The sequence below is a fragment of the Streptomyces sp. NPDC127197 genome (genome assembly GCF_042672405.1).
Taxonomy (GTDB): Bacteria; Actinomycetota; Actinomycetes; order Streptomycetales; family Streptomycetaceae; genus Streptomyces; species Streptomyces flavusporus.
Map to the genome: position 1 here is coordinate 1 of NZ_JBHXVG010000019.1, position 57,671 is coordinate 57,671.

Annotated in this window: 44 protein-coding genes and 2 pseudogenes (1 of these 46 running past the window's edge); 26 read left to right on the forward strand and 20 right to left on the reverse strand. The window is 70.4% G+C overall.

Features of this window, described 5'->3' with window-relative positions; all coding sequences use genetic code 11:
• The 8 genes from ACFVJQ_RS26695 to ACFVJQ_RS26730 form a co-directional block, all read left to right on the forward strand.
• A partial coding sequence (locus ACFVJQ_RS26695) for a beta-ketoacyl synthase N-terminal-like domain-containing protein (RefSeq protein WP_385787601.1) occupies positions 1 to 3,774 on the forward strand: 3,774 nt, incomplete at its 5' end.
• Positions 3,771 to 4,532, forward strand: a complete 762-nt coding sequence (locus ACFVJQ_RS26700; RefSeq protein WP_385517610.1) for a thioesterase II family protein — start codon at positions 3,771 to 3,773, stop codon at positions 4,530 to 4,532. The genes ACFVJQ_RS26695 and ACFVJQ_RS26700, both read left to right, overlap by 4 nt.
• A 159-nt stretch (positions 4,533 to 4,691) precedes the next feature.
• Complete coding sequence (locus ACFVJQ_RS26705) at positions 4,692 to 5,525, forward strand: hypothetical protein (RefSeq protein WP_385517612.1); 834 nt, start codon at positions 4,692 to 4,694, stop codon at positions 5,523 to 5,525.
• Between the two features lie 64 nt (positions 5,526 to 5,589).
• Positions 5,590 to 8,736 (forward strand): amino acid adenylation domain-containing protein, encoded by a 3,147-nt coding sequence (locus tag ACFVJQ_RS26710; RefSeq protein ID WP_385787605.1) that lies wholly within the window; start codon positions 5,590 to 5,592, stop codon positions 8,734 to 8,736.
• 7 nt (positions 8,737 to 8,743) lie between these two features.
• The gene (locus tag ACFVJQ_RS26715; protein WP_385517616.1) at positions 8,744 to 9,574 is read left to right on the forward strand and encodes a family 16 glycosylhydrolase; all 831 of its coding nucleotides are present in this window, start codon (positions 8,744 to 8,746) and stop codon (positions 9,572 to 9,574) included.
• Positions 9,571 to 11,130 carry a prenyltransferase/squalene oxidase repeat-containing protein gene (locus ACFVJQ_RS26720; protein ID WP_385517619.1) on the forward strand — a complete coding sequence of 520 codons (1,560 nt, stop codon included), beginning with the start codon at positions 9,571 to 9,573 and terminating at the stop codon, positions 11,128 to 11,130. The genes ACFVJQ_RS26715 and ACFVJQ_RS26720 overlap by 4 nt, the downstream gene beginning before the upstream one ends.
• A gap of 124 nt (positions 11,131 to 11,254) precedes the next feature.
• A complete protein-coding gene (locus tag ACFVJQ_RS26725) occupies positions 11,255 to 13,342 on the forward strand; it encodes a HelD family protein (protein WP_385517622.1) in 2,088 nt (695 codons plus the stop codon).
• 248 nt (positions 13,343 to 13,590) lie between these two features.
• Positions 13,591 to 16,410, forward strand: a complete 2,820-nt coding sequence (locus ACFVJQ_RS26730) for an AAA family ATPase (protein WP_385517625.1) — start codon at positions 13,591 to 13,593, stop codon at positions 16,408 to 16,410.
• On the opposite strand, the gene ACFVJQ_RS26735 is transcribed toward ACFVJQ_RS26730, so the two are convergent.
• Entirely contained in the window at positions 16,364 to 17,599 is a 1,236-nt protein-coding gene (locus ACFVJQ_RS26735; protein WP_385517627.1) for a cytochrome P450, read from the reverse strand. The genes ACFVJQ_RS26730 and ACFVJQ_RS26735 overlap by 47 nt on opposite strands.
• Positions 17,600 to 17,828: 229 nt before the next feature.
• Positions 17,829 to 19,325, reverse strand: coding sequence for an MFS transporter (locus ACFVJQ_RS26740; RefSeq protein ID WP_385517629.1), 1,497 nt, complete (start codon positions 19,323 to 19,325; stop codon positions 17,829 to 17,831).
• Between the two features lie 139 nt (positions 19,326 to 19,464).
• Here ACFVJQ_RS26740 and ACFVJQ_RS26745 point away from each other — a divergent pair, with 139 nt between their 5' ends.
• On the forward strand, positions 19,465 to 20,109 hold the full coding sequence (locus tag ACFVJQ_RS26745) for a TetR/AcrR family transcriptional regulator (RefSeq protein WP_385517632.1): 645 nt from the start codon (positions 19,465 to 19,467) through the stop codon (positions 20,107 to 20,109).
• A gap of 66 nt (positions 20,110 to 20,175) precedes the next feature.
• Here ACFVJQ_RS26745 and ACFVJQ_RS26750 read toward each other — a convergent pair whose 3' ends face one another.
• From ACFVJQ_RS26750 to ACFVJQ_RS26760, 3 genes are all read right to left on the reverse strand, one after another.
• Positions 20,176 to 20,859 carry an FMN-binding negative transcriptional regulator gene (locus tag ACFVJQ_RS26750; RefSeq protein ID WP_385514521.1) on the reverse strand — a complete coding sequence of 228 codons (684 nt, stop codon included), beginning with the start codon at positions 20,857 to 20,859 and terminating at the stop codon, positions 20,176 to 20,178.
• A gap of 30 nt (positions 20,860 to 20,889) precedes the next feature.
• The gene (locus ACFVJQ_RS26755) at positions 20,890 to 22,419 is read right to left on the reverse strand and encodes an FAD-dependent monooxygenase (protein WP_385787612.1); all 1,530 of its coding nucleotides are present in this window, start codon (positions 22,417 to 22,419) and stop codon (positions 20,890 to 20,892) included.
• Between the two features lie 2,040 nt (positions 22,420 to 24,459).
• Positions 24,460 to 26,034 (reverse strand): MDR family MFS transporter, encoded by a 1,575-nt coding sequence (locus tag ACFVJQ_RS26760; RefSeq protein WP_385787615.1) that lies wholly within the window; start codon positions 26,032 to 26,034, stop codon positions 24,460 to 24,462.
• Positions 26,035 to 26,224: 190 nt separating this feature from the next.
• Between ACFVJQ_RS26760 and ACFVJQ_RS26765 the strand changes: the two genes are divergently transcribed.
• Both ACFVJQ_RS26765 and ACFVJQ_RS26770 read left to right on the forward strand, forming a co-directional pair.
• Positions 26,225 to 26,821 (forward strand): TetR/AcrR family transcriptional regulator, encoded by a 597-nt coding sequence (locus ACFVJQ_RS26765; protein WP_385514524.1) that lies wholly within the window; start codon positions 26,225 to 26,227, stop codon positions 26,819 to 26,821.
• Between the two features lie 157 nt (positions 26,822 to 26,978).
• Entirely contained in the window at positions 26,979 to 27,194 is a 216-nt protein-coding gene (locus ACFVJQ_RS26770) for a transposase (RefSeq protein ID WP_385514525.1), read from the forward strand.
• A gap of 188 nt (positions 27,195 to 27,382) precedes the next feature.
• Here the strand turns inward: ACFVJQ_RS26770 and ACFVJQ_RS26775 are convergent, their stop codons facing one another.
• Genes ACFVJQ_RS26775 through ACFVJQ_RS26785 form a run of 3 tightly spaced genes read right to left on the reverse strand, consistent with a single transcriptional unit; the run spans position 27,383 to position 29,538 of the window.
• Positions 27,383 to 28,111, reverse strand: coding sequence for a PaaI family thioesterase (locus tag ACFVJQ_RS26775; RefSeq protein ID WP_385787620.1), 729 nt, complete (start codon positions 28,109 to 28,111; stop codon positions 27,383 to 27,385).
• Positions 28,104 to 29,114 (reverse strand): zinc-binding dehydrogenase, encoded by a 1,011-nt coding sequence (locus tag ACFVJQ_RS26780; protein ID WP_385787623.1) that lies wholly within the window; start codon positions 29,112 to 29,114, stop codon positions 28,104 to 28,106. Before ACFVJQ_RS26780 ends, ACFVJQ_RS26775 begins: the two co-directional genes overlap by 8 nt.
• Positions 29,107 to 29,538 carry a 4-oxalocrotonate tautomerase family protein gene (locus ACFVJQ_RS26785; RefSeq protein ID WP_385514593.1) on the reverse strand — a complete coding sequence of 144 codons (432 nt, stop codon included), beginning with the start codon at positions 29,536 to 29,538 and terminating at the stop codon, positions 29,107 to 29,109. The genes ACFVJQ_RS26780 and ACFVJQ_RS26785 overlap by 8 nt, the downstream gene beginning before the upstream one ends.
• A gap of 117 nt (positions 29,539 to 29,655) precedes the next feature.
• Here ACFVJQ_RS26785 and ACFVJQ_RS26790 point away from each other — a divergent pair, with 117 nt between their 5' ends.
• A complete protein-coding gene (locus ACFVJQ_RS26790; protein WP_385787626.1) occupies positions 29,656 to 30,240 on the forward strand; it encodes a TetR/AcrR family transcriptional regulator in 585 nt (194 codons plus the stop codon).
• A gap of 27 nt (positions 30,241 to 30,267) precedes the next feature.
• Here ACFVJQ_RS26790 and ACFVJQ_RS26795 read toward each other — a convergent pair whose 3' ends face one another.
• Entirely contained in the window at positions 30,268 to 30,744 is a 477-nt protein-coding gene (locus tag ACFVJQ_RS26795; RefSeq protein ID WP_385514529.1) for a 4-oxalocrotonate tautomerase family protein, read from the reverse strand.
• A gap of 489 nt (positions 30,745 to 31,233) precedes the next feature.
• Entirely contained in the window at positions 31,234 to 33,090 is a 1,857-nt protein-coding gene (locus tag ACFVJQ_RS26800; protein ID WP_385787629.1) for a glycoside hydrolase family 127 protein, read from the reverse strand.
• 431 nt (positions 33,091 to 33,521) lie between these two features.
• Between ACFVJQ_RS26800 and ACFVJQ_RS26805 the strand changes: the two genes are divergently transcribed.
• A complete protein-coding gene (locus ACFVJQ_RS26805) occupies positions 33,522 to 37,667 on the forward strand; it encodes a twin-arginine translocation signal domain-containing protein (RefSeq protein ID WP_385787632.1) in 4,146 nt (1,381 codons plus the stop codon).
• Between the two features lie 34 nt (positions 37,668 to 37,701).
• On the opposite strand, the gene ACFVJQ_RS26810 is transcribed toward ACFVJQ_RS26805, so the two are convergent.
• Entirely contained in the window at positions 37,702 to 38,589 is an 888-nt protein-coding gene (locus tag ACFVJQ_RS26810) for a phytanoyl-CoA dioxygenase family protein (RefSeq protein ID WP_385787635.1), read from the reverse strand.
• 424 nt (positions 38,590 to 39,013) lie between these two features.
• Between ACFVJQ_RS26810 and ACFVJQ_RS26815 the strand changes: the two genes are divergently transcribed.
• From ACFVJQ_RS26815 to ACFVJQ_RS26840, 6 genes and pseudogenes are all read left to right on the forward strand, one after another.
• Positions 39,014 to 39,640, forward strand: a complete 627-nt coding sequence (locus tag ACFVJQ_RS26815) for an NAD(P)-dependent oxidoreductase (protein ID WP_385787638.1) — start codon at positions 39,014 to 39,016, stop codon at positions 39,638 to 39,640.
• A 66-nt stretch (positions 39,641 to 39,706) separates the two neighbouring features.
• Positions 39,707 to 40,579: an aldo/keto reductase gene (locus tag ACFVJQ_RS26820; protein WP_385787641.1), complete on the forward strand. Its 873-nt coding sequence runs from the start codon at positions 39,707 to 39,709 to the stop codon at positions 40,577 to 40,579.
• A gap of 231 nt (positions 40,580 to 40,810) precedes the next feature.
• Positions 40,811 to 40,936 (forward strand): hypothetical protein, encoded by a 126-nt coding sequence (locus tag ACFVJQ_RS26825; protein ID WP_385787644.1) that lies wholly within the window; start codon positions 40,811 to 40,813, stop codon positions 40,934 to 40,936.
• A gap of 380 nt (positions 40,937 to 41,316) precedes the next feature.
• Positions 41,317 to 41,547, forward strand: a pseudogene (locus ACFVJQ_RS26830) (transposase); the annotation flags it as partial.
• Positions 41,548 to 41,689: 142 nt separating this feature from the next.
• Positions 41,690 to 42,052, forward strand: coding sequence for a zinc ribbon domain-containing protein (locus ACFVJQ_RS26835; protein WP_385787853.1), 363 nt, complete (start codon positions 41,690 to 41,692; stop codon positions 42,050 to 42,052).
• A gap of 15 nt (positions 42,053 to 42,067) precedes the next feature.
• Positions 42,068 to 42,322, forward strand: coding sequence for a BBE domain-containing protein (locus tag ACFVJQ_RS26840; RefSeq protein WP_385787856.1), 255 nt, complete (start codon positions 42,068 to 42,070; stop codon positions 42,320 to 42,322).
• A 211-nt stretch (positions 42,323 to 42,533) separates the two neighbouring features.
• Here the strand turns inward: ACFVJQ_RS26840 and ACFVJQ_RS26845 are convergent, their stop codons facing one another.
• The gene (locus ACFVJQ_RS26845; RefSeq protein ID WP_385787647.1) at positions 42,534 to 43,229 is read right to left on the reverse strand and encodes an NAD(P)-dependent oxidoreductase; all 696 of its coding nucleotides are present in this window, start codon (positions 43,227 to 43,229) and stop codon (positions 42,534 to 42,536) included.
• Between the two features lie 46 nt (positions 43,230 to 43,275).
• Positions 43,276 to 43,857 carry a TetR/AcrR family transcriptional regulator gene (locus tag ACFVJQ_RS26850; protein ID WP_385787649.1) on the reverse strand — a complete coding sequence of 194 codons (582 nt, stop codon included), beginning with the start codon at positions 43,855 to 43,857 and terminating at the stop codon, positions 43,276 to 43,278.
• A gap of 272 nt (positions 43,858 to 44,129) precedes the next feature.
• On the opposite strand from ACFVJQ_RS26850, the pseudogene ACFVJQ_RS26855 reads away from it, so the two are divergent.
• The 5 genes and pseudogenes from ACFVJQ_RS26855 to ACFVJQ_RS26875 all read left to right on the forward strand — a co-directional run bounded on the left by ACFVJQ_RS26855 (position 44,130) and on the right by ACFVJQ_RS26875 (position 49,899).
• A pseudogene (locus ACFVJQ_RS26855) lies at positions 44,130 to 45,292 on the forward strand (XdhC family protein).
• 122 nt (positions 45,293 to 45,414) lie between these two features.
• Complete coding sequence (locus tag ACFVJQ_RS26860) at positions 45,415 to 45,942, forward strand: ester cyclase (RefSeq protein ID WP_385787652.1); 528 nt, start codon at positions 45,415 to 45,417, stop codon at positions 45,940 to 45,942.
• Between the two features lie 13 nt (positions 45,943 to 45,955).
• Positions 45,956 to 47,242 (forward strand): alpha/beta hydrolase, encoded by a 1,287-nt coding sequence (locus tag ACFVJQ_RS26865; protein ID WP_385787859.1) that lies wholly within the window; start codon positions 45,956 to 45,958, stop codon positions 47,240 to 47,242.
• Positions 47,243 to 47,343: 101 nt separating this feature from the next.
• Positions 47,344 to 47,658 (forward strand): DUF1490 family protein, encoded by a 315-nt coding sequence (locus ACFVJQ_RS26870; RefSeq protein WP_385514539.1) that lies wholly within the window; start codon positions 47,344 to 47,346, stop codon positions 47,656 to 47,658.
• A gap of 12 nt (positions 47,659 to 47,670) precedes the next feature.
• Positions 47,671 to 49,899 (forward strand): heavy metal translocating P-type ATPase, encoded by a 2,229-nt coding sequence (locus ACFVJQ_RS26875; RefSeq protein ID WP_385787655.1) that lies wholly within the window; start codon positions 47,671 to 47,673, stop codon positions 49,897 to 49,899.
• 40 nt (positions 49,900 to 49,939) lie between these two features.
• On the opposite strand, the gene ACFVJQ_RS26880 is transcribed toward ACFVJQ_RS26875, so the two are convergent.
• From ACFVJQ_RS26880 to ACFVJQ_RS26895, 4 genes are all read right to left on the reverse strand, one after another.
• Positions 49,940 to 52,171: a xanthine dehydrogenase family protein molybdopterin-binding subunit gene (locus ACFVJQ_RS26880; RefSeq protein ID WP_385787658.1), complete on the reverse strand. Its 2,232-nt coding sequence runs from the start codon at positions 52,169 to 52,171 to the stop codon at positions 49,940 to 49,942.
• Positions 52,168 to 53,169 carry an FAD binding domain-containing protein gene (locus ACFVJQ_RS26885; protein ID WP_385787661.1) on the reverse strand — a complete coding sequence of 334 codons (1,002 nt, stop codon included), beginning with the start codon at positions 53,167 to 53,169 and terminating at the stop codon, positions 52,168 to 52,170. The genes ACFVJQ_RS26880 and ACFVJQ_RS26885 overlap by 4 nt, the downstream gene beginning before the upstream one ends.
• Before the next feature lie 11 nt (positions 53,170 to 53,180).
• Positions 53,181 to 53,705: a (2Fe-2S)-binding protein gene (locus ACFVJQ_RS26890; RefSeq protein WP_385787664.1), complete on the reverse strand. Its 525-nt coding sequence runs from the start codon at positions 53,703 to 53,705 to the stop codon at positions 53,181 to 53,183.
• Positions 53,706 to 53,864: 159 nt separating this feature from the next.
• On the reverse strand, positions 53,865 to 55,064 hold the full coding sequence (locus ACFVJQ_RS26895) for a CaiB/BaiF CoA transferase family protein (protein WP_385787667.1): 1,200 nt from the start codon (positions 55,062 to 55,064) through the stop codon (positions 53,865 to 53,867).
• A gap of 171 nt (positions 55,065 to 55,235) precedes the next feature.
• On the opposite strand from ACFVJQ_RS26895, the gene ACFVJQ_RS26900 reads away from it, so the two are divergent.
• Both ACFVJQ_RS26900 and ACFVJQ_RS26905 read left to right on the forward strand, forming a co-directional pair.
• Positions 55,236 to 55,712 (forward strand): hypothetical protein, encoded by a 477-nt coding sequence (locus tag ACFVJQ_RS26900; RefSeq protein WP_385514545.1) that lies wholly within the window; start codon positions 55,236 to 55,238, stop codon positions 55,710 to 55,712.
• A gap of 213 nt (positions 55,713 to 55,925) precedes the next feature.
• A complete protein-coding gene (locus ACFVJQ_RS26905; protein WP_385514546.1) occupies positions 55,926 to 56,495 on the forward strand; it encodes a hypothetical protein in 570 nt (189 codons plus the stop codon).
• Positions 56,496 to 56,543: 48 nt separating this feature from the next.
• On the opposite strand, the gene ACFVJQ_RS26910 is transcribed toward ACFVJQ_RS26905, so the two are convergent.
• The 3 genes from ACFVJQ_RS26910 to ACFVJQ_RS26920 form a co-directional block, all read right to left on the reverse strand.
• Positions 56,544 to 57,146 carry a TetR/AcrR family transcriptional regulator gene (locus ACFVJQ_RS26910; RefSeq protein ID WP_385787670.1) on the reverse strand — a complete coding sequence of 201 codons (603 nt, stop codon included), beginning with the start codon at positions 57,144 to 57,146 and terminating at the stop codon, positions 56,544 to 56,546.
• Entirely contained in the window at positions 57,143 to 57,475 is a 333-nt protein-coding gene (locus ACFVJQ_RS26915) for a non-heme iron oxygenase ferredoxin subunit (protein WP_385787673.1), read from the reverse strand. Before ACFVJQ_RS26915 ends, ACFVJQ_RS26910 begins: the two co-directional genes overlap by 4 nt.
• A gap of 178 nt (positions 57,476 to 57,653) precedes the next feature.
• A protein-coding gene (locus tag ACFVJQ_RS26920; RefSeq protein ID WP_385787676.1) for a hypothetical protein crosses the window boundary here: on the reverse strand, positions 57,654 to 57,671 show its end. Its footprint extends 366 nt past the window's final position; the window shows 18 of its 384 coding nt (coding positions 367-384); the start codon falls outside the window, past its right edge — the gene reads right to left on this strand; the stop codon is at positions 57,654 to 57,656.

A 57,671-nucleotide genomic window follows, 5' to 3' on the forward strand; every position in this document is an offset into this window, starting at 1 on the left:
CACCGCATGACCCGCCACGGAGTCGGTGCCATGACCAGCGAGGACGGACTGCGGCTGCTGGATGCGGCCTGCGCGGCGGGCGAGCCGCACCTGCTTCCCATCCGCCTGGACGTCGCGGCCCAGGCGCGTTCCCTCGACGCGGAGCCCGTACCGGCGTTGCTGCGCGGGCTGGTCCGCCGCCCGGTGCGCCGCGCCGCCGCGCGGGAGGGAGCAGACCCGCAGGGCCGGTCCCTGGCCGCCCGGCTGGGTGCGCTGGAGCAGGCCGAGCGCATGGAGGTGGTGCTCGGCCTGGTGCGGGAGCACACCGCCGGGATCCTGGGGTACGCGGGCGCCGAGGGTGTCGAGGCCGAACTCAGCTTCAAGGACCTGGGCTTCGACTCGCTGACGGGCATCGAGCTGCGCAACCGGCTGGCCACGGCCACCGGGCTGCGGCTGCCCGCCACGCTCGTCTTCGACCAGCCGAGCCCGGTCGAACTGGCCCGGTACATCGTCACCGAGGCCCTCGGTGACGAGCCCGACGCCACGGCCGGCCCGGCTCGGCGGACCGCCCCGGGCTCCGCCGAGGACGAGGACGCGGTGGCCGTCGTGGCCATGGCCTGCCGCTATCCGGGCAGGGTGCGCACTCCGGAGGACCTGTGGCGGCTCGTGCACTCCGGCGGTGACGCGATCTCCGGGTTCCCGGCCGACCGCGGCTGGGACACGGAGGCGCTGTACCACCCGGATCCGGACCACCCCGGCACGACGTACGCGGTGGAAGGAGGATTCCTGTACGACGCGGCCGAGTTCGACCCGGCGTTCTTCGGGATCTCGCCGCGTGAGGCGCTCGCCATGGACCCGCAGCAGCGGCTGCTGCTGGAGACCTCCTGGGAGGCCGTGGAACGGGCCGGCATCGACCCGCGGACCCTGCGCGGCAGCCGTACGGGCGTCTTCGCCGGCGTCATGTACCACGACTACGGCACGCAGATCGCCGAGGTACCGGAGGGCCTGGAGGCCTTCCTCGGCAACGGCAGTTCCGGCAGCATCGCCTCCGGCCGGGTGGCATACCACCTGGGTCTGGAAGGCCCGGCCATCACGGTCGACACCGCCTGTTCCTCCTCGCTGGTCGCCCTGCACCTGGCCGCTCAGTCGCTGCGCAACGGCGAGTGCTCCCTGGCGCTCGCCGGTGGCGTGACCGTCATGACCACGCCCGGCACTTTCATCGGGTTCAGCCGGCAGCGGGGTCTGGCCCGCGACGGCCGGTGCAAGGCGTTCGCGGACACCGCGGACGGCACGGGCTGGGGCGAGGGCGCGGGCGTCGTGCTGCTGGAGCGGCTGTCGGACGCCCGACGCAACGGCCACCCGGTGCTGGCGGTGGTCCGCGGCAGCGCGGTGAACCAGGACGGCGCGAGCAACGGCCTCACCGCCCCGAACGGGCCCGCGCAGCAGCGGGTGATCCGCCAGGCCCTCACCAGTGCCGGGCTGACGGGCGCGGACGTCGACGTGGTGGAGGCCCATGGCACCGGCACGACCCTCGGCGACCCCATCGAGGCGCAGGCCCTCCTGGCCACCTACGGACAGGACCACACCCCCGACCAGCCCCTCTGGCTCGGCTCGCTGAAGTCCAACATCGGCCACACCCAGGCCGCCGCCGGCGTCGGCGGCGTCATCAAGATGGTCATGGCCATGCGCCACGGCCTGCTCCCCAGGACGCTCCACGTCGACACACCCTCCACCCACGTCGACTGGGGCTCCGGCGCCGTGTCGCTGCTTTCGGAGACCACCGAGTGGCCGGAGACGGGCCGTGCCCGGCGGGCAGCCGTCTCCTCCTTCGGCATCAGCGGGACCAACGCCCATGTCGTCCTGGAGCAGGCCGCGCCCGACGCGGCGCCGGACGACGGCCGGGCCACGGAGGACGAGCCGGGCGGCGTCGTCCTGCCGTGGGTGCTGTCCGGCAAGAGTCCGGCGGCCCTGCGCGCCCAGGCCGCGCTGCTGCGGGACTTCGTACGGGAGCGGCCGGAGCTGACTGCCGCGCAGGTCGGGCTCTCGCTGGCCACGACCCGGTCCGCGTTCGGGCACCGGGGTGCCGTCCTCGCCGACGACCCGGCGGACCGGCTCGCGGCCCTCGACGCGCTGGCCCGCGGCGAGGACTCGCCCTCCGTGGTGCGGGGTGCCGCCACGGGCGGACACAAGGTCGCCTTCCTGTTCTCCGGGCAGGGCACCCAGCGGCCCGGGATGTGCCGGGAGCTGTACGCCTCGTCCGAGGTGTTCGCCGCGGCCTTCGACGACGTCTGCGCGCAGTTCGGTCCGCTGCTGGAACGGCCTCTGGCCGATGTGGTGTTCGCTAAGTCCGGCACCCCGGACGCGGAGCTGCTGGACCGCACCGAGTACGCCCAGCCCGCGCTGTTCGCCGTCGAGGTGGCGCTGTTCCGGCTGCTGGAGGCGTGGGGGCTGCGACCGGAGCTGCTGGCGGGGCACTCGATCGGTGAACTGGCCGCGGCCCATGTCGCCGGGGTCTTCGACCTGCCCGACGCGGCCCGGCTCGTGGCGGCCCGCGGCCGGCTGATGCAGTCGCTGCCCGCCGACGGGGCCATGGCCTCGCTGCAGGCGGCGGAGGACGAGGTGGTGCCGCTGCTGGCCGGGCGGACGCACGAGCTGGGGGTGGCCGCGGTCAACGGGCCTTCGGCCGTGGTCGTGTCGGGCCGCGAAGGCGCTGTCGAGGAGATCGCCGCGCACTTCGCGGGTCTGGGCCGCAGGACCCGGCGGCTGCGGGTCAGTCACGCCTTCCACTCGCCGCTGCTGGATCCGGTGCTCGACGAGTTCGCGGCGGTCGCCCGCGAGGTGTCGTACCGGGCGCCGCGCATCCCCGTCATCTCCGACGTCACCGGGGAGACGGCACCGGACGGGCTGCTGGAGGACCCCGGCTACTGGGTGCGGCACGCACGGGAGGCGGTGCGTTTCGCCGATCAGCTGACGCATCTGGAGAAGGAGGGCGTGACCGCGTACGTCGAGGTCGGCCCGGACGCGGTGCTGGCCGCGATGGCCCGGGAATGCCTCGGCAGTCAGGCGCTGGTGGTGCCCGTCCAGCGGCGGGACCGTGCCGACGCCCGGGCGCTGGGCACGGCCGTCGCCGAACTGCACGTCCATGGGGTGTCCCCGGACTGGGCGGCGGTGTTCGCCCCCACCGGCGCCCGTACGGTCGAGCTGCCGACGTACGCCTTCCAGCGCACCGCGTACTGGCTGCCGTCCGGGCCGGCTGCCTCGCCGGCCGGGCCGCAGGCGCCGTCATCGGCCGGTGGCAGTGACCTGGAGCGGCGCTTCTGGCGGGCTGTCGACACCCGGGATCTCGGTGCTCTGGCCGCGCTGCTCGACGTCGACTCCGCCCGTGAGGCCGACTCCCTCGACGCCGTGCTGTCGCTGCTGTCGGCGTGGGACCACGGCCGCGAGGCGGCCGGGGCCGCCGCACCGGACGCGCCGGAGGATGCCCGGCTGCCCGAGGACGACGGGGACCTGGCGCGGGCACTGGCCGAGGCATCCGAGCAGGAGCGGCCGGCGCTGCTGCTGGACGCGGTGCTGTCGGCCGCGTCCGCGGTGCTCGGGCACGCCGATCCGCACGCGCTCCCGGCCGAGCAGGACTTCCTCGACGCCGGATTCGCCTCGCTGACCGCGGTGGAGCTGAGCGGACGGCTCACCAAGGTCACGGGCATCGACCTGCCGCCCACGTTGATCTACGACCACCCCACGCCGGCGGAGCTCGCCGCGCACCTGGACGAGGAGATGAAGAGGACCGCGTCATGACCCCCACACGTATCGACAGTCCCTGGATCCGCCGCTATCAGCCGGCGCCCGCCGACGGTGTCACCCTGGTGTGCTTCCCGCACGCCGGCGGCTCGGCCACGTCCTACCACGCACTGTCCCGGGCGCTGTCCGGGCAGCTGGACGTGGTGGCCGTGCAGTATCCGGGCCGTCAGGACCGCCATCGTGAGCCTGCCTTCGAGGACCTGCACGAGCTGGCCGACGCCGCCTTCGAGGCGGTCGTCGAGGCCGTCGGCACCGACCGCCCGCTCGCCCTGTTCGGGCACAGCATGGGAGCGTCCGTCGCCTTCGAGGTGGCCTCACGGCTGGAGCAACGGGCGGGCGTGGCGCCCGTGTCCCTGTTCGTGTCGGGGCGCCGGGCGCCGTCCCGGCACCGCAGCGAGGACCTGCACCGCAAGGGCGACGACGCTCTGCTGCGGGAGATCCGCGCCCTGGACGGCACCGCACAGGAGGCGTTGGACGACGAGGACATCGTCCGGATGTTCCTGCCGTCCCTGCGGGCCGACTACACGGCGATCGAGCGGTACCGCAGCGCGCCGGGCGCGTCCGTCGGCTGTCCCGTCGTCGCGCTGACCGGCGACACCGACCCGAAAACCACCGTGGAGGAGGCCAGGGCCTGGCAGGAGCACACCACCGGCCCCTTCGACCTGCGGGTCTTCAGCGGCGGCCACTTCTACGTCTCGGAACAGACCGAGGCGGTCGCCCGGGTGCTGTCCGGGCAGCTGGACCGGTTCCGGTGAGCGTGTGCGCGCAGCCCGCGGCGGACCGTGGGCCTGGGGTCGCAAGGGGTCGGCTAGGGGTTATCCGGGTCAGGAGGCGCACATAGCGTGACCGCGAATTCACCGTTTTCCACAGCACCAAACGCACTGTTTTCCACTGGACTTGGGGGAGCCCGAACCATGACAGATCCGCAGACGTGGCGGGTTCTCGGCAACGCGGAGGCGCACGAGCTCGTGCTCGCCGTGGACTTCGACGCCACCGGCCGGGCCGAGGGCCGTTTCACCGATCTGGCGACGGGTCTGGCCGGCCTGCCCTTCTCGATCTGGGAGACCGTTCCCCAGGAGGCGGGGACCGGTGGCGGTGCCGGCGGTGCCGGTCCCGTCGAGCGGTGGCTGGAGGAGGTGGCGGCCGACGGCCGCCCGGTCCGCGCGGTGCTCGGCTTCTGTGTCGGCGCCGTCTACGCGGGGGCGATCGCGCAGCGCCTCGCGGCCCGGCAGGGCCAGGCCCCCGCGCTCGTGCTGTTCGACCCCGAGCAGTCCGCCCCGCTGACCCTCTACTCGCAGTTCCACAAGGTCATCGACTCCATGTCCGCCCTGCTCAGCGCAGAGGAAACCGCGCAGGCGGCGGCCGAGGCGCGGCGGGCCCACGAGCAGCACACCACGATGGCCTCGCTGGGTGCCGAACTCCTCGCTGTGTACCGGCGCACCGCCAAGCCCGCCTTCGACCGGCTGGAGCTGGACGACAAGCGCCAGGAGGAGATCACCGCGGTCTTCGCGTCGTTCGTCGGCTATCTCATCGCGGCCGCGGAGATCGACCCCCTGCCGGCGTGGCGGGAGGCCGTCGTCGTCACGTCCTCGTCGCCCACGAGTGGCCTGAACGGCTCCCGCGGGGCCGGCCAGGACATCACCGTGGGCCGGGAGATCCGCGTCGACGTCCCGCACGTCGATCTGCTGCGCGACCCCGGTGTCACCCGCACGGTGGCCGAACTGCTCGGGACGGACACGCGCGGCTGACACGTCACGCGCCCCTGTACCCACGCCCCACGGCGAATTCCCGCGAATCTACGGAACGGTTGGAATGCCAGAAGCAACGGAAGTCCGGTCCCTCCCGGCCGACAGCAAGGAGCACGCCCTCTGGCTCCTGGACGAGCTGGTGCCCGTCAAGGGGGTCAACAACCTCTCCGTCGCCCTCCAGGCCGACGGGGCTCTGCTAAGCCCGGCGGTCCAGGGCACGGTCGACCTGCTGCTGCGCCGGCACGAGGCCCTGCGCACGGTATTCCGGCACGAGGAGGCGGGCCTCACCAAGAAGGTGCTCGACCCCGATGCCCTGCGGATCGAGGTCGAGCAGCTGGAAGCGGAGCCGGGCGCGGTCACCGCTGTCGTCGGCGAGTTCATCGCGCGTCCCTTCGACATCGACGGGCGGCCGCTGGTGCGGGCGGCACAGGTGAGGTGCGCGGACGGCGACGCGTTCTGTCTCGCCGTCCACCACCTCGTCTTCGACACGGTCTCCGGTGCGGTCCTGCTGGACGAGTTCACCGTCGGCTACACGGCGCTCGCGGCCGGTGCCGCGCCGCCCGCCGACCTGCTGGCCGCACAGCCCCCGTACCGGGAGCCCGCTCCCCGGCCCGCCGCCGTGGACTACTGGCGCGGGCAGCTGGCCGGAGCCGACGCCGCCGGCCTCGCCCTGTGGTGCGGCAGCGAGGACCTTCCCGAGCCGACCCTCACCGGTGACCAGATCACGGCCGACCTGTCCCCGCAGGCGACCGAGGTGCTGCGCCGTCTGCAGAAGGAGCTGCGCGCGCCCGAGGCCGTGGTGCTGCTGGCCGCGTACGGCCTGCTGCTGGCCCGGCACGGCGCGGGTCCCGACCTCGTGGTGGGCACCCCGCTCAACGTCCGGGCGCGGGAGGCGTCCAGGGCCGTGGGCTATCACGTCAACACCCTGCCGCTGCGCATACCCGTCGACCTCGGCGGCGGCTTCCGGGACCTGGTGCGGACCGCCCGCGACGCGTTCCTCGGGGCGGTCGCCCACGCCGATGTGCCGGTCGACGTCCTGTTGCCGGAACTGCGCAAGGACGGTGGCGCCTCCTGGCGCAACACCGTCTTCCGGCATCTGTTCAACTACGTTCCGGACGACGGCCGTACGAGCTTCCCCCTCGGGGACACCACGGCCCGCCGGCTCCCGGTGGAGAACGGCTTCAGCAAGTTCGACCTCGAGTTCTTCTTCCTGTCCTCCGCGGAAAAGGTGAGCATCCGGGCCGCGTACTACACGCAGGTCCTGGACCGGGCGGACGTCCGGGCCCTGCTCGAACGCTTCGAGTCGCTGCTGCTCGCGGCCGCGGACCGGCCGGACCGGCCGATGGGCGAACTCCCGCTGGCAGGACCCTCCGACCTCGCGGTCCTGGCCGCCTGCAACGACACCGCGCGCCCGGTGGATCCGCCCAGCATCCTCGCGGCGGTGCGGGAGCGGGTGGCGCTGGCGCCGTCCGCGGTGGCCGTCGTGGGCGGCGGCCGCAGCACGACGTACTCCGCGTTGTGGCGGGCCGCCGAACACACCCGGGCCGTCCTGGCGGACGCCGGCGTCGGGGCCGGTGACATCGTCGCGCTCGCGGCGCCCCGGGGTCCCGAACTCGCGGCCGCGGCCCTGGGGGTGTGGCTGGCCGGCGCGGTGTATCTGCCCGTCGATCCGGAGCACCCCGTCCAGCGCCTGGCGTACGTCCTGGACGACTCCGGGGCGCAGGCGGTGCTCAGGGCGCCGGGAGTGGACCTGCCCGAGGATGTCCGGGCGCGCGTGCTCCCGCTGGAGCCGATCGTGCAGGACGGTTCCGGCCCGCTCCCGGACACCGGTGTGCGGGGTGGTCCGGCGGACTCGGGTCCCGATCCGGAGTCCTGCGCCTATCTGATCTACACCTCCGGTTCGACGGGGAAACCGAAGGGCACCCTGGTCAGCCACGGCAGCCTCGCCAACGTGGTCCAGCACTTCGCCGAGGAGCTGAAGGTCACCGCGGAGGACTCCGTGCTGTGGCTGACCACCTTCGCCTTCGACATCTCCGCCCTGGAGCTGTTCCTGCCGCTGGTCTGCGGCGGGCGGCTGGTCGTGGCCTCCGACGAGGCCCGCACGGACGGCCGTGCCCTGCTCGGCGAGGTGGTCGCGCACGACGTCGGCATCCTGCAGGCCACCCCCACGACCTGGCGCGTCGTCGCCGACGCGGCGGACGGGCAGCTCGCGGGCCGGCGCCTGGTCTGCGGCGGGGAGCCGCTGCCTCCGGCGCTGGCGCGCACCCTGGCCGCCTCGGGCGGCTCGCTGCTCAATGTGTACGGGCCCTCCGAGACGACCATCTGGTCCACCTCGGGCCCCGTGCCCGGCGAGGTGGTCCGGGTGGACGTGGGTCGCCCGATCGCCAACACCCAGGTGTTCGTCGTCGACCCGGACGGCCGGGAGCTGCCGGTCGGTGTGCAGGGCGAGCTGTGCATCGCCGGGGCGGGTGTCGCCCTGGGCTACCACAACCGCCCGGAGCTGACGGCGCAGCGCTTCGGCGACCATCCGGTGTACGGGCGCCACTACCGCACCGGCGACCTGGCCCGGCTGCGGCCCGACGGCAGTGTCGAGCTGCTGGGCCGGACCGACCGCCAGATCAAGCTGCGCGGCCACCGGATCGAACTGGGCGAGGTGGAGGCGGTACTGCTCGACCATCCGGGTGTGCGGGACGTCGCCGTCGTCGTGGTGGGCCGCGGCGGCCCGGACGCCGCCCTGGTCGCGTTCGTGGAGAGCGCGGACGGGGTGGACACCGCCCGGCTGACGGCCCATGCCCGGTCCCTGCTGCCCTCCGCCGCCGTACCCCAGGAGATCGTGGTGCTGCCGTCACTGCCGACCACCGCCAACGAGAAGCGGGACCATCTCGCGCTGACCCGCCTCGCCGAGCAGCGCCGGTCGGAGCGCAGCGCGGCCGCCGGGGCAGCCGAGGCCGTGCCGGATGCGCAGACGGGTACGGCCGGGCGCCTGCTCGCCCTGTGGCAGACCACGCTCGGCCGGACCGACCTCGGCCCGCACGCCAACTTCTTCGACAGCGGCGGGCATTCGCTGCTCGGAGCGCAGCTCGTGCAGCGCATCGAGAAGACGCTGGGCGTGCCGGTACGACTGACCGACCTGTTCGCCCATCCCACACCGCTCGCCATGGCCGAGCATCTCGATCCGGACGCCGCCGCACCGTCGGCCCCGGGAGCCTGAGGAAGACATGGAGACCGTGAACCAGAAGCACGCCACCGCCCCGTCCGCAGCGACCGTGCCGCCGTCGTGGCAGGTTCTGTGGCAGGACACGTTCGAGGGCCCGGCCGGGTCCCCGCCCGACCCCGCCCTCTGGCAGGTCGTCACCGGGCAGCCGTTCGGAGCCGGCATCGAGTTCCACAGGGACGACCCCGCCAATGTCGGCCTCGACGGCGCCGGGCACCTGAGGATCACCGCCACCCATGAGGACGGGGAGTACCGGGCCGCGTGGCTGGAGACCCGGCGTGAGGACTTCGTGCCGCGTCCCGGCGGCGCGCTGCGCGTGGACGCCCGGGTCAGGACCGCCGCGGGCCCCGGCCTGGACTGCGCGATGTGGGCCTGGGGCACGCAGCTGCGGCACCGGGGGGACGAGGATCCGGTGCAGGCGTGGTACCGGGCCGGGGAGATCGACATCCTGGAGGCGCTCGGCTCCGAGCCCGACGCGGTGTGGGGTGCCGTCCACTCCCCCGAGTGCCACCAGATCCCGTCCCTGGGCATGGGCGCCCGCACCACCACCGAGGACGGCAGTCCGCTCAGCGCGGGCTTCCACACCTACTCGGCGGTCTGGCGGCGCGGCCCCGACTCGATCACCTGGTACCTGGACGGGCGCGAGTACCTGCGGCTGACCCCGCAGGACACCACCCCGAAGGGCTGGCTGTTCGACCAGCCCGTCTACTTCTGTCTGGCGATCATCATCGGCAGCCCCGGCGGCCCGGTCCTGCCGGGCGATCCCGACCCCGCGACGCTGCCCTCGTCGCTGCTCGTCGACAGCATCACCGTCTCCGAGGAGATCCCCGCGTGAGCGCGGTCCCGGAGGCGGATCTCGACGCGCTCGTCGCCGATCTGGTCGACCGGGTGCTGGACGATCCGACCGGCGCACTGGGTCCTTCGGTGTACGAGACGGCCCGGCTGGTGTCGCTGGCCCCCTGGCTGGACGGGGACGCCGCCCGGATCCGTCATCTCCTCGACGAGCAGCGGCCCGACGGAAGCTGGGGCGGCCCCGGCGGATACGCCCTCGTGCCGACGCTGAGCGCGACGGAGGCGCTGCTCGCCGTGCTGGGCCGGGAGGGTACGTCGCCGCTGCCGCGCGCCGCGCTCACCGAGGCCGCGCGGCGGGGGCTCGCGGCGGCGGCCGGGCTGGTGGCCCGGACCGTAGAGGAGCCCGTGCCGTCGACGGTCGTGTTCTTCATGCTGATCCCGGCTCTGGTGGAGGGCGCCAACGCCCGTCTGGCCGTCCTCGGGGACGGGACTGCGCAGCCGCTGCCGCTGCCGCACGGGTTGACCGACGAGGCGTTGCGTGCCCTGCGCGGCGGTGCCTGGCGCAATCCGCTCGCCGGTCACTATCTGGAGATCGTGGGCCCGGCAGCCGTCGGCGCCAAGGAGATGGAGCCGGTCGACGGGGTCGTCGGCTGTTCCGCGGCCGCCACGGCGGCCTGGCTCGGTCCGCGGGAGCCGGCCGATCCCACGCATCCCTCGGTGCGCTTCCTGCGGCAGGCCCAGGAGCGGGGCGCCGGCCCCGTTCCCGCCATGACCTCGATCGTGTTCTACGAGCGGGCGTGGATCGCCGGGAACCTGGCGACCGCGGGGGTGCCGCGGGAGGTGCTCGCTCCGCTGCTGAAGGAACCGCCCGGCGACGTCGGGCGGTCGGGGGCTCCGACCGCGCCGGGTTTCGCGTACGAGGCGGAGACCAGCGCGATCGTCCTCACGGCCCTGGCTCGCCTCGGGGCACCGCAGGAGCCCGCGTATCTGTGGCAGTACGACGCGGGCAGCCACTTCATGTCCACGATCCCGGAGCACGAGCCCTCCACGACCACCAACGCGCACATCCTGGAGGCACTGGGCTGCCACCTGTCCGACCTGTCGGACGGTCCCGGCGGTGGGGACGGCGCGGGCGGCGACCGCTACCGGGACGCCGTCGCCCGGATCGCGTCGTGGCTGCGGGACCGTCAGCAGCCGGACGGCAGCTGGTCCGACAAGTGGCACGCCTCGCCCTTCTTCGCGACGATGCGCTGCGCCCTGGCCCTGCACCGGTACGCGCGGCCGGATTCGGCCGGAGCGCTGCGCGGGTCCGTCGACTGGCTGCTGGAGCGGCAGCGCGAGAACGGCTCGTGGGGCCGCTGGGAGGGCACGGCGGAGGAGACCGCCTACGCGGTGCGCACCCTGCTGGAGCTGACCGGCGACGGCGGCGCACGGTCCGGGGAGGCGGCGGAAGCCGTGCGCCGGGGCTGCTCCTTCCTGCTGGAGCACGGTCTGGACGTGGATCGCCACCCCCCGCTGTGGATCGGCAAGGAGCTGTACGCGCCCGCCCATCTGGTGCGTGCGGCGGTGCTGGGCGCGCTGCTCGCGGCCCGGCGGTGACCGGCCCCCAATAACACAACTCAGCCAGTCTATTAACCCGGTTCAGTTATGCTGTGACCCGGAAATCGCCGTCCGGCCCCGCCGGACGGCGCGCAAGGCCGTCACTTCGGAAAGGTCTCGATCGATGACGTCACACGTCCAGGACACGTACGGCACCCAGGAGGCCGTCGGACTCGACGACGAGCTGGCCCTGGAGCGTGCGTACGTCGCGATGTGCCGCGAGGCGATGACCCGCCAGGTGGACGATGCCCAGTACCAGGTCGTCGCGGGCGAGGACGTGTCGGGCGACGGCGCGAGCGCCGAGGCGCTCGGCCGCTACCTGCGCACCCGCGCACGGCAGATGGCGGAGGAACCCGACAGCCCGCTGTTCTTCGGCCGGCTCGACTTCGAGGACTCCGACGAGGCGGGGGACCACCGGCGGCAGCGGTACTACATCGGCCGCAGGCGGGTCTCGGAACACCCGGCCGCGCCGCCCCTGGTGATCGACTGGCGTGCGCCGGTCTCGCGCACCTACTACCAGGCGAGCGCCCTGGAGCCGCGCGGAGTCGCGGTGCGGCGGCGCTTCGGGTGGGCGCCGTGGAGCCACGGCGCTCCGGAGGACCTCACCGGGCTGGAGGACGAGCACCTCGACCACGCCCGGGGCGACGACGACGCGGCGAGTGCGATCGTCGCCGCCGAGATCGAGCGGCCTCGCCTCGGCCCGATGCGCGACATCGTCGCCACCATCCAGCCGGAACAGGACAACCTGGTCCGCAGCGAGCTGAACGAGTCGGTCTGCGTGCAGGGCGCGCCGGGCAGCGGCAAGACCGCCGTCGGCCTGCACCGCGCCGCCTATCTCCTGTACACGTTCCCCGAGCGGCTGCAGCGCAGCGGTCTGCTGATCATCGGCCCGAACCGCACCTTCCTGCGCTACATCTCGGAGGTGCTGCCGTCGCTCGGCGAGATCGACATCGCCCAGCTCACGGTGGAGGACGTGGTCGCCCGCCACCCGGTCCGGCGGGTGGACGGGGAGGACGTCAGCGCCCTGAAGCACAGCGCCCGCATGACCACCGTCCTGGAGCGGGCCCTGTACGCCCGGGTCAGGCACCCGGAGGAGTCCATCGCGGTCACCGACGGCTCGTACCGCTGGCGGGTCGACTCGTCGGAGCTGGCCCGGGTCATCGACGAGGTGCGGGGCATGGGGGTGCCGTACGCGGTCGGCCGTGAGCATGTGCGCTCTCGCGTGGTGACGCTGATCCAGCAGCAGGCCGAGCGGCGGGCCGGGCCGAAGAGCGTCACCTGGGCCCGGAAGATCGGCCGTTCGAAGCCGGTCGCCGCGCTCCTGGAGGCGGCGTGGCCGGTGGCGCGACCGGAGGAGGTCGTGGCCGCGCTGCTGAGTGATCCGGCGGTGCTGGAGGCCGCGGCGGACGGTGTGTTCGACGCCGCCGAACAGCGGGCCCTGCTGTGGGCCAAGCCTCCCCGGTCGGAGAAGAGCGCCACCTGGTCGGTCGAGGACATGCTGCTCCTGGACGAGGTCGCGGGGCTCATCGAACGCCCCGAGGGCTTCGGCCATGTGGTCGTGGATGAGGCCCAGGACCTGTCGCCGATGCAGTGCCGGGCGATCGCCCGGCGCAGCGCGTTCGGATCCATCACGGTGCTGGGTGACCTGGCCCAGGCCACGGCGCCCTGGTCGGCGCGGACCTGGCAGGAGCAGCTGACGCACCTGGGCAAGGCGCAGGCCACGGTCGTCCCGCTGACCACCGGTTTCCGTGTCCCCGCCGCGGTCATGGAGCTGGCCAACCGGCTGGTGGGCGCCCTCGGCGTGGATGTGCCGCCGGCCCGCTCGCTGCGTCACGACGGCGAGTTGACGGTCAGCGCGGTCGACGATCTGGCGGCCGCCACCGTGTCCGCCGTCCGCGCGGCCCTCGACCGCGAAGGCTCGGTCGCCGTCATCGCCGCCGACGACGCGGTGGCCGCCACCTCGGCGGCCCTGCGCAAGGCGGGCATCGAGACGGCGACCGCCGAGGAGGTCGGCACGGCCGCCCGGGTGACCGTGCTGCCCGCGACGGTCGTCAAGGGCCTCGAGTACGACCATGTCGTCGTGGTGGAGCCGGCCGCGATCGTCGAGTCCGAGCCGCGCGGGCTGCACCGGCTGTACGTCGTGGTGACGCGTGCGGTGTCCCGGCTCGATGTCCTGCACGCCCGGCCGCTGCCGGAGCCGCTCATCGCCTGACGGTGCGGACGTGTCCGAGATGTGCGGCCCGGGACTCTCCCCGGGCCGCATCTTCTTTACGACCATTTGAAGAACACCAAGTCGGAAAATTGCCCTCGATTTCGAAGTTGGCTGAATTGTCGTTCCCGACGGTCGCACTTGCGCCAAATCGCTGTGGCGATCATCACTGAACGTTCCGCGGACTCCCTGAAGTTGCAGGATGGCTGAAGACATACCGAAGCCTCGGCACCATAGGGAGCATCCTGCGGATGTCCATCGTCGGACGGGACATACAACTCACCCAATTGCATGACCTGCTGACCGCACGCGACCGCGGAGCGGGTCCGATCGCCCTGGTCAGTGGCCCTGCGGCGGTCGGCAAGACCGCCCTCCTCCACGAATTCACCCAGCGCGCGGCGAAATCCGGTTCCCTCATCCTGAGAGCGGCGTGCTCACCGAGGGAACGCTCCAACGCATGGGGGGTCGTCCACCAACTCCTGTGGCGCACAGGGCGATTCAAAGGAGCCTCACAGCGCACCAGTGACACTCTCGCAGCCGTCGGCCGGAGCCTTGCGGCGGTCACCCGGGCGCCGGAAGGCGAACTCGACAAGTCGATGGACGAATTCTGCGCCGCCGTCATGGAATTGGCCGACGACCACCCCCTCGTCCTCGCCGTCGACGACATTCACGAGGCCGACCCCGAGTCGCTGGGCTGCCTCGGCCATCTCGCCCGCCGCATGGTCGCCTCCCGCGTCCTGGCGGTGTTCACCGACCGGCCGCAGGCCCTGCCTCCGTACTCTGCCGCGCGTGCCGAGTTCGCCCGGCAGCCCGGCTTCCACCAGCTCCGGGTCGGCCCGCTGACCAAGGACGACGTCCGGCTCCTGCTCACCGACCGGCTGGGCGTGCCGGCCGACGAAGCCGGCGCCGAGGAGTTCCACGCTGCGAGCGGGGGCAGCCCGCTGCTGACGCAGGCGCTGATCGAGGACACGCGCAACGCCCTGCACGGCGCGGACACGGCCGCATTACGTCCGGTCGCCGGGGAGGTGTTCGACTCCGCGGTGGTCGACTGTGTCCACCGGGTCAGCGCACCCGCAGCCGATCTCGCCCGGCACCTGGCGGTGCTGGGACCGGACGCCCTGACGGTGCTGCTCGACCGGAACCGCACCAACCCGCCCACCCGGCACCTTCAGGAGCTGACCCAGGCCGGCCTGCTGGCGGGCCCGGGCTTCCGCCACCCGAGGATGCACACGGTGCTGGGCAGCGAGGTCTCCGCCGAGGAACGGGCCCGTCTGCACGGGCGTGCCGCCGTTCTGCTGCACGACAACGGCGCGCATCCGGCCACGGTGGCCGAACACATCGTGGCGGCGGGAGGTGTCGCGGAATCCTGGGCGCCCCCACTGCTCCGGGAAGCCGCGGCCGAGGCGCTCGCCCACGACGAGTTCCCCAAGGCGATGCGGCTGTTCGACCTGGCCCACGCCATCTGCCCGGACGGACCGCTGCGGGCGTCCATCCTGTTCCAGCGCACACTGTCCGCCTGGCAGGTCGACCCGACCAAGGCCATGCGCCGGCTCCCGGAACTCAAGGAGGCTCTCGAGGCCGGGCATCTCACAGCCACCTCGGGTGCGATGTCCCTGATCAAGAACCTGGTCTGGCACGGCTATGTGGACGAGGCCGCGGAGGTGCTGCAGCTGGTCGACCGGCAGCTGGCCGACGACCCGGGCGAGCAGGGCGTGGCCGAGGTCCGGGCTCTGCAGCGGTGGCTGTCCGTGCTGTGCCCGCCGTTCCACCGGCGCATGTTCGGCGATGTTTCCCCCGACATCGCCGACGAGATCGCCCCCGCGGCAATCGCCGCGCAGCCGCGCCTGCAGGCGGCCACCGCCCTGTCCGTCGTCCTGCGGGGCGGTGAACCCGAGCCGGCGGTGGTCGGCGCCGCCCACGTGCTGGAGATGTCCAGTCTGACCCCGACCCTGGAGACCATCCCGCTGGCGCTGATGACTCTGTTCTACGCCGACCGCACGGAGCAGGTCGACGCGTGGTGCACGTCGCTGCTGGAAGCGGCCCGCGAGCGGAACATCCCGACCTGGGACGCGCTGCTGTCCTCCCTGCGGGCGGCGAACCTCATCAGGCAGGGCCGGCTGCTGGAGGCCGAGAAGCACAGCGACCTGGCCCTGTCCCGGATGTCGTCACGGGGCTGGGGTCTGAGCATCGGCCTGCCGCTGGCGAGTTCGGTGTACGCGCTGACCGCGATGGGCCGCTACGACGAGGCGCGGGCCCGGCTCAGCCGGCCGGTGCCCGAGGCGGTCTTCGAGACCCTCTTCGGCCAGCACTACCTGTACGCCCGAGGCCAGTTCCACCTGGCCACCGGGCGTCTTCAGGCCGCCCTCGGCGACTTCCTGGCCTGCGGCAAGGCCCTGGAGAGCTGGGGGGTGGGCGACACCACGCTCATCCCGTGGCGCACCGGGGTGGCCGAGGCCCGGCTGCGCCTGGGCGAGCCGGACCAGGCCGTCATGTACCTGCGGGAGGAATTGGCCCGGCACAAGGACCGTCCCCGGGTGCACGGCAACGCCCTGCGCCTGCTGGCCTCGACGATGGAGCCCCGGCAGCGGCTGCGGGCGCTGCGGGAGGCCGTGGACGAACTCCAGGACTCCGGCTGCGACTTGCTACTGGCACACGCCCTGGGCGATCTGGGCCGTGCCTACCATCTGCTCGGGAAGTCCAACCGGGCCCGGGTGATCGTCCGGCGTGCCTACCGGATGGCGAAGAAGTGCCATGCCGAGCCGCTCAGCCAGAACCTGCTGCCCGATGCGGAGAGGGCGGCCGAAGGCCGGGGCTGCGCCGCCGGGCACGAGGCCTCCGAGCAGGTGCACGACGTGCTGTCCGAGGCCGAGCTGCGGGTCGCCGCCCTCGCGGCGGAGGGCCACACCAACCGGGAGATCGCCCGCCGGCTGTTCATCACGGTCAGCACGGTCGAGCAGCACATGACGCGCGTCCTGCGCAAGCTCAACCTGTCCCGCCGTGACGAACTGCCGCAGGACCTGGACATCATGGGCGGTTCAGCCGCACCGGCAGTGAGTGGAGCCCGCGGATGAGCGTGCTGGTGCGCCACCGCACGTCCTCGGGGTCGACCGCGAGCCGCATGGCGGGGAACGTGTCGAGCAGCGCGCCGAACGCCACCTGCGCCTCCATCCTCGCCAGCGGCGCCCCGAGGCAGTAGTGGATGCCGTGCCCGAAGGCGACGTGGCCGCCGGTGGGCCTGCGGACGTCCAGCGTGTGCGGATCGCCGAAGCGCTCCGGATCCCGGTTGGCGGAGGCCAGTGCCAGCAGCACGAAGTCGCCGGCCGGGATCTCGGTGTCGCCGATCCGGAGGTCTTCCGTGGCACACCGGAAGGTGGCGTGCTTCAGCGGGCTCTCCAGCCGCAGGAATTCCTCCACGGCGCCGGGCAGGAGGGAGCGGTCCTGGCGCAGCGCCTCCCACTGGTCCAGGTTCCGCATCAGGTGCAGCGTGCCGTTGCCGAGGGTGTTGACGGTGGTCTCGTGGCCGCCGATGAACAGCAGGAAGGCCATCGAGACCAGTTCGGTCTCGGTGAGCCGGTCGTCGACGTCGCGGGCCGAGACCAGGGCGGCGAGCACGTCGTCGGTGGGCGTGCGGCGCTTGCGCTCGATGAGGTCGCCGAGGTACTCGATCATCGCGGTCGAGGCGGCGGCGGTCGCGGCCGGCGAATCGCCGGAGACGAGCGCCTTGGACCAGGACTTGAAGTTCTCCTGCTCCTCCAGCGGCACGCCCAGCAGCAGGCAGATCACCCGGATCGGCAGGGGGAACGCGAACGAGTCCAGCAGGTCCACCGTTTCGTCGTCCGGGAGGGCGGCGAGCAGTTCGCCGGTGATCTGCTCGATGTCCGGCCGGAGCTTCTCGATGGCGCGGCTGGTGAAGGCCTTGTTCACCAGCTTGCGCAGCCGGGTGTGGTCCGGCGGGTCCGAGTGCAGCATGTGGGTGGCGAGGGCGGAGGAGAAGGCGCCGCGCTTGTTGCGGTCCGGCTCGTTCTGCGCGAACAGCCTGTCCGTCCTGTTGAGGTCGGTGCTCAGCCGGGGATCCGCCAGCGCCGACCGCACCTCCTCGTATCCGGTGATCAGCCAGACCGGCAGTCCGCCGCACACGGGGACCCCGGGAGGCATCATCACCCGGTGCGCCGAGCCTTCGGCGTTGAGCCGTGCGTACACGGAGTGGGGGTCCTGCATGAACGCGTCGTCGAGTTCCAGAGGGGCTGAATCCTGAACCATGGGCACATCCTCGAAAATGACGGCTCCGGGCCGTTCGCGGGTCGCGCTGCAGCCTATGTACGCCCCGGGCGGGCCGAGCTGATCTGCGGCGAGAAGAGGGCGAGAAGAGGGGGTGTAGGGGCCTGATAGGGGCCGCCCGCCGGGTCTGTTCGGTCAGTCCCGGCGGGCGGCCGGAGCAGCCACCGGGCCGGGGGAGGTCACCCGGCGGCTGCTGGTCAGGGGAGTGCGGTCAGCTGCTGGGCGCCAGATCGCCTTCCGCGGCCCGTGCCTGCTCCGCGGGGGCCTGTGCGGGCTTGCGCAGATCGATGGTGATCAGCAGGCCCGCGAGGAGCGCGGCGCCCCCGGTAATGCCCGCGGCCCACAGACTCGCGACGGCGTAGCCGTGGACGGTCGCCTCGGTCACGGCCCGCTCACCGCGGCCGCCGGCCGCGATCCGGTCGGCCGTCACGCTGGTGGCGATGGCGTTGAGGAGGGCGGTCCCGATGGAGCCGCCCAGCTGTTGGGAGGTGCTCACGAAGGCCGACACCACACCCACCTCCTGCGGGGGCACGCGGTAGGTGGCGGCGCTGATGCAGGGCGAGATGACCAGTCCGACGCCGATGCCGAGCAGGATCTGGGTGGGCATCAGGGTCGAGGCGTAGGAGCTGCCGGGGGTGAGCCGGCCGAGGTTGAGCAGTCCCAGCATCGCGATGAGCAGGCCCGGCACCACCAGCAGGCGCAGCGGTACGCGGGGCACCAGCCGGGCGGCGATCTGGGTGGAGGTGATCACCGTCGCCACGGTCGCCGGCAGGATCGCCAGCCCCGTGCGCAGCGGCGAGAAGTCCATGACCACCTGCAGCTGGTAGGTGAGGATCAGGAACAGACCGAAGAGGCTGACCATGGCCAGGGCGATGGTCAGGCTGGCTCCCGCCCTGTTGCGGTCGGCGACCAGCCGCAGGGGGAGCAGCGGAGTCGGCCCCTTGGCCTGGGTGACGCCGAACGCGGCGAGCAGGACCACAGCGGCCGCGAGACAACCGAGGACGCGGGGCGAGGTCCAGCTGTGGGTGGCCGCCTGGTCGAAGGCGTAGACGAGGGCCAGCATCCCGCAGGCGGAGAGCACCGCGCCGGGGACGTCCACCCGCTGGCGGTTGGCGGGCATGGCCGGCAGCAGCAGCCAGGCCCCGGCCACCACGGCCGCACCGATCGGCACGTTGACGTAGAAGCACCAGCGCCAGTCGAGGTACTCGGTGATCACACCGCCGCTCAGCAGTCCGATGGCGCCGCCGGCGCTGGCCACCGAGCTGAAGACACCGAACGCCTTCGCGCGTTCGCGCGGTTCGGTGAAGGTGGTGGCGAGCATGGCCAGGGTCGAGGGGACGAGCAGCGCGGCGAACACGCCCTGCGCCGCGCGGGCGGCGACGAGCACCTCGGCGTTCGGGGCGCCGCCGCCCGCCACCGAGGCGGCGGCGAAGCCGATGGCCCCGGCCACGAAGGCGCGTTTGCGGCCCACGAGATCGCCGACTCGTCCGCCAAGCAGCAGCAGTGCACCGAAGGCGAGGGTATAGGCGGTCACCACCCACTGCCGGCTCGCGTCCGTCATCCCGGTGTCCTGCTGGGCCCAGGGGAGGGCGATGTTCACGATGGTCATGTCCAGCATGACCATCAGCTGGGCCAGGGCGATCACCCCCAGCCCCCACCACCGGTAGCGCACCGACCTCTCGGTGGAGGCCGCTGTTGCCTGTGCCATGTCCTGACGTCCTTCCATCACCGCGGGCGGCAGCCCGTCCGTCTTCCGCTGGCGGACACTAGAGCAGATTTCTTAACCAAGTCAATTCACAGACTCGGTCACCTGATTGCCCGGGTAAGGGATGTGCTAGGATGACCTGGTGAATGCGCCGATGGGCTTGCGGGAGCGCAAGAAACAGCGAACGCGAGAGACGATCTCCGATACGGCGATCACGCTCTTCCTGGAGCACGGGTTCGACCAGGTCTCGGTCGTCGACATCGCGGCCGTGGCCGAGGTCTCCAAACCCACGCTGTTCAAGTACTTCCCCACCAAGGAAGACCTGGTCGTCCACCGGTTTGCCGACCACCAGACGGTGAGCAGCACCGTCGTGGCGGAGCGGCCGCCGGGGGTGTCCGCGATCGACGCCCTGCACCAGCACTTCCTGGACGGGCTGGCGGCCCGGGACCCCATCACGGGGCTCAACGACGACGAAGGCGTCCTGGCCTTCCACCACCTCGTCTACTCCACGCCGAGTCTGGTGGCACGCGTCAGCCAGTACCTGGCCCAGGCCGAGGAGGCGCTGGCCCGGACCCTGGTCGACGCGCTCGACTCGGACCGCGAGATCACAGCCGCCCTGCTGGCCGGCCAGGTGATCGCCACGGAGCGCATCCTGGCGTCGGTGAACTGGCAGCGCATCGTCGCCGGCCGGTCCGCGGACGAGGTCTACCCCGAGGCGGTGGCCGACGCCGACCACGCCTACGCCCTGCTGCGCCACGGCCTGGCCGGGGTCGCCCCCAAGAAGTGAGAACAACGACGACGGCGCCGCCTCCGAAGAGGCGGCGCCGTCGTCGTGCTGTCGTCGTGCGCCGGATCAGCCGGCCGGGTCCGCCGGCTCCGCCGGGCCGTGGCCGGGCTCCTGCCGGGGCAGGTTGTTGTGCCGCTCGATGTAGTCGGCCAGCCGGTCCATGCTGTCCGTGCCGCGCTCCCGGAAGGCCCTCGCCTGGGAGGCCATGTCGGCCGGGGACTTGTTCTGGCCGAGCTTGTACACGCCGTCGATGCGCCCGATCGGGATCTCGAACCCCTGGATGAGCCGGAGGTACTCGTCGAACAGTGCACTCGCCCGGCGCGGCAGCGACCAGGGCTGCTTCGGCGCGAGCCGGCTTTCCTGATCCTCGATCAGGTCGTCCAGCTGGCGCATGGTGCGCACCTCGTCCAGCAGCCGCGGCCGTCCCGTGACGTGCACGGCCGCATAGGCCCAGGTGGGGAAGTGCGGCTGGGAGGCGTAGTGGTCGGGCGAGATGTAGGCGCTGGGACCCAGGAATGCCACCACCACCTCGACATTGTCGGCGAGCGCCTCACAGATCGGATTGCCCCGCGAGAGGTGCCCGCGCAGCTTGCCGTAGGGCCAGGCGTGCCGGTCGAGCACGAACGGGATGTGGACGGCGGCGGGCCGGCCCTCCACCGACAGCGCCATCAGGCCCAGCGGGTACTCCTCGATGAGGTCCCACTGCGTCTCGAGGTCCGGCGGCCGGAAGTAGTCGGGGCGGTAGACCATCTGCATTCTCCTTTCCGTGTGGGGGTCTGATCAGGCGGTGGTGGCGGACACCGCGCCGCCGAGCAGCGAACCGAGGTAACCGAGCACCGCCGCGCTGTCCCCCGCCGGCGCGGTGAGCCCGATGTAGCCGTCCGGGCGGACGAGGACCAGCGTGTCGGCGCCGAGTCCGTAGGCCGCCGGCCGTTCGCCGAGCAGGCAGGTCCTCAGGTCGTCCGGGCCCGCGGCCGCCACCTCGCGCAGCGCCGCCTCGCAGCCGGCTCCGAAGCCGAGCAGCGTGAAGTGCGGGCCGCGGAACACGTCGAACAGCCGGACGAGCTGGCCGGCCATGTCCAGACACACCGAGTCCGGGGCGCGGTCGCCGGCCTGTACGCCGCCGGTGTCGGTGAGCGTCGCACGGCTGAGCGAACTGGCCCGGTACTCCAGCCCGAGCTGCAGTGTCTCCTGGGTCAGGCCGGCCTCGGCGCCGCCGAGGCCGCCGGTCATCTCCTCGTACACGCTCCTGGTGCTGGCGACGCTGGTGTCCAGCGTCCAGCGCGCCACGGGGAGCCGCTCCTCCTGGTAGGTGTCGAGCAGCTCCGGTGCCGCCCCGGCGAGGACGAGCGCGAGCTTCCAGCCGAGGTTGTAGGCGTCTTGGACGCCCGTGTTGGCGCCCAGGGCCCCGAGCACGGGGTGGACGTGCGCGGCGTCCCCGGCGAGGAACACCCGGTCCACCCGCAGCCGGTCGGCCATCCGCACGTTGATCCGCGAGGTCGACAGCCAGGTCGCGTCGTGGACCCGGATCGGCATCCCCGTGGCCCGGTCGACGGCCTGCTGGAGGGCTTCCACCGACGGCTCCATGGGCCGACCGTCCGCGTCGACGGGTGGTGTGGCCTGGATCTGCCAGGAGCGCGTGCCGCTGAGCGGGCACAGCATGACCACGCCGAGGTCGAGGTCCAGCCACTGGTACCAGGCGTCGGGAGCCAGCCCGTCGACCTCGACGTCCCCGACGATCAGCTGCTTCTCCGGCTCGGTGAAACCCTCGAAGGAGATGCCGAGCCGCTTGCGGACCAGGCTGCGGCCGCCGTCGCACCCGACGAGATACGCGGCTGACACCTGCTCGGTGCCCTGCGCGGTGGCCAGGGTGGCGGTCACCCGGTTCGCGTCCGTCTGGTCGAACCCGACCAGTTCGGTGCCCAGTTCCACGGCGACCCCGTAGTCGGCGAGCCGCTCCCGGAGGATCTCCTCGACCCGCGACTGCGGCATGAAGTGCAGCCGGCGGAACGGCTCGCCCTGGGTGGGCGCGTTGTCGAGGTACGGGATCGTCTCGTTGATCAGCCGGTCACGGCGGTAGCGCCGGAACGGAAGCCGCTGCGTACCGGACGCCAGGACCTTGTCGATGACCCCGAGGTCGTAGAACACCTCCAGGGTCCGGGGCTGAATGCCGGCCTTGCCGCGCGAGGCGGTCGTGAAGCTCTGCTCCTTGTCGATGATCCGCACCGGTACGCCCCGGCGGGCCAGTTCGAGCCCGAGGGTCAGACCGGTCGGGCCGGCCCCGCTGATCAGCACGCTGACGCTTTCCATACAACCCGTCACTTCGTCGTTGGGTGGGCAATTGCCCAGGTCAGGCTGCACGGTATGAAGGGCTCCGGCCTCCGGCTAACCCCTAGGGATCCCCTAGGGTCAGGTGATCCCGACGGCGAACAGCCGCGGCAGTTCGTAGGGGTGTCGGGTCGGCGACGGTTCGAACACGACGAGCAGCGATGGGACCTCTAGTTCCTATTCGACGGATGGAACAGATCATCGTCGGGCAGTCCCTCGCCCCCCGTCGGCACTCCTGCAAGCGTCACGTCGGCATGCGCCGCGCCTTCAGCCGCCCCAACGCGCCGCCGTCTGGAAGCTGCTCGACAGTTCACGCTGCCTCAACGGCCGCAAGCGGACTTGGCCATGAGGGCTGAACGGCGTTTGTCTGCAGATCGCCATTGGCGTGCCACTGATCCGCGCGTCATAGATGCCAAGCATCTGCTTCTGCACGCGACCTCACTGGGAACCGACTGATCCCTCCCGGGACAGCGAAAATCAACGGGTACACGACCTTCATCGGAGCAATAAGCGGACTGCGGAATCCGCACCCCATGGCCAAGAAGGCGCCCACGAGCGCGACGAAGCACATGAGATGCTGGTCGTCACGAGTTTCCTCATACGTCGACTCGACCGAGCGGAAGCTCGGCTCGCAGTCAAGCCAAGCAAAGCATGATCTTGCGGGGCGCGGATGACTGTCTTGATGCGCTTCCCGCCCTCGACGTACTCGCCTGCGGAGTACGCCGTCGCCGTGTGCTGACCGGTTTTCAGGGGACAGGTCCGCCGCGGACGGTCCCGGGCCTTCTTTTCCGCATAGAGATCTGCGTGAGGCACTCGATCGCGTCGTCCTGGGGGCTGTATCCGTTTCCTCGCGTTGCGCCCCGAAAGCGTCCCAAACGGATGATGTACGGGTTCGGGCATCGGATCGGCTCAGCGCAGTCGCAGTCCTTGAGGGAGGATCCCGTGGCGCGGGCGAGCTGTCTCCCCGTGTAACGACTTTCCGATACGAAGTCAGATACATGCCTGAATGCCACCGTGACGGTCATCGGGTCAGCAAGCCGGGACACCTCCACGTCCGATGCTGACCGTTTGCTGACGCAGGCGACCCTGTCACGCCCTTGACCTGCACAAATACCTGAACGCTAGATCTTGGACTTGAACATGGTACGAAACACGGAGAAACTCCCGATTTGTCTGCTCCCTGCCCGCTTTTCCAGGTCAAGGGCGGTCTCCGGAGCGTACAACGATCCGCATGTTCGGTCAGCTGTCCCCAGGTGTTTCAGGGCTCACACTGACCCATTGCTGACTTTCGTGACGCGTCATCAGGCGGGCTGCGCGGCCGCGGGTGGTCACGGTCGCGAGGGCTCGACCGGGTACCTCGGCGACGGCAGTGCCCCAGCCACGGTGCCCGTGTTCTGCCGTCTCGCTTCCGGACCACTCAGTTCCCCCGCCCCGGTACCTGAGGAGTAGCCCACCCTTGAGAGGAGTAGCCCACCCTTGATACGGCCACGGCGGCCGGCATCGATTCCGCCGTCCTCGGCCGTCTGATGGGCCACGACGCGTTCGTCCACCAATGCCCTGGCAGGTGCCGGCACGGTGCTGACCATGTGTCAGGTCCCACCGTTCCAGGACGAGTAATCTGCACGAGTGAGCGCCAGGCCGTCGCCGACGTCGCCGCGTCCGCTGCCGAGTTGATCCGGCGCGCGGCCCTTTTCCTGAAGCTGAAGACCTGGAAGGGCAAATCTCGGACCGCTCGGCTCCGCACCGCCGTCCCCGATACCGGCAAGACGTGCTGAGTCCTGCCGGGGAGGCGATCAGCCCTGGTGGAGCAGGAGCCACCGGCTATTGAGGCGGCTACGGTTCTCCGTACATGACGGACTGTCCAACCGTTCCGAACGAGGCCTCCTGAGGCGGAGCCCCTGCGGCCGCGCACCCCTGCGCCCCCGCACACCCCGCACTCGGACGCGCACGCGCACCCACTCACGACAAAGGCCCCCGGGGCGGACACCATCCGGGGGCCTTCAGGTCAATGTCGGATCAGGATCAGACGTGCTCGACGACCGCCGGCTGCGCAGAGGCACCCTCAGTGTCGGGCCCCGTCCCCCGCAGCGTGACCTCCTTCACGAACACCGCCGCCACCAGCGCGACCGCGGCCACCACGGCCCCGAGCAGGAACGCCGAGTGCGTACCGGCGGACACCGCGTACTGGTACGCCTCCCGCGCCGCCTCCGGCAGCTTCGCCAGGCTCGCCGCGTCCAGCTGCGCCGACTGCTCGGTGACCTTCGACCCCAGCGCCCCGGCCCGCTCGGCCATGACGTCCTGGACCCGGCTGTTGAACAGCGCGCCCATGATCGCGACGCCGAAGGAGGAGCCGAGCGTACGGAACAGGGTGCTGGACGAGGATGCGACGCCCATGTCCTTCATCTCGACGCTGTTCTGCGCGACCAGCATGGTGACCTGCATCAGGCAGCCCATGCCCAGCCCGACGACCGCCATGAAGACGCCGGACGTGACCCGCGAGGTCCCGGTGTCCATCGTGGACAGCAGGTACAGCCCGACGATCATCAGGACACTGCCGACGACCGGGAACACCTTGTACCTGCCGGTGTTCGTGGTCACCCGCCCCGCCAGCATCGAGGTCACCAGCATCGCGCCGAGCATCGGCAGCAGCAGCAACCCGGAGTTGGTCGCGGACGCCCCCTGCACGGACTGCTGGTACAGCGGCAGGTACAGCGTCGCCCCGAACATCACGAAGCCGGTGATGAAGCCGATGACCGACATCAGCGTGAAGTTCCGGCTGCGGAAGATGTGCAGCGGCACCACTGGCTCCGCGGCTTTGGTCTGCCAGTACACGAACCCGGCGAGCGCGGCGACACCGATGCCGATCAACTCCATGATCCGCGCGGACGTCCAGGCGTACTCCGTGCCGCCCCAGGTGGTCACCAGCACGATCGCGGTGATCCCCACGGTCAGCAGCACGACGCCGAGGTAGTCGATACCCGCCTTGGCCCGCTTCTTCGGCAGGCGCAGCACCACACTGATCAGACCCAGCGCAACGAGACCGAGCGGCAGGTTGATGTAGAACGCCCAGCGCCAGCCCCAGTTGTCGGTGATGGTGCCACCGACCAGCGGCCCGCCGATCATCGCGAGCGCCATGACGCCGGCCATCATGCCCTGGTACCTTCCACGCTCCCGCGGCGGAATCAGATCACCGATGATTGCCATGACCCCGACCATCAGACCGCCGGCGCCGAGACCCTGCACGGCACGGAAGCCGATGAGCTGGCCCATGTCCTGGGCCATGCCGCTGAGCGCGGAGCCGATCAGGAAGATCACGATCGAGCTCAGGAAGACGCCCTTGCGGCCGTACATGTCACCGAGCTTGCCCCACAGCGGGGTGGAGGCGGCGGTGGCGAGGGTGTACGCGGTGACGACCCACGACAGGTGTTCGAGCCCGCCCAGTTCACTCACGATCGTCGGCATCGCCGTACCGATGATCATATTGTCGAGCATCGCGAGCATCATCGCGATCATGAGTGCGAAGAGCACGAGCCGAGTACTCCTGGGCTGTTTCCCCGTTTCCGGCTCGACCGTGTCGACCGTCTGTGTGTCCGCCATTGTTTCCTCTCTCCCGGGACTGCGGCCCTGATCTGCCCGTTGTCCTGCCGAATCGCTCTCACCCAGCCACTTACTTGCCGCCCGGCAAGTTGACTACACTCGGGAAGGTAGACCCGTAACTAGCCGGGCGTCAAGTAAGCTATCTAGTCGGGCGGCAAGTAAGTTCGCAGGAGGCGTGAGGAGCGCGACAATGGGCGGCACGATGGACGACACCAAGCGGCAGCGGCGCGGAAACACCCGCCAGCGCATCCAGGACGTGGCGCTCGAACTCTTCGCCGAGCAGGGCTACGAGAAGACCTCGCTGCGCGAGATCGCCGAGCGCCTCGAGGTCACGAAGGCGGCGCTCTACTACCACTTCAAGACGAAGGAGGAGATCCTCGTCAGCGTCTACGAGGATCTGACCCAGCCGATCGTGGAACTGATCGAGTGGGGCAAACGGCAACCGCAGTCCCTGGAGACGAAGCAGGAGATCCTCCGCCGCTACCACGACGCCCTGGTCGAGGCGGCCCCGTTCTTCCGCTTCATGCAGGAGAACCAGGCAACGGTGAAGGAACTACGCATCGGCGAGATGTTCCGCAACCGCATGCTGGGTATGCGCGACATCCTCATCGACCCGGACGCCGCCCTGATCGATCAGGTCCGCTGCGTCAGCGCGGTGTTCACGATGCACGCCGGTATGTTCGCCCTCAGCGACCTCCCGGGCACCGAAGAGGAGAAGCGGAAGGCGGTCCTCGAAGTCGCGACCACCCTGATCACCGAGGCACACCAGGGCACGAACGCGTCCTAGAGGTGTCCGGACGGACCTCTCAAGGATGTTCCGCGAGCGGCGGTCGGTTTCCTGGCTCTCAAGAGTGGGTTGTCCGGTTCCAGGTCCTGTAGTTCGCCGCCTGTGCGGTGTGCTGGTGGACGTGGGCGGCGGCCTGCGTAGCCGAGCGACCTGTCGGATGCAGCCTGGGGAGCTGATCCGGCCGGTCGTCACCGCCTGGAAGGCGAGACAGCCCTCGGTCTGCGGGCACGCGGGGCAGTACGAGATGCGGGAGACCGTGAACGCGATCCGGTGTCAGGCCCGCACCGATCGCCAGTGGCGATTCCTGCCGCACGATCTGCCACTGACGAGCCGGCCGCACACGGAAGCCGGGTGCACTCGTCGATCGCGGTGAACTGGAAATATTTGATTCGACCGCCGCGCCGTCCCTGCGGCATCGAAGCAAGCGGTCAGATGAAGTTCACATCGGTCCGGACGCGGTGGCCGGGCAGTTGCGTCGCCATGCGTCCGTCATGTGCGGCGGGTAGCGAGGCCGAGTTCAGTGGCCTGTGCCACCGTGGCGCTGCCTGGCTCGCGGCAGAGTCACGATTCTCCTTGCAGGTCGGGGAAGAGGGCGCGGGTGCGACGAAGGTCAGGTGTGACGAAGACTCCGTCGGCTGTGACCAGGTCCGTAGCGGGGTCCTCCTGGGTGGTGATCGACCCGGTCACGAAAATCTTGCGGTCGTCTGTGCCGGTGACTCGACCGAGGATCCTCAGCGGTGTTTCCAGCGACACCGGCCGGTGGTAGCGCATCTGAAGGGAGACGGTCAGGCCGGGCATTCCGGCAGCTGTGCAGGCGCGGCCCATGACCTCGTCCAGGAGCATGGCGCTCATGCCGCCGTGGCCGTACCCGGGCGGGCCTTCGTGGGCGATGCCCAGCGTGCAGTGACCGATCAGGCCGTCCGAAGTGGGCGTTACGTGCACGGGCGGGGCCAGCGGGCTGCCGGCCCCGGTGACAGGGCTGTACATCCGTGCCCCCGCCGGGAACTCGTCCACGTCGGGAATCTCCGCACGCGCGCGCCGTCGCCCCGTCAGCTGACCGGTGACGTGACGGACGCCGTCTGCCACACGGTGGAGTGTGTCCGGGGAGGCGGCGGTTCGAACCGTGGCTTCCACCAGGGCGCGCAGTTCGTGTCCGAGGCGGGTGATGGCCGCCTTCTGGTACTCCAGGTCCTCGGCTGTCGCTCGTGCGCGCGGGTCGGTGCGGGAGGTGTGCATCGGGTTTCTGGGTGCGGTGGGGTGGCGGGGCGAGGGCTGGGCGAGGTCAGTCATCGGCCCGGACGAAGACGGGCTTGAGATGCTTCTCCGGCAGCGCGGTCGGCAGGTCCTCCCAGTCGATGACATGGGAGACGACCCTCTCGGGGACGACCTTGCCCGAGGCGGCGAGCTCGAGGGCGTCGGGGATGTGAGCGCGTACGCTGTCGCGGGCGATGCGCAGGGTGACGCCGGTGAGGTACATGTCGAGCAGGGGCAGTTCGCCGGGGCGGAAGTGATTGCCTGCCGATTCGCAGATCCCTTCCGGGGCCAGGCACTTGACGGCCAGGGCGAGCTGGTCGACACGGCCAGTGGCCTCGACGGCGATGTCGTAGCTCTGCGGGATCGGCTCCAGGGCTTCGGCCGTGGAGGCGCCGTACCCCCTGGCGATCGCACGGTGTTCGGGCTCCGGATCGACGTAGAGCACCTCGGAGGCGCCGAGGGCGCGGGCGATGTCGCAGACGTACAGGCCGATGCTGCCGCGGGCGACGACCAGCACCCGCGCTCCGGGGCGGGCCTTGAGGCGGGGGGCGACCAGGCGCCAGGCCAGGGACCAGTTGTCGCTGGCGGAGGCCATGGCGACCGGGTCGAGGCCGGTGGGCAGGGGTACGAGCATGGCGTCGGCGTAGGGCACACGGACCAGGTCGGAGAAGAGTCCGCCCCATGTGCCGCCGATGGGGGCGCCGTACATCGCCATGTACGGCACGGACTCGCAGTGGGCGGTCAGCCCGGCCCGGCAACGGTCGCAGGTGCCGCAGTTGATGGACCAGGGAACGACGACGAGCTCGCCGGGAGTTACGGCAGTGACGGAATCGCCGGTCTCGACGACCCTGGCGACGCACTCGTGGCCGAGGGCGAAGGGCGGGTCGATGAAACCATGGCCGGCGAGGATGGACGAGTCGACGTCACAGGGGGTGGCGGCGACCGGAGCGACGATCGCCTCCCCGTCCGACTGGAGCTTGGGGTCGGGCGCCTCGCGCCACTCGACGGTGCGCTTGGCGACGTAGGTCAGTTCACGCATCGGCGCGCTGCTCCTTCGCCAGAGCCACCAGGTCGGCGTACCGGATGACCGACCCGCCGGCGCCCCAGGTGCCGTCGGGCTGCTCGTACACCAGCACCCACACCCGCAGGGCGTCGTCCGAGGCCAGACCGGCGGCGGCGAGAACAGTCTTCGTCGCCTCCTCGACCAGACCGGCCTTGCGGCGCTCGGAGAGGGCGCCCTGCGGGACGGTGACCTCCACCAGGAAGCGCGGTGCGCCGTCCTCGGCTGTGGTCTGGGCGCCCTGCGGCAGTTCGACCAGGTAGCTCCAGGCCTGGGCGCGGAAGAAGGGTGTGTCAGGCGCACCCTCCCAGCGCAGCAGCACCGCGGCAAGGTCTCGCTGGACGCTGCTGCGGCCCTGTTCGGTCAGGGCGCCGGCCGGGGCCGTGAGCCGGATCATCGGCATGGACATACCTCTCTTCGTTTCGTGCGACGGCATGCGTCTATGACGGTCGTCATAGACGGCGACCACGCTAGACTATGACGGTCGTTATATCCAGTGGGGTCAGAAGGGATCACGTACGTGACCAAGTCCAGCCCGTCAGCGCGCGAGCGGATCGTGGCCGGTGCGGCCGACATGATCAGCCGGCGCGGCCTGAACGCGACGAGCATCCGTGAGACGGCCAAGCACGCCAGGGCCCCGCTCGGGTCGACGTACCACTACTTCCCCGAGGGCAAGCAGCAACTGGCCACCGAGGCCGTCCGTTTCACAGGTGAGTGGACCGCGCGCAGCCTGCGCAAGGAGCTGGCGGCGGGGCCGGTCGCCGGCCTGCGGGCCTTCCTCGCCCTGTGGCGCAAGATCGTCGTCGACAGCGACTTCCGGGCCGGCTGCCCCGTACTCGCCGTCTCCATCGAGGAACCTCCCACCGACGAGACACCCGCCGCCCTCACGGCCGCCGCCGACGTCTTCACCACATGGGAGAGCCTGCTCGCCGACTCGTTGCGCGAGCACGGCGCCGAGTCCGACCAGGCGGCTCAGATCGCCACGCTCATCGTCGCGGCCATCGAGGGGACCGTGGCGATGTGCCGCGCCAAGCGCAGCACCCAGCCCCTCGACCACACCGCGGAACAGTTGCAGGCGCTCATCCTCGCCACGATCAAGGACTGAGCCGGGCCGCGCTCGACGTCTCGGACTTCAGACGCCCAGCGCGGCGCGGACCGCCTTGGCTCTCTCCTCGGTGAAAACCCCACTCTGCAGCAGCGGCAGGATCGACAGCACACCCCCGGACGAGCCCCAGCTGCCCTCGTCGATCACCCGGAAGTTGACCCACCACGCCGGCGCCGGCTTCTCCAACCCACAGGCCGCCGCCAGCGCGGCCAGGACACGCTCAATGACCTCGGCCCGCACCTCCGGCTGCCAGGCGGCATCCATGACCGCGAGGTCGATCACCATCACGTCAGGTTCCGGGCCGGCGTCCGCCAGCAGCCGACCGCCGATGGCCATCATGTCCCGCTCGCGCTCGACGAAGTGCACCTGGAACCCAGGCCGGGCGGCCGGAGCGTGCTGCCCCACCTCGGGCACCAGCACCGCGTCGGTCAGCGTCTCGGCCAGCTCACGGCGCTGCTCAAGGCTCAGGCGCCCCTTCGGCGCGTTCACGGTGATGATGGTCACGACACCCTCCTATGACAGTCGTTATAGACAGCGGCAGGTTACACCCCTCTATAACGACTGTCATATCGAGCTTTGCCTTACGGGTTCACGGGCGCGGCAGTCGGCCGACCGCTGCCGCGCCGCGCGTCCGGCCCATGTCTGGGATGCGGCCGCCGCGACCCGGCATACGTCGGCACTCAGCCGCTGCGAACCTGCACGCCTGCCAGGCCCTCGAGACGCTCGTGCGCGGCATGCGGCTGGAGGCCGTTTGGTAGGCCGTTTGGTAGGCCGTCACTGTTTCGGCCTGGTCAGCGTTGATCAAGCTCAGACAGCTGGACTCGATGCCGCTAAGGCTCGGGTGCTGCCAGCCGGGTCAGGGCCAGGCCCGCGAGGAGTGCGGCTCCGACCGGGAGGGCGGCGTCGTCGAAGCGGGCATAGGGCTGACCGGTGACAGCGTGTGGCTCACGTCAGACCACCGTGTGCCCCACGGTGCCGTCAGCACCTGTCCGTTCACCTCTGTTGGGGTATCCACACTCGCATGGCGCCGTTGCTGCGGTTCGCCCAGGCGTAATAGGGCACGGCGGTCAGCTCGACGGACCGGTCGGCGAGTCCTGTGGGAGCGACGTCCGTGAGATACGGCCACCAACCGGTCTCGTCCGGCGCGAGACGTCGACCGGAGGCGACGATGGTGGTGACGCCGCCCAGCAGGTCGGGGCGTTCGCGCACGGTGGGAGCCTTCGAGGAGTCGAGGACGACATCGTCGAGGCCACCAGCATTGTCGGCTTCCTCCAGGCAGTACACCAACGGCCCGCGCTCCACTGCCACGCAGCCGCGCACGGCATCGACATATGGGTGTGGGTGGGTCAGGCGCACCGGCAGGGCCAGCTCGAGCCGGACGGTGTCGCCTGGCCGGAAGGTCCGGGTGATGCGCAGCCAGCCGCGCTCCGGCTGTTCCTGTCCGGGCTCTTCGTTCACGGCCAGCCGGAACTGTGCGCACCACGCGGGAAGCCGAAGGGAAAGCGTGCGCTCCCCTGCAGGAGCGTCGTCGACGGTCACGGTCACCGTGCCGTGCCACGGGTACTCGGTAGCCACGCGGACCGCGAAGCCGTCCCCCGCGTACTCGCCGGTGGCGTACTGGTGCAGGTGCAGACCGCTGTCGTCGACGCTCGAGAAGTAGTGCGGGAGGCCGGCCAGCAGGCGCATCGCGTTGGGCGGGCAGCAGGCACAGCGGAACCAGGGCGTGCGCTGCGAGGTCTGGTCGCCGGGGCGCTCGTGCGGACGAGCACGCCGCTGCAGCGGATTCACGTACAGCCAGGTACGCCCGTCCAGTCCCACGCCACCGAGGAAACCGTTGTACAGGGTGCGTTCGATGAGGTCCGAGTAGCGCGCCTCGCCGGTGAGCAGTGCCATCCGCCAGCTGAAGTGAACCGAGGCGATGGCAGCACAGGTCTCGGTGTACGCGCGGTCGGAGGGAAGCTCGTACGCGTCCCCGAAGGACTCCCAGTCGTGCCGCGAGCCCATCCCTCCGGTGAGGTACGTCTTCGTGGAGACCGCATCGGTCCACAGTCGCTCCAGCGCCTGCCGGAGCCGGCCGTCGCCCGTCTCGGTCGCCAGATCGGCGGCTCCCGCGAGGAGGTAGAGCTGGCGTACGGAGTGCCCGGTCACCTCCTGGGCCTCGCGGATCGGGGTGTGGTCCTGCCAGTACTCGGGCCCCGGGTCCCGGTCATGGCCGCGGTCGGCGCCCGAAGCCAGAACACCGTGGCCGCGCCGTTCCAGGAAATAGCGGGCCAGTTCCAGATACCGCTGGTCGTCGGTGGTGCGGGAGAGCTCGACGAGCGCCGTTTCCACCTCGGGATGGCCGCACACCCCCTCCACCTGCTTGCCAGGACCGAAGACGGACTCGATGTGGTCGGCGAACCTGCCCGCCACGTCCAGCAGGTCGCGGCTTCCAGTAGCCCGGTGATGGGCCACTGCAGCCTGCATCAGGTGGCCCGCACAGTACAGTTCGTGCCCCCAGCCGAGTTCGGTCCACGGCTCACCGCCGCCGAGCTGGTAGTACGTCTGGAGATAACCGCTTTCCATCTGGGCGGCCGCAACGAGCCGGACGATCCGTGCGACTTCGTCGACGAGGCCGGACTCCGGTGTGTCGGCCAGCTGCCAGCAGGCCGCTTCCAGCCACTTGTAGACGTCGGAATCCTGGAACTGGAAGTCCCCCGAGAACGCGCGCGCCGTTCCCGCGTCTGCGGCTGCTCGCAGGTTGGCGAGGTTCCCGGCTTCTTCGAGCCGCTCGGGACCTTCCAGGATCGACACTTCGGCGTTGGTCCGGCGACGCGTCGCCCAGAAGCCGTCCGTGATGCGCGCGACCAAGGCGGGCCGGTGCACCGCGGCTGAGTTCGCGCTGGGGAGGACCGGTCCGGTGCGTGGCGTGTGCAGCTGAGCCTCCGAAGGGCGAGAGATGTAGAAAACGCTTACCGGTCACGCTAAGGGAACGCCGTGCACCCACACAAGAGAGGCGACTCCGCCCTCGAACGGACAACCTTGAGCACATGTGCGAAACGTGCAGGACAGAGGCCTGAACTGTCGATGACAGCCAGGAAGCGTTCGCCGCCGGTCAGGGTGCGTTCGCTTTCGAGCAGCTCTTGGGCATGCCAAACCATTGACGCTGATCCTCGCCGACCCTAACTTTTAGAAACCGATTTCTGAAACCGAGCCGAAGCCACGCCTGCCGCTGTTGCCCATCGCGCGCCGCCTACTGCCCTTTGCCCGCTGCCCGTTGGCCGCCAAGAAGGAGATCCGTCATGCCCGCAGCACCCTTGAGCCGCCGTCACTTCGTCCAGTTGGCCGGCGCCGGCACTGCCGCCGCTGCCACGAGCAGCTGGCTCTGGCAGTCCGCGCCGGCCGCGTACGCGGCGGAGTCCGCGGAGGACGGGCGGGCGGACAGGCAGGCCGGTCTGGTCGACCAACTGGCCCTCGGCGACGAGGAGTCGGAGTCCGCTCATGGCTTCACCTCCGACGGCAGCAGGATTGTCACCGACGACAACGATGTCAGAGGCAGAGTCGCCACTCCCCTCGCCCCGGTCGGCGTCAGAGGCGGCGAGCTCCGGTTCACGATGAAGACCGACCCGGCGGCCCAGAACTACCTCACGCTCAAGCTCTGGGGCGGCGACTCCTCGCCTTACAGCACCCTCGCCTACCTCAACGGCGAGCAGATCGGCTTCCGCCGCAACTCCGATTACCAGCCGCTCAGTTTCGGCTTCTCCAAGCCAGCGCCCGGCCGATTCACCTACCAGACCACGATGCTGCCGCTGGAGATGACCGCGGGCCGGGAGCAGGTGGAGATCACCCTCCGTACCTACCAGAGCAGTTACAAGGGTACGGTCACCGCCGACTCCCGCACCTACTACAGCGTGTACACCCACACCGCCGCACACCTCGACGAGTTCGGCGCGGACCTCCCCGGCTACACGCCGCCCGCCGGCACCCCTGTCGATCTCACCGACGCGAAGAAGCAGGAGCTGATCGACGGCTTGCGCACCGCGCAGGTCGCCCTCTTCAACAAGCTCTCTGCCCAGATCGACGCCTCGGCCTCCGGCAAGCTCTCGATCGTCCGGTACGTGGACGACCTGCGCTTCTACGCCGGGGTCCTGACCACCGACTGGTGCCCGGCCACGACACCTGCCGCGAAGAAGACCGCCCTTCTGCGCCTGTTCAAGTGCATCGACAACCACGTCATGGACTACTACGGCAACACCAGGCTCCTGCTCCGCGGCGGCCACCAGGGCGACTGGGGCGGCTACTACGGCGCACTCGGCGAGGCCCTGTACATCGCCGAGAACGTCATCAACGACGCCGACATCTACGGGGCCGACACCTTCAGGGCCTTCCTCGACGAGGAGTTCACCACCGGCACCGAGGAGGGCGAGACCTCCCTCAAGGACGTCGACTTCGACGGCTCCCCGCTCACCCGCCGCGCCGCCTGGGGCCGCTGCCTCAAGGCCAACTTCGACTTCGCGCGGTCGCGGCTGTCGTACATCTACAACCAGATGTTCTTCACCTACGAGGGCGCCTGGGAGGCCCACGAGGGCCTGCGGGTGATCGGCTCGACGTTCTACGAGGGCAGGAAGCGCAGCCATGCGATCCTGGGCGAGGCCCTCGGGATGGTGCCGTTCCTCGGCGAAGAGGTCCTGGTGGGCCCCGACGGCGAGGACCTCGACCTGTACCACTCGCTCTTCTACCACGACCAGACCGCGCGCTTCACCGACGACTACGTGCAGATCGTGGGCAAGGGTCTGGCGAAGAGCAAGCTCGACAGGGACGGCGAGATCGTGCGGCGGCTGCCCTACGGCAGGCACTACACCGGCATCACCGCGGCGGGCCTCACCCGCGAGAACACCTACGTCGGCAACTACGGCGAGGAGGCCTCCCAGTACCTGGGCGAGTACTTCTTCAAGACCTGGGGCCACGAGGGCGACGAGGAGCTGAACGACGAGATCCTCAAGCTCACGCTGCGCAATCTGCACGCCCGCGCCCACACCCGCTACCCCGCGGCGGACGACAGCGGCAAGAACCGTCTGATGCGCACCGAGGGCGTCATCGACGAACGCAACGTCTACGTCCCCGGCATCCCGGGCTACTGCATCCGCATCAACCGGGGCCAGTCGCTCTTCCTCGCCGCCGTCGAGGCACACATGGCGGCGCACGCCGACCGCTACACGGACAGCGGCTGGGACATGTACTGGGAGTACGCCCGCGAGGCCGTCGGCTTCGCCCAGCAGCAGCTCGCCGACCGCCAGTACTTCAACCAGTTCAACGCCGTCACCCAGTGGCTCAAGGTCGATCTGCGGCTCGCCGAGACCTGGGCGTATCTCACCGGCGGACGCGCGACATACGACCGTTTCGGCACCGTCAAGGCGAAGAGGGTCCTGCCGCAGACCGACTTCCGCTCCTACAGCGCCGCGGAGATCGCCGAACTGGGCGTGGACCCGGCCGACTACGAGCAGTTCGCCTGGGTCGACATCGACAACATGTTCCTGTCGATGCGCGACGGCGACACCCGCGTCTTCGGCTCGCTCTACGTCCAGAACCGGGGCGTCGCGGGGAGCGGGCGGCTGCACGTCATGGCCCCGGCCCATGAGCACACCGTGCAGCTGCGCACCAACGGCCGGTTCCAGTTCCGCGACTACTGGGCCCGCACCGACAACATCGACGCCGACTTCATGGAGGACATCAACACCGGCGACAACTGGGCCCTGCAGGCGCTGGCCGGGGAGATCTGCCCGATCGCCCACCAGCCGGGCGTCGGCACGATCAGCCGCGAGAACTTCGAGCCCGACCACCCCTACTCCGGGTACGTCGACTTCCTCACCGCCCGCTACGGTCGGTACCTCTTCGGGATCAACACCACGCGCGAGGTCTACGGCAACAAGCGGACACACCGCCTCGCCGTGCCCGCCGGCCACCGCCGCTCCACCGTCCTCGACCTCGTCTCCGGGAAGGAACTGCCGGTCAACGGCGGCCATGTGACAGTCCCGCCGTTCACCGCCGTGGTGCTCAAGCTGTCCGAGGACGCGACCGAGACCCTGTCGCCGTCCGTCGTGCGGTACGCGGCGGCCCTGCCCGGCGACACCTGCATCGGCGTCACCTGGACTCCGACCCCGGGCGCCACCTCGTACACCATCGAACGGGCGACCCGCGAGGACGGCCCGTACGAGACCGTCGCCGAGGGCATCAAGGTCCTGTACTGGCGCGACGAGAAGGTCAAGCAGGGCAGGCGCTACTTCTACACGGTCACCGCCGTGAACAGCGCGGGCCACGGCTGGTCGTCCTGGCGCGCCGAGGCGGCCCTTTCCGCGCCCGTGTCGCGGGACCTGACCGGCTCCGGCTGGCGTGACGACCGGCTCGGCTCCCAGCAGAGCGGCAGGACCTCCGTCAGCGGCGCACGCCTCACCATCGCGGGCGGCGACGGCACGGGACTGGGCAAGGGGGACGACTACATGATCGCCACCCGGGACATCGATGACTCCCTCCTCTTCTGCAGCCGCGTCCTGGCCGGCACCGGCACGGTCACCGCACGCATCGACGACCACAAGGGCGCCCTGACCGGCCTGATGCTGCGCGACAAGATCGACGCCAACACCCGGTACCTCTATTTCGGGGCCGACTCCGACGGCACCCTCGTCCTCGCCAACCGCGACCGCGACAGCCGCCACGACTGGCAGGACCAGGTGCGCTCCCCGCGCGACGCCAAGATCTCCGGCTTCACCGCCGCCGACCACCCCTACCTGCGGCTGATCCGCGACTACGAGACCCACCAGGTCCTGGCCTTCGCCTCGCCCGACGGCACCTCCTGGACGTACGCGGGCTCGATGCTCACGCCCCTGCCGTACGCCGTGCACGCGGGTGTCGCCGCCTCCGGTGACGCCGTCCTGGCCGCGGTGAGGGTGCGCGACACGGCGAACGGCGCGCTGCTGCCCTACGTGGCCGAACGCGAGGCGGACACGGCCGTCGTCGCCTGGAACAAGCCCGAGGACGCCACCGGTTTCACCCTCTACCGGACCGCGGACGCCGATACGGCCGCCACCAATCCGCTTCAGCACGGGGCGGGTTGGGAGAAGGTCCTCATCGGCACCCGGCTCCGCGGCTGGACGGAGAAGGAACTGCGGCACGGCAGACGCTGGTTCAAGGTTGCCGCCTCCCTCGCCGGCGGCTCCAGCACGGTCAGCGAGCACGCGGCGATCGCCGTCGCCGAAAGCCTCGCGCAATTGCTCGCACGGGCCAGGAAGACCGACGCGTCCGACTGGACGATGAAGAGCTACGCGGCATTCACCGCCGAGCTCGACCGGATCGAGAAGGCGGGCGCGGAGGCGGGCACCGACGAGGACGCGCTGATCGACGAGGCGTACGCCGCGTACGACCTGCTGACGTCGCAGGACGTGCCGCAGTGAAGTTCGAGGTCAGGGAATGCTCGGGGGACGGCCTTCAGGAGGGTTCGTCGAGGAGGCGCTTGGAGTGCATGCCGTCGACCATCCCGAGGAAGGGCGGATGGATGCTGTAACCGAGCATCCGGCGGATGTCCTCGGACACCACTCGGACGGTGTCACGGGTGGTGGAAAGGGAGAACGCCTCCTGTGGCCTGAGCCACGGCTCGCAGTACTGGGCCGTGACGGCCAGGCGGGCGCGGTCCGACGCGTTGGCGCCGCCCCCGTGCCAGAGGGTGCCGGCGAAGAAGACGCATGAGCCGGCTGGCATGACGGCCTTCACGCGGGCGTCGCCGTCAGCCGGCCGGCGGTCGCCCCAGCGCTGGCTCCCCGGCAGGACCACGGTGGCGCCGTTGTCCTCGGTGAAGGCGTCGATGGCCCACACTGTGGCCGCGCTCAGCGGCGGCCGGGGACGGGGCACGGGGTACATGCCGTCGTCGGGGTGCAGCAGCTGAGCGTTCTCGCCGGGGAGGATGTTGATGACCTGGAGTTGGGAGAGCAGGTAGTTGGGCATGAGCAGCCGGTCCAGGAGGGCCAGCACTCTCGGGTGGTCGACCAGTCGGTCACAGGCTCGGGTCTTGTTGAGGACGCTGTAGACGCGCTGAGTCAGGCGGCCCTCGAAGGTGTTGCGGCCGGTCCTGTCCAGCAGGGGCGTCACGGCTGCCCGGATGTCCGCGCACTCTGCTTCGGTGAGCAGGTTGTCCAGGATGACGTATCCGTCGCGCTCCAGGGCGGCGAGGTCGGCGTCGACAACGGCGGCGGGGACTGCGGCTCCACTGCTTTCTGTGGCCGTGTGCCGTCGAGCCAGGTCGGTGTGAAGCCCGTCGAGCGAGTCGATGGCGTCCACGTGGCTGTGGCCGGGGTCCGGTAGGTCGGGCGTGTGAGACATGACGTTGTGCTCCTTGGCATGGACCGATGAGCTCGTGCTGCTGTGCACACAGGAGCATGTCGCCGCCCACCACATTCGCGCCGGAAGGCCCCAGACCGACCTCCGACCGCGCGACCGGGTCATCCATCCGGATGTGGCCGCCGGCAACTCCGGCCCACCCACGCGCAGCATTCGCCGGGAGCCCTGGCGAGCGAGAGCGTCGACACACCCCAGCACCCCAACCTCGCGCCGGCCACCTCCACCTCGCTCAGCCACCTCGCAAGCGACCGCTCGACACAGCCCGCACTTGCTAACCGGATAGCTGTCCGGTACGTTTCATTACAGCGGACAGCTGTCCGCTTAGGCCCCACGCTACGCCACGTAGGTGATCGGCAATAGCGGGCGGCACTACCCACACACCTGACCACACGGAAGGTTTCATGCCATGAATCTGCTCGTCCTCGGTGCCACTGGCCCCACCGGTCGCCACGTCGTCGACCTGGCCCTCGAGGCTGGCGACACGGTCACAGTCCTGGCCCGCAGGCCGGAGGCGCTGGACGATCTGGCAGATCGGGTCAACGTAGTCACTGGAGACGCCACCTCGCACAACGATGTCACGAAGGCCATGATCGGGCAGGACGTCGTCATCTCGGCCCTCGGCAGGAGCACGTCCGTGCGCGCCGACGACCTGTTCACCCGCGCCGCAGCAGCCGTGATCGGCGCGGCCAAGGAGAAGGGTGTATCCCGCCTGGTATGGCTGTCCTCGTTCGGCGTGGGTGACACCTACCGCTCGGCGAGCCCAGCGCAGAAGGCCATGTACCGAACGTTCCTGCGGAACATCTATGCGAACAAGGAGATCTCCGAGCAGACGATCCGCTCCAGCGGCCTGGACTGGACGCTGGTCTACCCGACCATGCTGACCAAGAACCCCGCCAAGGGCACCTACCTCGTCGGCGAGCGTCTCCCGATGAAGGGCAACCCGACGATCAGCCGCGCGGACGTCGCCGACTTCATGTACAAGGCGGCCCAGAGTCCCGAGTGGATTCACCGCGACGCCGTCATCACGGACTGACGACGAGCCAAGATCCCCCACCACGCGACTGCCGCGCCACGCGGCGACCTCCCGAACGGACCGACAATGAGCCCTGCCTCCCCCGCCTCCCACGACTTCCTGCTCGGCGGCGACCTGCCGATCAACCGCATCGGCTTCGGGGCCATGCGGCTGTCCACCAACGGCTTCACCGGACCGGCCCGCGACCCCGAATCCGGTCGCGCCGTCCTGCGCCGCGCCGTCGAGCTCGGCGTCAACCACATCGACACCGCCTCCTTCTACCGCAGCGACGACGGCGCCGTCAGCGCCAACACCCTGATCCGCGAGGCCCTGCAGCCGTACCCGGCCGGCTTGGTCCTCGCCACCAAGGTCGGCCCGTGGGACACCCCCGACGGCGGACTGCAGCAGACCACCGACCCCGCCGCCCTGCGGCCGATGGTCGAGGCGAACCTCGAAGTCCTCGGCGTCGACCGCCTCGACCTCGTCTACCTGCGCATCGGCATGATGGAACCGCCCCACGGCGAGTCCGTCGCCGCACGCTTCGAAACACTCGCAGCGATGCGCGAGGAGGGCCTGATCCGGCATCTCGGCCTCAGCAACGTCGACACCGGTCACCTCGCCGAGGCCCGTGCGATCGCGCCCGTCGCGGCCGTGCAGAACCACTTCCACGCCGGCAAGCGCGACAACGCCGAGCTTCTGACGGCCTGTGAGGAGGCCGGTATCGCCTTCGTGCCGTTCTTCCCGCTCGGCGGCGGCAGGGGCGACCTCTCCGGTGACCGCATGGCCAAGGTCGCCGAGCGGCATGGCGCCACGGTCCCCCAGATCGCCCTGGCCTGGCTGCTCGCCTCCTCCCCCGTCACCCTCGCCATTCCCGGCACTGGGTCCCCCGCTCACCTGGACGAGAACATAGCCGCCGGGTCGATCAGCCTCACCCCGGAGGATCTCTCCGACCTCGCGTAACGCGAGAAGCACTCCGCACCACCGGGGCGGCCACACGGAGGCCGACCGCCTTCAGCGGGATTCTTGCGAGGAACCCCGGGCGTTTACGCCCGGAGGAATCGCATCCTGGGTGAGCGGTGCGGAGCACCGCGGTGGCATCCGGCGCGGAGCGCCAGGAAGGCGGTCCGGATCGACAGGGGAATTTGCTGTGTTCGAATGCGAGACCTAGGAGCTCCGGCCAGCGTCGCGGGGGTGAAGCTGGTGGTGCAGGTGAAGCTGCTGCCGGCTCTCGTGCAGGCGGTGGCACTTGAGGCGACTCTGCGTGCCTGCAACCAAGCGGCCACTTGGGCCAGTGAGGTGGCCTTCGAAAGGATGTGAAGAAGAACTTCGGGCTGCGCAAGTTCACCTATGACGAGGTGAAGGCGCGGTGGAATCCGGGCGCCCAGGCCGCCCAACACGTGATTAAGAAGACCTGTGACGCCTACGCAACGCTGACGGCGAACCTGAAGGCCGGGAACCTTGGGAAACCCGGCTCGAAGCGGTACCGCAGGGCCACCGAGAAGCCGATCGTCTTCCGCCCGGAGGGTGCGCAGCCCTACGACGACCGGATGCTGTCCTGGCAGATCGCCGAGCGCCGGATCTCGATCTGGACGGTGTCGGGCAGGGTCAAGGACGTGGCGTTCACCGCTTCTCCTGAGCAGCTGGCCACCCTGGCGCTGTACCGCAAGGGCGAGTCCGATCTGGTGTGCCGGGACGGCATGTGGTTCCTGAACGCGACCTGCGAGGTACCCGAGCAGTCTCTGAACACCGATCCGGTGGACTTCCTCGGCCTCGATCTGGGCATCGTGAACATCGCCACCACCAGCGACGGCGAGATCATGGCCGGCCGCGAAATCAACCGCGTCCGGGTACGCGAACGCGGCCTGCGCGCCAAACTCCAGAAGAAGAACACCCCGTCCGCCAAGCGCCGGTTGAAGAAGCGGCGCCGCAAGGAGGCGCGGCGGGCCAGAGACATCAACCACAAGATCGCGAAACACATGGTGGCCGAGGCTGGGGGTACCTCCCACGCCCTTAAGGCAGTGGGGGAGGGCCACCCACTCCAGCTGGTCCTTCGCCCGGCTGGGAAGCTTCATCGCGTACAAGGCCCGCCGGGCGGGGGTGCCGGTGGCGTACGTCGATCCGGCGTACACCTCGCGCACCTGCGCCCAGTGCGGACACATCGACAAAGCGAACCGGGTCTCGCAGGCCTGGTTCGCGTGCCGGTCCTGCGACGTCGTTGCGCACGCGGACCGATGGGGGTACCTCCCGCTCGAGCGAAGCCGAGAGGGGGGAAGCTCCCGCAACATCCGCGCCCGCGCGTGGGAGTTGTGGCGACGCGGGGCCCAGTCAACGGCCCCTGCCCACCACCGCGGCAGCGGAGCGGGGCTGGACGCAAACGCAGCATCACCGCCAGTGATGCCCGTTGTGCAAGCCCGGCGCTTCAGCGCCTGGTAGTTGACAAAGGCACGCATGAGCCCGACCAGCTCTACCCCCCATCTTCCACGTACGACAACTTCGCGGCCGGCTTCCGGGGCACCGTCCTGCGCAACGGGGACAACGGCAACGGTCGTGCCGCCCCTCACCCAGGACCAGGGCGAGGCTTGGCGATGGGAAGTGTTCGGCAGCGAGACCAAGTACCGGCGACTCGCCGAGATCAAGGCCGTATGGGATCCGCGGAACCTGCTCCGCTGCAACAAGAACATCGCTCCCGCCACCACCGCGTAGCCGCCCAGGAGTTGGGGAAACGCGGCTGTCTCCGCCAAGGCTGAGGCAGCCGCTCACCCATCGGACCACCGGTGTGGAGACGGGTAACCGATTCGAGTGCCTGCCCGGTCCCTCGGGTTGGGCTCGGGGAGCTCAAGGCCCGGAAATCGCGGCGCTCAGCACGAGCCGACACCGCCGGCCGACACCAGGGGGCGCGGTGCCCCGACGGCCGTCAGTCCGTGATCACTGCGTTACGTCGGCTCCACTCGCCACCACGCGCCGCTTGGAGCATGAAGGTAGCGACGTCGGCGCGGCTGATCCTCGGAGCGCCCCTCATCTGCAGCCGGTCACCCACGCGGTAGGTGCCCTTGGCCCGGCCGTTGGTCAGCCCGGTCGGGAAGACCAACATCCAGTCCAAGCCACTGGAACGGATGCGGTCATCCGCGATCTTCTTGTTCGCGTAGACCCGCCGCAGCAACGTGCGGTACATGGTCCTCTGCGTAACGGTCGCCAGCTCGAAGGTGTCCCCCACACCGAACGACGACATCCACACCAGGCGGGAAACGCCCTGCTGCTGGGCCGCGCCGATCACGGCAGCCGACGCGCGGTCGAAGAGTCCATCAGGATTCAGCGATGTGCCCTGACCGAGGGCGGAGATGATGACGTCCTGCCCGAGCGCGGCGACTGCGACATCACGTTGCGAGGTGGCGTCTCCCATGACAACGGTGAACCGGTCCGCCACCTCACCTTGGGCCTCCGGGTTGCGTACGAGGGCCGTGCCCCAGTCACCGGATCGCAGGGCCAAGTCGACGAGATGACGACCGGTGGAGCCGGTCGCGCCGAGGATGAGCATCTTCATGGTGGGGGAATCCTCCATGCGCGACAGAGACAAGCGGACAGGTGTCCGATACGGAAACGTATCGGACACCTGTCCGCTTAGCGAGCCCGATCGCCCAGCCGTCGGCCTTCAGGCCTCAGCCCCGTCCGGGCGCCCCTGCGCGCAGCCCGTCCATGACAAGATCCAGAAGCCGAGCGCTCTGGGCTTGCCAGTCCCCACGGGAATCGATCTGCCAGATACCGGCGATGGCCAGGATGAAGTCGTCGACAGTAACCCCCGGACGAACGGTGCCGGCCTCGTGATTGGCAGCGAGCAGAGCCTCGACAGCCTCGACCACCAGCGCGTACCCCGGCTGAGCCGGACCGTCCGCCGTCCCGACGATCTGACGCATCGCGTCCGACAGGCCGACCTTGGCGACGGCGAAGCGGGCGAGCTGATCCATCCATTCACGCAGGGCCTGGTCGGGCGCCCGGGTTTTGAGCAGTTCCGCCGCAGCGTCAGTGAGCAGGTGCACCTCGTGGCGGTAGACCTCAAGGACGAGCGCTTCACGGTTGGGGAAGTTGCGATAGAAGGTGCCCTGTCCTACCCCCGCTTTCTTGGCGATCAAGCTCAGCGGGACATCCACGTCACGCGACAACTCGGCCAGCGCCACCTCCAGGATCCGCTCCCGATTGCGCTGCGCATCCGAGCGCTGAGGCCCGTTGCTCCTGGAGTCCACTTCCCCTCCTTCCGGGCTCACACCCAAAACCCTTGCTAACCGGATAACTGTCCGCCACGTTCTCACTTAGCGGACACCAGTCCGCTTGTGTCCACCATAGCGCCAGCCGCGGCCGCGCCGACGGGCAGATAGCGCACGACCTGCGTTCGGTCCCGCCATCGAGGCGCTTGGGCGCGCCGACGGCACTCGCCAAAGCCGTCTGGCACGCCCCCACACACCCCGACGCCCGCTGCCCGTCCGTACTGATCGTGTCCTGTCCACGGAGGGACCAAGTGCTTGATGTCTCCCATGAGTTGGGCCGCTGGTTCGAGGAGGGCCGGGAGTTCGCCGTGGCCACAGTTGTCGGTGTCAGCGGCAGCGCGCCACGCGGGCTCGGGGCCGCCCTCGCCCGTGGACAGCGACGGGACGGCCGTTGGATCGGTCTCCGGAGGCTGCGTCGAAGGTGCGGTCTACGACCTGTGCAGGCAGGCCCTCCAGAACGGCAGGAGCGTCGTCGAGCGGTTCGGCTACAGCGACGAAGACGCCTTCGCCGTCGGGCTGACCTGCGGCGGGATCATCGACATCCTCATCACCCCGGTCACCGCCACCGCGCCGGCCAGGACGGTCGTCGGCTCGGCCGTGAGCGCCATGACCCGCGGCGAACCGGCAGCCCTCACCCGGATCATCCGCGGACCGGCCGACCTGCTGGGCGCGAGCCTGCTCGTCCACGGCGACGGCACCTACGAAGGCTCGTACGCAGGCGGCCGCCCCGAGCTGGAACAGGCGGCCGCCGCCCAGGCACACGCCCTGCTCCAGGCCGGACGTACCGGCACGGTCGAACTCTCCGCGAGCGCAGCGAGAGGGGGGAGGATCCCTCTGCCCGGGCGGCCTCACCCTGCTCGTCGAGGCGCACCTCCCACCACCGCGCATGATCGTGTTCGGGGCGATCGACTTCGCCGCCGCACTGGTCCGGGCAGGCAAGTTCCTCGGCTACCACGTCACCGTGTGCGACGCCCGCCCCGTCTTCGCCACCCGCGCTCGCTTCCCCGACGCCGACGACATCGTCGTCGACTGGCCCCACCGCTACCTGCGGCACACCCCGACCGACGCCCGCACCGCCCTGTGCGTCCTCACCCACGACGCCAAGTTCGACATCCCCCTCCTCCAACAAGCCCTGCGCATGCCGGTCGCCTGCATCGGCGCCATGGGCTCCCGCCGCACCCACACCGACCGCGAACGCAGACTGCACGAAGCCGGCCTGGGCGAGCAGGAACTGGCCCGGCTCCGCTCACCGATCGGCCTCGACCTCGGCGCCCGCACGCCCGAGGAGACCGCCCTGTCCATCGCCGCCGAAATCATCGCCACGCGACGCGGCGCCACCGGCATTCCCCTCATCGACACCCACACCCCCATCCACCGCAACCCGGCACAGCCGGCAGCACTGGGGGCGGCCTGACAGCCGCACCGCACCGGCCGGACCGGCGCACCGAAGCAAGACAACCGAGCCTCTCCGAACCTCCCGGGTCCGGAGATCAGCAACACCTCTCTGCACATCCACACACCACTCTGGAGACAGTCATGAAGCGCCGCAGACTCAGCCGCCGCGTCACTCTTGTCGGTGTCGGTGTCCTCACCACCGCCGCGCTGACCGTAGGCACCACCGCCTTCGCCGTCACGGACACCGCGCCGAAGAAGCCCGCCGCGGCCACCTGGCCCGCCGGCCAGGCCGCCAAGGAAGCACGCAACAAGCAGATCGTGCGCGCCTTCGTGGACCTCGGCATCAACCAGAAGAAGCCGCAGGAGGCCGCCGACCGTTACGTGGGCGACCTCATCCAGCACAACCCCAACGTCGCCGACGGCAAGGAGGGATGGATCACCTGGGCGACGGGGTTCGTCAAGGCGGTCCCGGACGTCAACGTGGACTTCAAGCGGTTCCTCGCCGACGGCGACCTTGTGACGGTGCACACCCACATAACGCTCAACGCGACCGACCGTGGCCTCGCGGCAATGGATGTCTTCCGGGTGAAGAACGGCAAGATCGTCGAGCACTGGGACGTCTCGACGCCGGTGCCCGAGACCTCGGCCAACGACAACGGCATGTTCTGACGCATCCCGCCCACTGCGCCCCGCTGATCGCTCGGTCGGCGGGGCGCAGTGCTGCTCAACCGGTCTTGGGACGGGCGAGTCCGAGGACTGTGTCGTCGTCTTCTTCCACGGGGGCGGCTTCGTCAAGGGCGACCTCGACTCGCACGACGACCAGGCCCGGACGCTGTGCGCCGCCACGGGGCGACCGGTCGTCTCCGTCGACTGCCGGCTCGCCCCCGAGCACCCCTTCCCCAGCGCCTACGACGACGCTGTGGAGGCCGTACGCTGGGCTCACTCGAACGCGGCCGCGTCGCTGGGCGGCCTGGCCCACCCGCTGCCGGTCGCGGTGGCCGGCACCAGCGCGGGAACCAACCTCGCGGTCGGCGCCGCCCTCGCGCACACGCCGTCCGCTCCCGTGGCCCAGCTACTGGTCTGCCCGATCGTCTCGGGTGATCCCGCGCTGCCCTCACGCACCGCGTTCGCGGAGGGGTACGGACTGACCTCGTTCGCGATCGAGCGGTTCATCGAGGTGTATCTGACCGATCCGGCACAGCGACAGGACCCCCGCTTCGCCCCGGCCCTCTCGCCGGACCTCGCCGCTCTGCCGCCGACCGTCCTGGTCGGCGCGGGGTTCGACCCGTTGCGCGACGACGCCGGCTGTTCCTGGACCGGCTGCGGGCCGAAGGGGTACGGGTCCTGGCCTCGGAGGAGCCGACCCTGCCCCATGGGTTCTGGAAGTATGCGGCGGTTTCCGACGCCGCGAACGACGCCGTCACCAGAATGTGTGACACCTTCCGTGTCCTCCTCGACGACGTCACCGGGACCCGGTGAGCAGCGGCCGACCAGGAGGACGTTTGTCACGGCGGGGGCGCCGGCCCCGTGCCCGACCGCGCGGGATGACCGCCGCCGCGGCCACCACCAGGAGCAGGCCGGCACCGGCAGCAGATCGCGTCTCCTGTGTGCCGAAGCCGCCCACTTCGCGCTGTTTCCCAGCGCGTCCCGGAAACGGATCGTGTACGGGTGCGGGCACCGGGTCGGCCTGACGCAGCCACACTCCTTGAAAAGGGACCCCATTACCGGCGAGCAAGCTGTCGAGCCACGAAGCGCACCTTCCGAACGAGAGCCGGGCATCCGCACCCAGGCCCCCGCCACGGCGATCACCAAGTCAGCAAGCGGGGACGCCTCAACGCCCGATGCTGACCGTTTACCGACCCTTCCTGACGTATCGTCAGGCCACATCCAGGGCCTCTCCCGGTTCCCCAGACCTGTCGTCACGACGACGGCGACCAGCCCATGCACCGGCCTTCGCCAGCCTCCGTGACCTTCGTCACTGCAGGAACGGCTGGTGCGCGATATCCGCAATGGGATGAGAATGGACTTACCGCGTCGAAGACGGACGAATCCGCTCCGCGGAAGGAGACGATGATGCATCCCGCCGCTCTCGCAGGTGCCGTCGTGGGCCGCATCACGCACTACGCCCTGTCCGGAACCGCCGGCGTGCTGGTTCTGCGGGGCGCCGCCAAGGCCGCGCCCAAGGCCAAACCCGCGGCGCGCAGACTGCTGGTCAGCGGCATAGCCGGCGGCATCACAACGGGACGACGGCTCGGGGCGGCCGCCGAGGAGGCCCGTCTGAGGGCCGGCGACCTGCTGGCCGAGGCCAGGGAGCAGCTGGGTGAGGAGGCGCCGCCGCCCTCTGCGGTCGGTGTCGAGGGGCACGCCCACGACCACGAGCACTGAGAGGCGGTCGTCATGTCCGGCACGTCCGCACCCGCAGAGGTACCCGTGTCCGGTTCCGACTCCGTGGTGGTGCGGGCCGCTGCCGCGGGGCGCGTACGGCTGACGGTTCCCTGGCTGCGGGCGCGGCCCAGGTGTGCCGGGCTCGTCGACGAGCGGTTCACCGATCTGCCGGGGTTCAGGGCGCTGCGTGTCTTTCCGCGTACCGGTGCCGTGATCGTCTGGGTGCAGCCCGACCTGGTCGACGTGGACCGGCTGGTGGCCGCCCTGACCGAGGCGCCGCCGCCGGGGGTGCCCGCCAGGGCCAGCCGGTCCGTGCCCGATTCCTCCACGGGGGAGGTCGCGCGGCTGGTGGTCGGCGGTGCGGTGCTCGCCCTGGTGGGGTTGCGGCGGCTGCTCGGCCGGCCTCCGTGGACTCCGGCGGGCTCGGCCGGCTTCCTCGGCGCGGTCACCGTCTTCACCGGGCTGCCGTTCTTCCGCGGCGCCGCACGCACCCTCGGCGGCCGGCGCCACGCGGGCACCGATCTGCTGGTGACGACGGCGACCGTGATCTCGCTCGTGCTGCGCGAGAACGTGGTCGCGCTGATGGTGCTGTGGCTGCTCAACATCGGTGAGTTTCTGCAGGCCATCACCCTGCGGCGGACCCGGCGCGCCATCGAGGAACTGCTCTCCATCGGCGAGGAGCGGGTCTGGCTGGTCCGCGACGGCGTGGAGGTGGAGGCCGATCTCACGGAGGTCAGGGCCGGGGACGTGGTCGCGGTGTACGAGCACCACCGCATCCCCGTCGACGGCACCGCCGAGTCCGGCGAGGCGCTGGTGGACCAGGCGGCGATCACCGGCGAGGCGCTGCCGGTGTACGTGCAGCCCGGCAGCGAGGTGTACGCGGGCACCCTCGTCTCCACCGGCTCCCTGACCGTACGGGCCACCTCGGTCGGACAGGACACGGTCGTCGGGCGGATCATCACCCGGGTCGAGGAGGCCCAGGCCGACCGGGCACCGATCCAGACCGTCGCCGCCGCCTTCACCCGCCGCTTCGTGCCCGTCTCGTTCGCCCTCGCCGGGATCACGTACGCCCTGACCCGGGACGCCCGACGGGCGATGACCATGCTGCTGATCGCCTGCCCCTGCGCCGCGGGCCTGGCCACCCCCACCGCCATCAGCGCGGCCATCGGCAACGGTGCCCGCAGGGGCACCCTCATCAAGGGCGGCACCCACCTGGAAGGGATCGGCCGCGTCACCGCCGTGGTCTTCGACAAGACCGGCACCCTCACCCTCGGCCGCCCCCTGGTCACCAGCGTGGTCACGCTCGACGAGACGGTCACCGCCGACGAGGTACTGAGCCTGGCGGCCTCCGGCGAGCTGCACGCACGCCACCCGCTGGCCGAAGCCATCGTCCGGCGCACCGAGGAACAGCATCTGCACATCCCGATCCACCAGGCCTGCGAGGTCGTCCTCGGGATGGGCGTACGCGCCGAACTCGACGGCACCCGCCTGCTGGTGGGCAGCCCCGCCCTGCTGCGCCGCCACGGCCTGGAGCTGTCCGAGGTGGCCCGGGAATGGACGAGCCGACTGCGCGCCGCCGGCGAGACCGTCATCTGCCTCGCCCACGACGAGAAGCTGATCGGCATGCTCGGCCTGTCCGACGCCGTACGCGGCGGGGCCGACACGGTCGTCCGCCAGCTGACCGAGCTCGGAGTGACCCGCATCGTGCTGCTCACCGGCGACGCACCCGAGACCGCCCAGGCCGTCGCCGACACCCTCGGCATCACCGAAGTCCACGCCCACGCGCTGCCCGAGGCCAAACTCCAGCTGATCCGCGACCTCCAGACCGAGGGGCACAGCGTGGCCATGGTCGGCGACGGCACCAACGACGCCCCCGCGCTGGCGCTCGCGGACGTCGGCATCGTCATGGGCGCCCACTCCTCCCACGTCGCGCTGGAGACCGCCGACATAGCCCTGGCCGGAAACGACCTGCGCCAGGTCGCCGCCGTCGTGGAACTCAGCCGGCACACCCTGCGCGTCGTACGGCAGAACTACACCCTGTCCATCGGCGTGAACCTCGCCGGCCTCGTCGCGGGCGCCGGCGGCTCCATCAACCCCGTCCTGGCCGCCCTGCTCCACAACACCAGCAGCATCGCCGTGGTCGCCAACTCCGCCCGACTCGTCGGCCACACACCGCACCTGCCGAGCGACACCACCGGACGGCTGCGCGCCGCACCACTTGAGGAGCGGCGCGTGCGCTGATCCCCCACGGCTCGTGGCGGCGGACACCGGTGGTCCGCCCTCAGAGCAGGTCCTCGATCGTGATCGGTATCTTCCGGATGCGCCGCCCGGTCGCGTGGTGGACGGCGTTCGCGATCGCGGCCCCGGCCCCGACCTGCCCGATCTCGCCCACGCCCTTGACCCCCAGCGGGTTCACTACGTCGTCCTCGACCTCGACCAGTTCGACGTCGACGTCGGGCGCGTCCGCGTTGACCGCGACCAGGTACTCACCGAGGCTCGCGTTGGCCCAGTGGCCGGTGCGCGGGTGCATGTGGTTGGCCTCCAGCAGCGCCTGGCCCAGGCCCCAGAGCATGCCGCCCATGAGCTGGCTGCGGGCCAGTTTGGGGTTGAGCACCCGGCCGGGAGCGAAGGCACCGGTCATACGCCGCACCCGGACCAGTCCGAGCTCCGCGTCGACGGCCACCTCGGCGAACTGGGCGCCGAAGGTCATCATCGCGTACCCGGGGTCTCCGGTCGGCGGAGTCCACGCACCGGACGCCTCGGCGTCCGGCTGGAAGTGGCGCTGCAGCAGGTCGGCGTAGGGGTCGGAGGCGGTTCCCGCCGTCATCAGCCCCTCCCCTACGACCACGTCGACCGGGTTCGCGCCGTGCAGCGGGGAGCGGGGGTCCGCGACGGCGCGGGCGATGAGCTGGTTGCGCAGGGCGGTCGCGGCGCTGTGCACGGCGGCACTGATCATGCCCGCGCCCGCGGAGCCCACCGCGGCCGCGATATTGGGCAGGTCGGTGTCGCCGCTCTCGAACCGGCAGCGCTCCACCGGCATGCCGAGCGCGTCGGCGGCGACCTGCGTCATGACCGTGGCCACACCGGTGCCGAAGTCGGGGGTGGCGGCCTGGACGACGGCGGTGCCGTCGGCGTAGAGGCGGGCGCGGGCGCGCTGCGGGTTGGCGGGCGGCGCCACCGGATAGCCGGCGGTGGCCATGCCCGTCCCGATCAGCCTGTTCCCCTCGCGTCGCACTCCGGGCCGTGGATCGCGGCCTGCCCAGCCGAAGCGCGCGGCACCGCGCTCGTAGCACTCCCTCAGGCCGCTGCTCGACCACGGCTGACCCGAGGACGGGCTCCTCTCCGCGTAGTTGCGCAGCCGCAGCTCGATCGGATCCAGGCCGAGTTCATGCGCCAGTTCGTCCATCGCGACCTCGAGCGCGAGCATGCCGCTCGCCTCTCCGGGCGCCCGCATGAACGTGGGGGTCATCGTGTTGGCCCGGAAGATCCGATAGAGGCCGTCGAAGTTCGGGCACGCGTAGAGCTCCGACGACACGCCGATCGAGGGTTCGGCCCAGTCGTCGAAGTGCGAGGTCGGGGACAGCTTGTGATGCCGGATGGCGGTCAGCCGGCCGTCGCGCGTCGCACCGAGGGCGATGTGCTGCTCCTGCTCCTCGCGGTGCCCGACCGAGGTGAACATCTGCTCGCGGGTCAGCACGAGTTTGACCGGCCTGCCGACGTGCCGGGCGGCCAGCGCGGCCAGCGCCGCGTGATGGTGGATCATCGCCTTGGAGCCGAAACTGCCGCCGACGTAGTGCCCGATGACCCTGATCTTGGACAGGGGCATACCGAGCAGCCGGGCGACGGTGATCTGGGTGGCGTTGACGCCCTGGGTGGTGTCGTGCAGCACCAGCTCGTCGCCGTCCCACTCGGCCGTGGTGCCTGACGGCTCGATCGGGTTGTGGTTGTTCGCCGCGTACGTGAATGTCGCCTCCACCCGCACATCCGCCGCCGCGAGGCCCGCATCGATGTCTCCGCGCTGGATGCGACCCGGCAGCCAGCCGCCGAAGATGCGCTCGGGTATGTATGCCTGGTCGCGGCCCTGTTCCAGGGTGACGACCGGGGGTGTTTCCGCGTAGGACACGCGCAGCTCGCTCGCCGCGTGCTGGGCCCGCTCCCAGGTGTCGGCGACGACGATCGCGATGTGCTGACCCGCGTAGTGGACGACGTCGTCCTGCATCGGGAAGAAGGTCTGCCCGGGGGCGGCGGTGCCTGCCAGGGAGGGAATCAGCGGCGGCTGCTCCGTGATCCTCGGCAGGTTCTGGTGGGTGAGGACGGCGAGCACGCCCTCCTCCGCCTGGGCGGCGCTCGTGTCGATGTCGGTGACGCGCCCACTGGCGATGCGGGAGCCGACCACACAGGCGTAGGCCATGCCGGGGATCGGGATCTCGGCGGAGTAGCGGGCGCTGCCGGTGACCTTGGAGCGGCCGTCGACGCGGTCGAGGGGCTGTCCGATTGCCGGTGCGGTCGTCATTCCGGGCTCCCGCTTCCGTCGGCGGTGAGGGTTTCGAGGGCGCGTACGACGGTGCGCTGCGCGAGTTCGACCTTGAAGGCGTTCATGGGGGTCGGCCGGGCTTCGGCCAGTTCGGCGCGGGCCGCCAGCGCGAAGTTGTCCCGTACCGCGGCGGCACCGATCAGGAAGTCCTCCACCCGGCGGGCCCGCCATGGCTTGGTGGCCACGCCTCCGAGGGCCACCCGCACGTCCGCGACGGTGCCGTCCACGACGGACACCGCGGCGGCCACCGAGGCGAGCGCGAACTCGTAACTCTCGCGGTCCCGGACCTTCAGGTAGAGCGAGTGGCGCGCCACGGGTGTCGCGGGCACCTCGATGTCGGTGATCAGCTCGCCGTGCTCCATCGGATGCTCGCGGTGCGGGGAGTCGCCGGGCAGGAGGAAGAAGTCGTCGAACGCGTACGTCCGTTCGCCGCCGGGGCCCAGCGTGTGCACCCGTGCGTCGAGGGACATCAGCGCCACGGCCACGTCCGAGGGGTGGGTGGCGATGCAGTGCTCGCTGGTGCCCAGGATCGCGTGACCGCGGTTGAACCCCTCGATGGCCGAACAGCCGGTGCCCGGCTCGCGTTTGTTGCAGGGCGACTCCGCGTCCCGGTAGTAGGAGCACCGCACTCGTTGCAGGAGGTTTCCGCCCATGGACGCCATGTGCCGCAACTGCGCGGAGGCGCCGAGCTCCAGGGCCTGGCAGATCACGGGGAAGCGCTCGCGCACGGTGGGCGCGGCGGCGACCTCGCTCATCCGGGCCAGGGATCCGATGCGCAGGCCGCCCTCCGGGGTGGCTTCGATACGCGTCAGGGGAAGGTCGTTGATGTCGACGAGCCGCCGTGGGTGCAGGACGTTCTGGCGGAGCAGATCGATCTCGGTGGTGCCGCCGGCCAGGAAGTCGCTGGTGGGATCGGCGCTGACCGCGGCGATCGCCGTCGCGGTGTCGGTGGCTCGCGAGTAGGTGATCGGCCGCACGGCAAGGCTCCCTAGGCTCCGTCGCGGACAGCGCGGATCGCGGCCCGTATGTGGGGGTAGGCGGCGCAGCGGCAGATGTTGCCGCTCATCCCCTCCTTGATCTCGGCGTCGTCGCCCGCATGGCCCTCCTTGAGCAGCGCCACGGCCGACATGATCTGGCCCGGGGTGCAGTAGCCGCACTGGAAGGCGTCCTCGGCGATGAACGCCTGTTGCATGGCGTGCAGTTCATCGCCCTCCGCCAGTCCCTCGACGGTGGTCACCTCACGTCCCTCGCAGGTCATGGCGAGCGTGAGGCAGGACAGTACGCGATTTCCGTCCACCCACACGGTGCAGGCGCCGCACGTGCCCTGGTCGCAGCCCTTCTTCGCGCCGGTCAGATGCAGATGTTCGCGCAGCGCGTCGAGCAGGCTGACACGCGGCTCGATTTCCACGGAGTACCGGACACCGTTGACCGACAACCTGACCCCGACCGGGCCGGGACCTCGCTCCTCGAGGATTTGCCCACGTTCGGTGCGGGCCTGACCGCGTACAGACATGGGTCACCTCCAGGGAGAGACCTTTTCATCCTCATACGGGCAGATATGTGCTGCAACCGTAGGGTTCCGCTGTGACCGACCGCGCGCCGGCCTCCCGTGAGGCGGTGACCGTGGCCGCTTCCGGGTGAAGGCGCGAACGGCGTGCGGGGGCCGGGGAGTTCAGATGACCTGGTCGGTGCGCAGTGCGTCGATGTCGGCCGCGGTGTAGCCCAGTTCGGCCAGGATCCGGTCGGTGTGCTCGCCCGCTGCGGGTACGGCGTCCATGCGCGGTGCCGTACCGGCGAGATCGACCGGCGGCAGCAGGGCCGGCACCCGGGTTCCCCCGGGGATCGGGATGTTCCGCCAGCGGTCCCGGGCTCTGAGCACGGGGTGCGCCAGGAACTCCTCGACGTCGTTGACTTCGGAGTTGGCGATGCCCGCCTCGTCCAGCAGTTTCCTCACTTCGCCGCTGCCGGACTCCCGGAAGCGTTCGGCCACGATCGCGTTCAGTTCGGTGCGGTGGGCCACCCGTGCGGAGCCGGTGGCGAAGCGAGGGTCGTCGACGAGGTCGGGCCGCCTGAGGAACTGCTCGCAGAGGGCGGCCCATTCGCGTTCGTTCTGGATGGAGAACAGGACCTCCTTGCCGTCGGCCGCGGTGTAGGTGCCGTACGGGGCGATCGTGGCGTGCTGGGTGCCGAGGCGTGGGGGCTGGGTGCCACCGTGCCGGGTGTAGTAGGCGGGCTGGCCCATCCACTCGGCCAGCGCCTCGAACAGGGAGACCTCCACGGCCCGTGCCACGCCCGTGGTCGCGCGGGTGAACAGGGCGGTGAGGATGCCCGAGTAGGCGTACATCCCGGCGGCGATGTCGGCGACCGAGATCCCCGCCCGAGCGGATCCGTGCTCGTTGCCGGTCAGCGACACCAGGCCCGTCTGGCACTGCATGAGCAGGTCGTACGCCTTGCGGTCGGCCCAGGGGCCGGTGGAGCCGTAGCCGGTGATGGAGCACGGGATCAGGGACGGGAAGCGCTCGGCGAGGGCCTCCGCGCCGAGGCCCGCCCTGGCGGCCGCGCCGGGCGCGAGATTCTGCACGAACACGTCCGCCCCGCCGAGGAGTTGGTCCAGCACCCGCCTCCCCCGCTCCGACTTCAGGTCGAGGAAGAGGGACTCCTTGGAGCGGTTGAGCCACACGAAATAGCTGGACTCGCCGTGCACGGTGGTGTCGTACCGGCGGGCGAAGTCGCCGCCTCCCGGACGCTCCACCTTGATCACCCGGGCGCCGAGGTCGGCGAGCTGACGGGTGGCGAAGGGGGCGGCCACCGCCTGCTCGACGCTGACGACGGTGATGCCGGACAGCGGCGGGTCTGCGGGGTGATCGGTCATACGGCGGCCTCCAGGAGCGGGTGTGCCCCGACGGTATTACCCACCCCGGCTCACGCGTAGATCCACGCTGTGCTTGCGGTGGAGTGGCCGTTGGTCTTAGTGCTTTCTTCCGAGGCGCATTGCGCCGAGAGACCGATTCCCGCCCGTCCGGGCGACCATAGTGTGGGCCGCATGAGCGATGCAGCGCACAAGACCTCCCACGACCGCGCGTTGGACGTTGTCCGGGGCTACACGGACCGCGACGCCCTCGCGGTTCAGGAGGCGCTGGCCGGTCTGGACGCGGGCAGCTGGACAGAGGTGTACGCCGTCCTGAGTGGTCTGCTGCGCTCCACCGTCAGCATCATGGAGCTGACCGGCAGGCAGTGGAAACCGGGCGACCTGGTGCGGCATGCCGACGAAGTCGCCGCCACGGCCCCGCCCCACTACGAGTTCGCCGTTGCCGAGGCAACGCGGGCCTGGGCCCGCGGAGACCAGTCCGCGATGCGTGCGCTGTCGGGCCGCGACCTCCCGGGGGCCGTGCACATGACGGCCGTAGGCGTCGCCGTTCTGGGTCTGGCGCTGTGGGGCAGGACCGGATTCCATGGTGTTCTCAAGGAGTTCCACCAGACCGTCACCGCGCTCGTGAACGATCGGCCTTCCGGCGTCTGACCACTCGTACCGGTGCGTCCGGATCTCAGACTCTCGTCGGCTTCGTCGTCGATGCCACCTGCCTGCGAAGCCGGCGAGAACCCCTTACCTCCTGCCGTGTGGCCCAACCCTTCACAGAAGCGGAGTGTTTCGCTTGTCCAGAGCCGCACTGAACCGGATCGTCGCCGGCGAATTCCTCAGGGACTCGCCTGCTCCGGGCGGTGAGGACGCGCCATGAACTTCCGGACTCCGCTGTCCGCCCTGTTCCCCGGAACCTCAGGCCGGCTCCTCACCGCCCTCGTCGATCACCACGCCGCCGACGCCGCCAGGCCACTGACGCTCAACGAGCTGTCCAAGAACGCGGCAGTGACGTCCAACCAGCTGGAAGCGCCGCTCTTCCGCCTCGGACTGCTCGGCCTCATCGCCCCCAGGCGCAAAGGAGAAGCCGTACGTCTCGTCGCAGGCCACATCGCCTGGCCCGCTCTGCGTCAGCTGACAGACCTGCGTAGCCGCGTCATCGACACGGTCCGCGAGCAGGCGCAGGCCCACCTCCACCCAGCACCGGACCATCTCGCCCTGAACGGCGCCGTCATCGACGGAACAGCGTCACATCCTGCGGACGTCCTGGAGCTGATCGTCGTTCCGCCGGCAACTCCCCCGGCTGACTGGCAGCATGGCGTCGCCACCCTCGTCGCACAGCTGTCCCGGGATCTGGGCAACGTCGTCGTCCACCGCAGTGCCCGTGACACCGAAGAGGCGGAGGCCATGGGCGGCAGGAGCGCCGTGCGCGTCTTCCCGGCGTGATGGCAGCAGGGAGAGGTATCACTCGGTCATGGTTCCGATCGCCGGTGTTCAACGTTCATCGGCTCCGGTCACCCGCCGTACCAGGTCCACCCAGGTGCTCTCCAGACGTGCGGTGGTGACCTGGCATTCGTTGCGCAGGTAGTCCATGGTCTCCAGGCTCACGAAAGCCAGCATGGCGTGGGCGAGTATGTCGTGATCACCCTCAACTCCCGCTTCCTGCAGGAGAGACGAGACGTGATGGTGAAAGGCCCGGCAGTCGTCCGAGGCATTGCGCCGTTCGCAGAGGACCTGGCGCCCCAGCGCGGCACCCAGGTCCGCATCGTCGGCGACGCGCGCGACCAGGGCACAACCGAACGCCGTCAGCCGGTCTCTCGCCGGTGCTCCCGGTCCCAACGGAGGGGGACCGGAGGTGTACGCCTCATGGAACTCCGCCTCGACGTCTCCCAGCAGAGCCAGCAGGAGTCCGTTGCGGTCGCCGAACCGGCGAAAGAGCGTGCCCTTTCCCACACCGGCCGCCTGCGCGACCTCGTGCATCGTCACATGCTCCGCTCCCCGGTCGGCCACCAGACGAGCGGCCGCCTCCAACAGTCGGGCGCGGTTGCGGGCGGCATCGGCGCGCTCCGCAGTGGTGTCGTCCGGCGCCTGCGTCATCGTTCACTCCTCGGTGCTACGCGTGCGTACACGCATCCGTCCTCGATCTGCACCGGGTATACGGGGACGGGACGTTTCGCCGGCGGGTCGAGGGGGTGTCCGGTGCGCAGGTCGAAGCGGGAGGCATGCAGCCAGCACTCGACCGTGCACCCGTCCACCTCGCCCTCGGAGAGCGAGACGGCACTGTGCGAGCACACATCGTGGATGGCGAACACCTGTTGCTCGGTCAGGACGAGGGAGACGGGAACGCCCTCCACCTCGAACCGTCGGGGGACGCCCTCCTTCAAGTCGTCGAACTTGCAGAGGTACGTGTAGCCGCTGCTGGGCATCGCTCTCCTCGGGTGCATCCATGACACGGGGGTCGGCCATCCGCTCCACAGGGGTGCATCGGGCAGGCCGCGCCGGCCAGGAGCGTCACTGCGTGTGATCGTGGCTGATCGCCAACGCTAGCGACGCAGTCCGGGGCTGGGACCCGACCCGAGCCCGAATCGAACTCGGCACATGGACCTAAGACGTCGCAGGTGA

What these genes read in the sequence shown, in the direction of transcription:
- ACFVJQ_RS26700 (WP_385517610.1), top strand. Translation starts at nt 3,771, where the DNA reads ATGACCCCCACACGTATCGACAGTCCCTGGATCCGCCGCTATCAGCCG.
- ACFVJQ_RS26705 (WP_385517612.1), top strand. Translation starts at nt 4,692, where the DNA reads ATGACAGATCCGCAGACGTGGCGGGTTCTCGGCAACGCGGAGGCGCAC.
- ACFVJQ_RS26710 (WP_385787605.1), top strand. Translation starts at nt 5,590, where the DNA reads ATGCCAGAAGCAACGGAAGTCCGGTCCCTCCCGGCCGACAGCAAGGAG.
- ACFVJQ_RS26715 (WP_385517616.1), top strand. Translation starts at nt 8,744, where the DNA reads ATGGAGACCGTGAACCAGAAGCACGCCACCGCCCCGTCCGCAGCGACC.
- ACFVJQ_RS26725 (WP_385517622.1), top strand. Translation starts at nt 11,255, where the DNA reads ATGACGTCACACGTCCAGGACACGTACGGCACCCAGGAGGCCGTCGGA.
- ACFVJQ_RS26730 (WP_385517625.1), top strand. Translation starts at nt 13,591, where the DNA reads ATGTCCATCGTCGGACGGGACATACAACTCACCCAATTGCATGACCTG.
- ACFVJQ_RS26735 (WP_385517627.1), bottom strand. Translation starts at nt 17,599, where the DNA reads ATGGTTCAGGATTCAGCCCCTCTGGAACTCGACGACGCGTTCATGCAG.
- ACFVJQ_RS26740 (WP_385517629.1), bottom strand. Translation starts at nt 19,325, where the DNA reads ATGGCACAGGCAACAGCGGCCTCCACCGAGAGGTCGGTGCGCTACCGG.
- ACFVJQ_RS26750 (WP_385514521.1), bottom strand. Translation starts at nt 20,859, where the DNA reads ATGGTCTACCGCCCCGACTACTTCCGGCCGCCGGACCTCGAGACGCAG.
- ACFVJQ_RS26755 (WP_385787612.1), bottom strand. Translation starts at nt 22,419, where the DNA reads ATGGAAAGCGTCAGCGTGCTGATCAGCGGGGCCGGCCCGACCGGTCTG.
- ACFVJQ_RS26760 (WP_385787615.1), bottom strand. Translation starts at nt 26,034, where the DNA reads ATGGCGGACACACAGACGGTCGACACGGTCGAGCCGGAAACGGGGAAA.
- ACFVJQ_RS26765 (WP_385514524.1), top strand. Translation starts at nt 26,225, where the DNA reads ATGGGCGGCACGATGGACGACACCAAGCGGCAGCGGCGCGGAAACACC.
- ACFVJQ_RS26770 (WP_385514525.1), top strand. Translation starts at nt 26,979, where the DNA reads ATGCAGCCTGGGGAGCTGATCCGGCCGGTCGTCACCGCCTGGAAGGCG.
- ACFVJQ_RS26775 (WP_385787620.1), bottom strand. Translation starts at nt 28,111, where the DNA reads ATGACTGACCTCGCCCAGCCCTCGCCCCGCCACCCCACCGCACCCAGA.
- ACFVJQ_RS26780 (WP_385787623.1), bottom strand. Translation starts at nt 29,114, where the DNA reads ATGCGTGAACTGACCTACGTCGCCAAGCGCACCGTCGAGTGGCGCGAG.
- ACFVJQ_RS26785 (WP_385514593.1), bottom strand. Translation starts at nt 29,538, where the DNA reads ATGCCGATGATCCGGCTCACGGCCCCGGCCGGCGCCCTGACCGAACAG.
- ACFVJQ_RS26805 (WP_385787632.1), top strand. Translation starts at nt 33,522, where the DNA reads ATGCCCGCAGCACCCTTGAGCCGCCGTCACTTCGTCCAGTTGGCCGGC.
- ACFVJQ_RS26810 (WP_385787635.1), bottom strand. Translation starts at nt 38,589, where the DNA reads ATGTCTCACACGCCCGACCTACCGGACCCCGGCCACAGCCACGTGGAC.
- ACFVJQ_RS26815 (WP_385787638.1), top strand. Translation starts at nt 39,014, where the DNA reads ATGAATCTGCTCGTCCTCGGTGCCACTGGCCCCACCGGTCGCCACGTC.
- ACFVJQ_RS26820 (WP_385787641.1), top strand. Translation starts at nt 39,707, where the DNA reads ATGAGCCCTGCCTCCCCCGCCTCCCACGACTTCCTGCTCGGCGGCGAC.
- ACFVJQ_RS26840 (WP_385787856.1), top strand. Translation starts at nt 42,068, where the DNA reads ATGAGCCCGACCAGCTCTACCCCCCATCTTCCACGTACGACAACTTCG.
- ACFVJQ_RS26860 (WP_385787652.1), top strand. Translation starts at nt 45,415, where the DNA reads ATGAAGCGCCGCAGACTCAGCCGCCGCGTCACTCTTGTCGGTGTCGGT.
- ACFVJQ_RS26870 (WP_385514539.1), top strand. Translation starts at nt 47,344, where the DNA reads ATGATGCATCCCGCCGCTCTCGCAGGTGCCGTCGTGGGCCGCATCACG.
- ACFVJQ_RS26875 (WP_385787655.1), top strand. Translation starts at nt 47,671, where the DNA reads ATGTCCGGCACGTCCGCACCCGCAGAGGTACCCGTGTCCGGTTCCGAC.
- ACFVJQ_RS26880 (WP_385787658.1), bottom strand. Translation starts at nt 52,171, where the DNA reads ATGACGACCGCACCGGCAATCGGACAGCCCCTCGACCGCGTCGACGGC.
- ACFVJQ_RS26890 (WP_385787664.1), bottom strand. Translation starts at nt 53,705, where the DNA reads ATGTCTGTACGCGGTCAGGCCCGCACCGAACGTGGGCAAATCCTCGAG.
- ACFVJQ_RS26895 (WP_385787667.1), bottom strand. Translation starts at nt 55,064, where the DNA reads ATGACCGATCACCCCGCAGACCCGCCGCTGTCCGGCATCACCGTCGTC.
- ACFVJQ_RS26900 (WP_385514545.1), top strand. Translation starts at nt 55,236, where the DNA reads ATGAGCGATGCAGCGCACAAGACCTCCCACGACCGCGCGTTGGACGTT.
- ACFVJQ_RS26905 (WP_385514546.1), top strand. Translation starts at nt 55,926, where the DNA reads ATGAACTTCCGGACTCCGCTGTCCGCCCTGTTCCCCGGAACCTCAGGC.
- ACFVJQ_RS26910 (WP_385787670.1), bottom strand. Translation starts at nt 57,146, where the DNA reads ATGACGCAGGCGCCGGACGACACCACTGCGGAGCGCGCCGATGCCGCC.
- ACFVJQ_RS26915 (WP_385787673.1), bottom strand. Translation starts at nt 57,475, where the DNA reads ATGCCCAGCAGCGGCTACACGTACCTCTGCAAGTTCGACGACTTGAAG.